Origin of the sequence: Streptomyces sp. NPDC007991, from assembly GCF_042958445.1 — a bacterium.
Lineage (GTDB): Bacteria > Actinomycetota > Actinomycetes > Streptomycetales > Streptomycetaceae > Streptomyces.
The window spans coordinates 1-57,337 of the sequence record NZ_JBIBJD010000017.1; the positions used below are offsets into that span (position 1 = coordinate 1).

At 72.3% G+C, this 57,337-nt stretch carries 45 protein-coding genes and 2 pseudogenes (1 of these 47 cut by a window edge); 23 read left to right on the forward strand and 24 right to left on the reverse strand.

The window, feature by feature from the left end; genetic code table 11:
- Positions 1-393 precede the first annotated feature (393 nt).
- Positions 394-843 (forward strand): PTS glucose transporter subunit IIA, encoded by a 450-nt coding sequence (locus ACFZDA_RS36170; RefSeq protein WP_391089852.1) that lies wholly within the window; start codon positions 394-396, stop codon positions 841-843.
- Between the two features lie 78 nt (positions 844-921).
- On the forward strand, positions 922-2,592 hold the full coding sequence (ptsP, locus tag ACFZDA_RS36175) for a phosphoenolpyruvate--protein phosphotransferase (RefSeq protein ID WP_391089854.1): 1,671 nt from the start codon (positions 922-924) through the stop codon (positions 2,590-2,592).
- 69 nt (positions 2,593-2,661) lie between these two features.
- On the opposite strand, the gene ACFZDA_RS36180 is transcribed toward ptsP, so the two are convergent.
- Both ACFZDA_RS36180 and ACFZDA_RS36185 read right to left on the reverse strand, forming a co-directional pair.
- Positions 2,662-3,552: a hypothetical protein gene (locus ACFZDA_RS36180; protein WP_391089856.1), complete on the reverse strand. Its 891-nt coding sequence runs from the start codon at positions 3,550-3,552 to the stop codon at positions 2,662-2,664.
- Between the two features lie 172 nt (positions 3,553-3,724).
- Positions 3,725-5,692 (reverse strand): acetoacetate--CoA ligase, encoded by a 1,968-nt coding sequence (locus ACFZDA_RS36185; RefSeq protein ID WP_391089858.1) that lies wholly within the window; start codon positions 5,690-5,692, stop codon positions 3,725-3,727.
- A gap of 212 nt (positions 5,693-5,904) precedes the next feature.
- Between ACFZDA_RS36185 and ACFZDA_RS36190 the strand changes: the two genes are divergently transcribed.
- Complete coding sequence (locus tag ACFZDA_RS36190) at positions 5,905-8,283, forward strand: TIM-barrel domain-containing protein (RefSeq protein WP_391089860.1); 2,379 nt, start codon at positions 5,905-5,907, stop codon at positions 8,281-8,283.
- Here the strand turns inward: ACFZDA_RS36190 and ACFZDA_RS36195 are convergent.
- Together ACFZDA_RS36195 and ACFZDA_RS36200 are read right to left on the reverse strand one after the other, a co-directional pair.
- On the reverse strand, positions 8,274-8,810 hold the full coding sequence (locus tag ACFZDA_RS36195) for an NUDIX domain-containing protein (protein ID WP_391089862.1): 537 nt from the start codon (positions 8,808-8,810) through the stop codon (positions 8,274-8,276). The two genes, ACFZDA_RS36190 and ACFZDA_RS36195, sit on opposite strands and share 10 nt — an antisense overlap.
- Positions 8,811-8,857: 47 nt before the next feature.
- Entirely contained in the window at positions 8,858-9,667 is an 810-nt protein-coding gene (locus tag ACFZDA_RS36200; protein ID WP_391089864.1) for a M15 family metallopeptidase, read from the reverse strand.
- Positions 9,668-9,797: 130 nt separating this feature from the next.
- Between ACFZDA_RS36200 and ACFZDA_RS36205 the strand changes: the two genes are divergently transcribed.
- The 6 genes and pseudogenes from ACFZDA_RS36205 (at position 9,798) to glpK (ending at position 15,334) form a co-directional block, all read left to right on the forward strand.
- Positions 9,798-10,223: a zinc ribbon domain-containing protein gene (locus ACFZDA_RS36205; RefSeq protein ID WP_391090056.1), complete on the forward strand. Its 426-nt coding sequence runs from the start codon at positions 9,798-9,800 to the stop codon at positions 10,221-10,223.
- Positions 10,220-11,410, forward strand: coding sequence for a lipid-transfer protein (locus ACFZDA_RS36210; protein ID WP_391089866.1), 1,191 nt, complete (start codon positions 10,220-10,222; stop codon positions 11,408-11,410). The genes ACFZDA_RS36205 and ACFZDA_RS36210 overlap by 4 nt, the downstream gene beginning before the upstream one ends.
- 199 nt (positions 11,411-11,609) lie before the next feature.
- Positions 11,610-12,901: pseudogene (locus ACFZDA_RS36215) on the forward strand (diguanylate cyclase domain-containing protein); the annotation flags it as partial.
- A 116-nt stretch (positions 12,902-13,017) separates the two neighbouring features.
- Positions 13,018-13,149, forward strand: a complete 132-nt coding sequence (locus ACFZDA_RS36220; protein WP_391089868.1) for a hypothetical protein — start codon at positions 13,018-13,020, stop codon at positions 13,147-13,149.
- A gap of 430 nt (positions 13,150-13,579) precedes the next feature.
- Positions 13,580-13,789, forward strand: a pseudogene (locus tag ACFZDA_RS36225) (aquaporin family protein); the annotation flags it as partial.
- Between the two features lie 24 nt (positions 13,790-13,813).
- Entirely contained in the window at positions 13,814-15,334 is a 1,521-nt protein-coding gene (glpK, locus tag ACFZDA_RS36230) for a glycerol kinase GlpK (RefSeq protein ID WP_391089870.1), read from the forward strand.
- Between the two features lie 87 nt (positions 15,335-15,421).
- Here glpK and ACFZDA_RS36235 read toward each other — a convergent pair whose 3' ends face one another.
- From ACFZDA_RS36235 to ACFZDA_RS36255, 5 genes are read right to left on the reverse strand one after another with little or no spacing between them, the layout of a single operon-like run.
- Positions 15,422-16,027, reverse strand: coding sequence for an ATP/GTP-binding protein (locus tag ACFZDA_RS36235; RefSeq protein ID WP_391089872.1), 606 nt, complete (start codon positions 16,025-16,027; stop codon positions 15,422-15,424).
- On the reverse strand, positions 16,008-19,658 hold the full coding sequence (locus ACFZDA_RS36240) for a hydantoinase B/oxoprolinase family protein (RefSeq protein WP_391089874.1): 3,651 nt from the start codon (positions 19,656-19,658) through the stop codon (positions 16,008-16,010). Before ACFZDA_RS36240 ends, ACFZDA_RS36235 begins: the two co-directional genes overlap by 20 nt.
- Positions 19,659-19,682: 24 nt before the next feature.
- Positions 19,683-20,078 (reverse strand): DUF742 domain-containing protein, encoded by a 396-nt coding sequence (locus ACFZDA_RS36245; RefSeq protein WP_010046285.1) that lies wholly within the window; start codon positions 20,076-20,078, stop codon positions 19,683-19,685.
- A 9-nt stretch (positions 20,079-20,087) separates the two neighbouring features.
- Positions 20,088-20,522, reverse strand: a complete 435-nt coding sequence (locus ACFZDA_RS36250) for a roadblock/LC7 domain-containing protein (protein ID WP_020275952.1) — start codon at positions 20,520-20,522, stop codon at positions 20,088-20,090.
- On the reverse strand, positions 20,519-23,623 hold the full coding sequence (locus ACFZDA_RS36255; protein WP_391089877.1) for a nitrate- and nitrite sensing domain-containing protein: 3,105 nt from the start codon (positions 23,621-23,623) through the stop codon (positions 20,519-20,521). Before ACFZDA_RS36255 ends, ACFZDA_RS36250 begins: the two co-directional genes overlap by 4 nt.
- Positions 23,624-24,044: 421 nt before the next feature.
- Here ACFZDA_RS36255 and ACFZDA_RS36260 point away from each other — a divergent pair, with 421 nt between their 5' ends.
- Complete coding sequence (locus ACFZDA_RS36260; RefSeq protein ID WP_391090057.1) at positions 24,045-24,608, forward strand: hypothetical protein; 564 nt, start codon at positions 24,045-24,047, stop codon at positions 24,606-24,608.
- A 113-nt stretch (positions 24,609-24,721) separates the two neighbouring features.
- On the opposite strand, the gene ACFZDA_RS36265 is transcribed toward ACFZDA_RS36260, so the two are convergent.
- Genes ACFZDA_RS36265 through ACFZDA_RS36280 form a run of 4 tightly spaced genes read right to left on the reverse strand, consistent with a single transcriptional unit; the run spans position 24,722 to position 32,607 of the window.
- Complete coding sequence (locus ACFZDA_RS36265) at positions 24,722-29,359, reverse strand: hypothetical protein (RefSeq protein WP_391089879.1); 4,638 nt, start codon at positions 29,357-29,359, stop codon at positions 24,722-24,724.
- 55 nt (positions 29,360-29,414) lie between these two features.
- The gene (locus ACFZDA_RS36270; protein ID WP_391089881.1) at positions 29,415-30,296 is read right to left on the reverse strand and encodes a hypothetical protein; all 882 of its coding nucleotides are present in this window, start codon (positions 30,294-30,296) and stop codon (positions 29,415-29,417) included.
- Between the two features lie 31 nt (positions 30,297-30,327).
- Positions 30,328-31,854: a hypothetical protein gene (locus ACFZDA_RS36275; RefSeq protein ID WP_391089883.1), complete on the reverse strand. Its 1,527-nt coding sequence runs from the start codon at positions 31,852-31,854 to the stop codon at positions 30,328-30,330.
- A 57-nt stretch (positions 31,855-31,911) separates the two neighbouring features.
- Positions 31,912-32,607, reverse strand: a complete 696-nt coding sequence (locus ACFZDA_RS36280) for an FCD domain-containing protein (protein ID WP_391089885.1) — start codon at positions 32,605-32,607, stop codon at positions 31,912-31,914.
- Positions 32,608-32,778: 171 nt separating this feature from the next.
- Between ACFZDA_RS36280 and ACFZDA_RS36285 the strand changes: the two genes are divergently transcribed.
- Genes ACFZDA_RS36285 through ACFZDA_RS36305 form a run of 5 tightly spaced genes read left to right on the forward strand, consistent with a single transcriptional unit; the run spans position 32,779 to position 37,175 of the window.
- Positions 32,779-34,080, forward strand: a complete 1,302-nt coding sequence (locus ACFZDA_RS36285; protein WP_391089887.1) for an MFS transporter — start codon at positions 32,779-32,781, stop codon at positions 34,078-34,080.
- Positions 34,077-34,910 carry a putative hydro-lyase gene (locus ACFZDA_RS36290; protein WP_391089889.1) on the forward strand — a complete coding sequence of 278 codons (834 nt, stop codon included), beginning with the start codon at positions 34,077-34,079 and terminating at the stop codon, positions 34,908-34,910. Before ACFZDA_RS36285 ends, ACFZDA_RS36290 begins: the two co-directional genes overlap by 4 nt.
- 17 nt (positions 34,911-34,927) lie before the next feature.
- The gene (locus ACFZDA_RS36295; protein WP_391089891.1) at positions 34,928-35,686 is read left to right on the forward strand and encodes a 5-oxoprolinase subunit PxpA; all 759 of its coding nucleotides are present in this window, start codon (positions 34,928-34,930) and stop codon (positions 35,684-35,686) included.
- Complete coding sequence (locus ACFZDA_RS36300; protein WP_391089893.1) at positions 35,683-36,309, forward strand: carboxyltransferase domain-containing protein; 627 nt, start codon at positions 35,683-35,685, stop codon at positions 36,307-36,309. Before ACFZDA_RS36295 ends, ACFZDA_RS36300 begins: the two co-directional genes overlap by 4 nt.
- A complete protein-coding gene (locus ACFZDA_RS36305) occupies positions 36,306-37,175 on the forward strand; it encodes a 5-oxoprolinase/urea amidolyase family protein (protein WP_391089895.1) in 870 nt (289 codons plus the stop codon). Before ACFZDA_RS36300 ends, ACFZDA_RS36305 begins: the two co-directional genes overlap by 4 nt.
- Before the next feature lie 69 nt (positions 37,176-37,244).
- Here ACFZDA_RS36305 and ACFZDA_RS36310 read toward each other — a convergent pair whose 3' ends face one another.
- The 5 genes from ACFZDA_RS36310 to ACFZDA_RS36330 form a co-directional block, all read right to left on the reverse strand.
- Positions 37,245-38,114: a GDSL-type esterase/lipase family protein gene (locus ACFZDA_RS36310; protein WP_391089897.1), complete on the reverse strand. Its 870-nt coding sequence runs from the start codon at positions 38,112-38,114 to the stop codon at positions 37,245-37,247.
- Complete coding sequence (locus tag ACFZDA_RS36315) at positions 38,111-39,313, reverse strand: glycosyltransferase (protein ID WP_391089899.1); 1,203 nt, start codon at positions 39,311-39,313, stop codon at positions 38,111-38,113. Before ACFZDA_RS36315 ends, ACFZDA_RS36310 begins: the two co-directional genes overlap by 4 nt.
- On the reverse strand, positions 39,310-40,437 hold the full coding sequence (locus tag ACFZDA_RS36320; protein ID WP_391089901.1) for a glycosyltransferase: 1,128 nt from the start codon (positions 40,435-40,437) through the stop codon (positions 39,310-39,312). Before ACFZDA_RS36320 ends, ACFZDA_RS36315 begins: the two co-directional genes overlap by 4 nt.
- A 210-nt stretch (positions 40,438-40,647) precedes the next feature.
- Positions 40,648-42,066 (reverse strand): HEAT repeat domain-containing protein, encoded by a 1,419-nt coding sequence (locus ACFZDA_RS36325; RefSeq protein WP_391089903.1) that lies wholly within the window; start codon positions 42,064-42,066, stop codon positions 40,648-40,650.
- Between the two features lie 300 nt (positions 42,067-42,366).
- A complete protein-coding gene (locus ACFZDA_RS36330) occupies positions 42,367-42,759 on the reverse strand; it encodes an ankyrin repeat domain-containing protein (RefSeq protein ID WP_391089905.1) in 393 nt (130 codons plus the stop codon).
- A gap of 294 nt (positions 42,760-43,053) precedes the next feature.
- Between ACFZDA_RS36330 and ACFZDA_RS36335 the strand changes: the two genes are divergently transcribed.
- Entirely contained in the window at positions 43,054-43,248 is a 195-nt protein-coding gene (locus tag ACFZDA_RS36335; protein ID WP_030843336.1) for a hypothetical protein, read from the forward strand.
- A gap of 52 nt (positions 43,249-43,300) precedes the next feature.
- Positions 43,301-44,992, forward strand: a complete 1,692-nt coding sequence (locus ACFZDA_RS36340) for a hypothetical protein (protein WP_391089907.1) — start codon at positions 43,301-43,303, stop codon at positions 44,990-44,992.
- A 12-nt stretch (positions 44,993-45,004) separates the two neighbouring features.
- Here the strand turns inward: ACFZDA_RS36340 and ACFZDA_RS36345 are convergent, their stop codons facing one another.
- A complete protein-coding gene (locus ACFZDA_RS36345) occupies positions 45,005-46,504 on the reverse strand; it encodes an aminotransferase class I/II-fold pyridoxal phosphate-dependent enzyme (protein ID WP_391089909.1) in 1,500 nt (499 codons plus the stop codon).
- A gap of 98 nt (positions 46,505-46,602) precedes the next feature.
- Here ACFZDA_RS36345 and ACFZDA_RS36350 point away from each other — a divergent pair, with 98 nt between their 5' ends.
- The 4 genes from ACFZDA_RS36350 (at position 46,603) to ACFZDA_RS36365 (ending at position 50,057) form a co-directional block, all read left to right on the forward strand.
- Positions 46,603-47,256, forward strand: coding sequence for a YitT family protein (locus ACFZDA_RS36350; RefSeq protein ID WP_391089911.1), 654 nt, complete (start codon positions 46,603-46,605; stop codon positions 47,254-47,256).
- Positions 47,253-48,020: a glycerophosphodiester phosphodiesterase family protein gene (locus ACFZDA_RS36355; RefSeq protein ID WP_391089913.1), complete on the forward strand. Its 768-nt coding sequence runs from the start codon at positions 47,253-47,255 to the stop codon at positions 48,018-48,020. Before ACFZDA_RS36350 ends, ACFZDA_RS36355 begins: the two co-directional genes overlap by 4 nt.
- 49 nt (positions 48,021-48,069) lie before the next feature.
- The gene (locus ACFZDA_RS36360; RefSeq protein WP_391089915.1) at positions 48,070-49,416 is read left to right on the forward strand and encodes an MFS transporter; all 1,347 of its coding nucleotides are present in this window, start codon (positions 48,070-48,072) and stop codon (positions 49,414-49,416) included.
- Positions 49,417-49,682: 266 nt separating this feature from the next.
- Positions 49,683-50,057, forward strand: a complete 375-nt coding sequence (locus tag ACFZDA_RS36365) for an RNA polymerase-binding protein RbpA (RefSeq protein WP_010046329.1) — start codon at positions 49,683-49,685, stop codon at positions 50,055-50,057.
- Positions 50,058-50,151: 94 nt separating this feature from the next.
- On the opposite strand, the gene fxsA is transcribed toward ACFZDA_RS36365, so the two are convergent.
- The 4 genes from fxsA to ACFZDA_RS36385 form a co-directional block, all read right to left on the reverse strand.
- Entirely contained in the window at positions 50,152-50,727 is a 576-nt protein-coding gene (gene fxsA, locus ACFZDA_RS36370; RefSeq protein WP_391089917.1) for an FxsA family membrane protein, read from the reverse strand.
- Between the two features lie 94 nt (positions 50,728-50,821).
- A complete protein-coding gene (locus tag ACFZDA_RS36375; protein WP_391089919.1) occupies positions 50,822-51,625 on the reverse strand; it encodes a glycosyltransferase in 804 nt (267 codons plus the stop codon).
- A gap of 548 nt (positions 51,626-52,173) precedes the next feature.
- The gene (locus tag ACFZDA_RS36380) at positions 52,174-53,775 is read right to left on the reverse strand and encodes an amidohydrolase family protein (protein WP_391089921.1); all 1,602 of its coding nucleotides are present in this window, start codon (positions 53,773-53,775) and stop codon (positions 52,174-52,176) included.
- 78 nt (positions 53,776-53,853) lie between these two features.
- A complete protein-coding gene (locus ACFZDA_RS36385; protein ID WP_010046337.1) occupies positions 53,854-54,294 on the reverse strand; it encodes an Lrp/AsnC family transcriptional regulator in 441 nt (146 codons plus the stop codon).
- A gap of 270 nt (positions 54,295-54,564) precedes the next feature.
- Between ACFZDA_RS36385 and ACFZDA_RS36390 the strand changes: the two genes are divergently transcribed.
- Entirely contained in the window at positions 54,565-54,999 is a 435-nt protein-coding gene (locus ACFZDA_RS36390; RefSeq protein WP_391089924.1) for a hypothetical protein, read from the forward strand.
- 379 nt (positions 55,000-55,378) lie between these two features.
- Here ACFZDA_RS36390 and ACFZDA_RS36395 read toward each other — a convergent pair whose 3' ends face one another.
- Positions 55,379-56,551 carry an acyl-CoA dehydrogenase family protein gene (locus ACFZDA_RS36395; RefSeq protein WP_391089926.1) on the reverse strand — a complete coding sequence of 391 codons (1,173 nt, stop codon included), beginning with the start codon at positions 56,549-56,551 and terminating at the stop codon, positions 55,379-55,381.
- A 329-nt stretch (positions 56,552-56,880) separates the two neighbouring features.
- On the opposite strand from ACFZDA_RS36395, the gene ACFZDA_RS36400 reads away from it, so the two are divergent.
- Positions 56,881-57,337, forward strand: the start of a protein-coding gene (locus ACFZDA_RS36400; protein WP_391089929.1) for a glycosyl hydrolase family 18 protein. It continues 809 nt past the right edge of the window; only the first 457 of its 1,266 coding nucleotides appear in the window; its start codon is at positions 56,881-56,883; the stop codon falls past the right edge of the window.

Here is a 57,337-nt window from a genome sequence, read left to right on the forward strand (position 1 = left end):
TTGAGTTCTCAAGGAACGGTCGCTTCCTTTGTACTCACCCTCTCGGGCTTTCCTCCGGGCGCTTCCCTTCGGTCTTGCGTTTCCGACTCTATCAGTGTTTTTCCGGCCCTCTGACCACCGTCCTGCAGGCATGCAGAAGGCGACCCAGAGATAGGATCTGATGAGTTGGATACTGCCGGGCCGGGACGCGATGATGCGCCGTTCAGCCCCAGGCAGGAGTACGACTGTACACGCGGCCGCGGAGCGGGTGCAAATCAATGTGCGGTATGGTCTAGACCACTCTGAAGCGCCCATGCGGAACCGGCACTTCAGGTGGCATACCCTGCTGAGCAGTGTGCCGCCTGGTACCGACAGGGGCGGCCCATATCGATCTCCACCCCTGGGAGGCTTCCCATGACCACCGTGACGTCCCCACTCGCAGGACGCGCCATCGGACTGGCAGCCGTGCCGGATCCGGTCTTCTCCGGGGCCATGGTCGGCCCGGGCACAGCGATCGACCCCGTACGTGAGCCTTCCGAGGCCGTCTCGCCCGTGGACGGCGTCATCGTCTCCCTGCACCCCCACGCGTTCGTCGTCGTCGACGAGAACGGTCACGGTGTTCTCACCCACCTCGGTATCGACACCGTGCAGCTCAACGGCGAGGGTTTTGAGCTACTCGTGAACAAGGGTGACACCGTCAGGCGCGGTCAGGGCATCGTGCGCTGGAACCCGGCCGCCGTCGAGGCCTCCGGCAAGTCCGCGGTCTGCCCGGTCGTGGCGCTGGAGGCCACGGCCGAAGCACTCTCCGATCTACGTGACGACGGCGATGTGAAGGCCGGCGACAGTCTCTTCCTCTGGAAGTGACATCAGTGCCGTCGTACGGCGGCCAGCAGGAGAACCAACGCGGCGGTTGGATACGCCGCACTATCGGAGACGGGTGAGATGGACACAACGCTGCGAGGCGTCGGCGTAAGCCACGGTGTGGCTATCGGCGAGGTTCGGCACATGGGAACGGCGGTGCTGGAGCCGCCCGCGAAGCAGATTCCGGCGGAGGAGGCGGAGCGTGAACAGGGGCGCGCCCGCAAGGCCGTGGAGGCTGTGGCGGCCGACCTGATGGCACGGGGCAATCTGGCCGGGGGTGAAGCCCAGGCAGTGCTCGAGGCGCAGGCCATGATGGCCCAGGACCCCGAGCTGATGGCAGACGTGGAGCGGCGCATCGCCGTCGGCAGCACGGCCGAGCGCGGCGTGTACGACGCGTTCGCCGCGTACCGCGAGCTGCTGGCGGGTGCCGGTGAGTACCTCGCCGGTCGCGTGGCCGACCTCGACGACGTGCGGAATCGTATCGTCGCCCGTCTGCTGGGGGTGCCGATGCCGGGTGTCCCCGACAGCGACGAGCCCTATGTCCTGGTCGCCCGTGACCTCGCGCCCGCCGACACCGCGCTGCTGGACCCGACTCTGGTGCTCGGCTTCGTCACCGAGGAGGGCGGTCCGACCAGCCACAGCGCGATTCTGGCGCGGGCGCTCGGGGTGCCGGCCGTGGTCGCCCTGCCGGGTGCGGGTGAGCTCGCCGAAGGCACGATGATCGCCGTCGACGGCAGCACCGGAGAGATCTTCGTGGACCCGAGCGACGAGAAGAAGGCTCAGCTGGAGGCCGCGGCCGCCGAGCGCAGGGCGGCGCTGGCGGCCTCGACCGGGCCCGGCGCCACGGCCGACGGTCACAAGGTGCCGCTGCTCGCGAACATCGGTGGCCCTGCGGATGTGGCGGCAGCGGTCGAGGCCGGGGCGGAGGGGGTCGGGCTCTTCCGTACCGAGTTCCTCTTCCTGGACGACAGCAAGCAGGCGCCGTCGGAGGAGAAGCAGGTCGCCGCGTACCGGCAGGTCCTGGAGGCGTTCCCCGAGGGGCGTGTCGTGGTGCGGGTGCTGGACGCGGGCGCGGACAAGCCGCTCGACTTCCTGACGCCGGCCGACGAGCCGAACCCGGCACTCGGCGTGCGGGGTCTGCGGACTCTGCTGGATCATCCGGACGTCCTGCGTACCCAGCTGACGGCGCTCGCGAAGGCCGCGGAGGGGTTGCCGGTCTACCTTGAGGTCATGGCCCCGATGGTCGCGGACCGCACCGATGCCCGGGCCTTCGCGGACGCGTGCCGGGAGGCTGGGCTGCGGGCGAAGGTCGGCGCGATGGTCGAGATCCCGTCGGCCGCGCTGCGGGCGCGCTCGATCCTTCAGGAGGTCGAGTTCCTGTCGCTGGGGACGAACGACCTGGCGCAGTACACGTTCGCCGCCGACCGACAGGTGGGCGCGGTCTCCCGTCTCCAGGATCCGTGGCAGCCGGCGCTGCTCGACCTGGTGGCGCTGTCCGCCGAGGCGGCGAAGGCCGAGGGCAAGAGCTGTGGCGTGTGCGGTGAGGCGGCGTCCGACCCGCTGCTCGCGTGTGTGCTGGCCGGTCTGGGCGTCACCTCTCTTTCGATGGGCGCGGCGTCGATTCCCTATGTCCGGGCCACGCTGGCGAAGTACACGCTGGCGCAGTGCGAGCGGGCCGCTGCGGCGGCGCGGGCCTCGGACAGCGCCGAGGACGCGCGCAGCGCGGCGCAGGCGGTGTTGTCGGGCGAGTGAGCCGGGCAGGTCCGGCCGATGACTGCCCGGGCGGGGCGCTCCACTGCGGTGGGGCGCCCCGCCCGCTTTTCAGTGGTGGTGTCCTTGTGCGGGTTTTACCTCTCCCAGGTCGGGTGGCTCGCAGTAGTCGACGTTGGATTCGGGGGAGATGAGGTCGCCGGAGTCGACGTCGGTGCAGTAGGCGTCGAAGACCTCTCCCGCGGTGAGGGGTTCGAGTCCGTATGCGCGCAGGCGCCAGCCGTAGACGCGGTCGGGGTCGCCCGGTGAGCTGGCGCGGATGACGAGTCCTCCGGGGCTTTCGGTGGCCAGGCCGAGGGCGAGGACCGTGGTGAACTCGAGGGCTTCGGTCTCGTCCAGTTTCACGGCGCCGCCGGTGTCGGCGACGTGGAGGGCTGCGAGGAGGGTTTCTGGCGGGCCGGTGACGCTGCACACGAGGTGCCGGTTGCCGGCTGGAGCCGTGTCGAGGATGCGGACGAGGAGGTCGGAGGCCCGGGCGAAGGCGGCGCGTCCGAGGTCTTCGCCGCAGGAGGCGCAGGCGCCCAGACGGGCGAGGAGTGTGGTCGCGTACTCCCAGGTGGCCTGTCGCACGGCCTCGTCGACGAGGGCCGGGAGGAGGTCTGACAGAGGCTGGCCCTCGTAGGGAAGGGTCGGGCCTGTGATCGCGAGTCGTGCCGTGAAGCGTGTGCGGCTCGACGGGTTGTCCGGATCAAGGCCTTTTTGCGTGCAGAATTCGGCGTACTCCTCGGGGTCGAAGAGGGCCACCGTGGTGTGACTGCCTTCCATGGCTCGTGTCCTGAGGAGGCCTTCCACATGCTTGAGGTAGGCGGCGTGGTCGTGGAAGGTGAAGCTGCGATAGCGCCGCATGACCCGGAAGTCGTGCTCGTCGGTGAGCAGGCCGATGGTGCCGGCGATTTCGCGGCGCAGGACACGCCGCAAGGTCCGGCTGTCGGTGTGCGTCATTGTTCCCCCTGTGCACGGTCGATCAATGCTCACTCACAGTAACTGGGGGCACTGACAACAGAGGGCGGGCAGGGCGCTCGCGGCTCCGAGTGTGGATAAAAAAAGCGCAGGTCAGCGGCTAGGAGTGCGTCGCCAGTCATGGTTACGACGAGTGGTCGCAGGGTGGTGTCGGTCAGGCGCGTTTGCGGGCCAGGTCCTCGTAGAAGCTCAGCAGGTCGAGGTTGTCGATGGAGCCCGGGTTGACCGCCTTCTCCAGTGGGGTGCCCTGGAGGAGGCGTTTGACCGGGACCTCGATGCGTTTGCCGGTGAGGGTGTGGGGGACGCCGGGTACTTCGATGATCTCGTCGGGGACGTGGCGCGGTGACAGTTGTTCGCGGATGGTCTGCTTGATGCGGTTCAGCAGGGCCTCGTCGAGGACGGCTCCGGGGGCCAGGTGCACGAAGAGGGGCATCCAGTAGCCGCCGTCGGGCTGTTCGATGCCGATGACGAGGGATTCCCTGATCTCGGGGAGGCGTTCCACGGCCTCGTAGATGTCGGCGGATCCCATGCGTACGCCCTGGCGGTTGAGCGTGGAGTCGGAGCGGCCGTGGATGACGACGGATCCGCGCGAGGTGACGGTGATCCAGTCGCCGTGTCGCCAGACGCCGGGGTACGTGTCGAAGTAGCTGTCGTGGTAGCGGCTGCCGTCGGGGTCGTTCCAGAAGTGGATGGGCATCGACGGCATGGGGTTGGTGACCACGAGTTCGCCGACCTCGTCGATCAGGGGGGTGCCGCTCGGGTCCCAGGACTGGAGGTCGGTGCCGAGGCAGGGGGCCTGGAGTTCGCCGACGTGGACCGGGAGGGTCGGTACGGCTCCGGCGAAGCAGGAGCACACGTCCGTGCCGCCGCTGACGGAGGCGATCCACAGGTCGTCGCGGACCTCGTCGTGAAGCCAGCGGAAGCCGTCGGGCGGCAGGGGCGAGCCGGTGGTGGCGACGCACTGGACAGCGGAGAGGTCGAAGTCGCGTGAGGGGTGCACGCCCGCCTTGCGGCAGGCCATGACGTAGGCGGCCGAGGTGCCGTAGAGGGTGGCCCTGGTGCGTTCGGCGATGCGCCACTGGGCGCCGGTGTCCGGGTAGCCGGGGCTGCCGTCGTAGAGGACGATCGTGGTGCCGGTGAGCAGGCCGGAGACGAGGAAGTTCCACATCATCCAGCCGGTCGACGTGTACCAGAAGAAGCGGTCCTCGGGGCCCAGGTCGCAGTGCAGGCCGATTTGCTTGAGGTGCTCGACCAGGATGCCGCCCTGGGACTGGACGATGGCCTTGGGCAGGCCGGTCGTGCCGGAGGAGTAGAGCACCCACAGGGGATGGTCGAAGGGCACCTGCTCGAAGACGGGGGTCGTGTCGGCGGAGGTGAGGGCCGACCAGTCCAGGGCGCCCTCGGGTGCATCGGTGCCGAGGAGGGGGATGTGGACGACGGCGCGCAGGGTGGGCAGTTCGCGGCGCAGTTCGGCGACGATCTCGCGGCGGTCGTGCTCCTTGCCGCCGTAGCGGTAGCCGTCGACGGTGAACAGCACGACGGGTTCGACCTGCTGGAAGCGGTCGAGGACGCTGCGGGCGCCGAAGTCGGGCGCGCAGGACGTCCAGACGGCGCCCACGGCGGCTGTGGCGAGGAGGGCGATCACGGCCTGCGGGACGTTGGGGAGATAGCCGCTGACGCGGTCTCCGGGGCGTACTCCGAGGGCGCGCAGTTCGGCGGCCAGGGAGCCGACCTGGCGGCGCAGCTCGGCCCAGGTGACGGGGCGTGGTTCGTGTGTCTCGTCGACGTGCAGGAGGGCCGGTTCGTCAGCGCGGGTGCCGGTCGCGCGCAGGGCGTGTTCGGCGTAGTTGAGGGTCGCCCCGGGGAACCACTGGGCGCCGGGCATCGCACGGTCGCCGAGCACGCGCGCGTAGGGCGTCGAGAAACGGACGTCGAACCACTCCGTGAGGGCTTTCCAGAAGGTGTCCAGCTCGTCGACGGACCAGCGCTGGAGGGCCGCGTAGCCGCCCTCGGCGGGGGCGCCGTGGTGCTGGGCTGCCCAGGCCTGGAACCTCGTGATCCGGGCTCGGGCGATGCGCTCGGGGTCTGGCTGCCACAGCGGCTGAGGACTATCGGTCGACATGGTCGGCTCCCGGACTGTGCGCGTCGTGTGCGTCCTCCGCGCACGGGCTGGGGTGTGCGCGTGACGCGGCTGGCACGGACAATGCCATGTGATCGACTTCGACACCAGGGTGCGCCCCACATAGTCCGTGTCGTGAAGATGTGGTCCCGGCACGGATGAACGGCAGTTGAACGACACGCGCGCGTGAGGCGGTCAGTGGCAGGGTGAGCAGCATGAACGGTCGTGACCTGGTGCGTTCGGTGAAAGCGGTGGGTTCTGTGGGCGCGGCGCAGGGTGTGCGTACCGTACGAGCAGCGTGGCGCAGGCGGCGGGCCGACGCCACCGGGCTGCCGGCGCGGGGGGCGGAGCGTGCGCGGGTGCCCGGGGCCGTGCAGGCGGTGGAGCCGGGGCCGGGGGGCGGTGTCGTCCGGTTCAGCCGGTCGGAGCTGCGGATTCTCGTCGCCGTGAGCGGAGCGGTCTTCTGGGGCTGGGACGGGGCGGAGCCCGAGCCGTCGTACGCGTTGGCCGGCCGGTGTCCGGAGGCGGATCCCCGGGCGGTGCTGGAGCCGGACAAGGACGGCGGCTGGCGGGTGGTGGCCGAGCGGGTGACGGTCGTCGTGTCGCGGCATGGCGCGGTGGAGGTGCGCACCCCCGGTGGCGTGACGCTGCGCCGTGATCTGCCGCCGCGGTGGTGGGAGCCGGTCGGTGGCGGCCCGGCGCGGTGGATGCAGCGGTCGGAGGTGGCTGCCGACGCACGGTTCTTCGGGCTCGGTGGTCGTTCTTCGGGTCCTCGGCTGCCGGACGGAACGTACCGGCTGTGGAACACAGACCCCGGTCACGCCTTCGCGCCCGGGGACGACCCGCTGTACCTCACGATGCCGGTGCAGATGGTGGTCTCCGACGGCGGTACGCATGTGGTGTTCCACGACAGTTCGTGGGACGGCACGGTGACGCTGCGGGAGGGCGAGGAGGGCGCTGGTTCCGGGCATGACCGAGTGGGGACGAGCGAGCTGCGGATGGACGGCGGTCCCCTGCGCTGCTGGGTGATGGCGGGCACTCCCGCGCGCGTGCTGCTCGCCTGGGCCTCACTGACCGGCGCGCCCGCGCTGCCGCCCGCGTGGGCGCTCGGGCACCACCACGCGCGGTGGGGGTTCGGCAGCGAGCAGGAGGTGCGGCGGATCGTCGCGGGTTACCTGGAGCACGGTCTGCCGCTCGACGCCGTGCATCTGGACATCGACCATTTCGACGCGCATCAGGTGTTCACCGTCGACGAGGACCGCTTTCCGAAGCTGCCTGTTCTGGCCGAGGAACTTCGGCGGGACGGCATCCGGCTGGTGTCGATCGTCGACCCGGCCGTGAAGGCCCTGCCCGGCAATGCGGTGTACGACGGCGGGACGGCCGAGGACGCGTTCGTGCGGGATGCCTCGGGGCGGGTCGTGCGCGGTGTCGTGTGGCCCGGGGAGGCGGTGTTTCCCGATTTCACGCACGCGCGCGTGCGTGAGTGGTGGGGCGGTCTCTACGAGGAGCGGCTCGCGCAGGGATTCTCGGGTTTCTGGCACGACATGAACGAGCCCACGTCGTTCGCCGCCTTCGGGGAGTCGACGCTGCCGCGTTCGGCGCGGCACTCCTTGGAGGGTCGGGGCGGCGACCATCGCGAGGCGCACAACGTGTACGCGCTGTGCATGGCCAGGGCGGCCTTCGAAGCGCTGCGGAAACTCGATCCCCGGGAGCGGCCGTTCCTGTTCTCCCGCTCCGGGTGGGCCGGCCTGCAGCGCTACGGCGGGACGTGGTCGGGTGACGTGGCCACCGGCTGGCCGGGACTGCGGGCGTCCTTGGCACTGGTGATGGGGCTCGGTCTGTGCGGCGTGCCGTACTCGGGGCCGGACATCGGGGGCTTCGACGGTGATCCCTCGCCCGAGCTGTTCCTGCGGTGGTTCCAGCTGGGCGCGTACCTGCCGCTGTTCCGTACGCACGCGAGTCTGCGTGCGGGCCGCAGGGAGCCGTGGGAGTTCGGTGCCGAGGTGCTGGAGCACGCGCGCGTGGCGCTCGTCGAACGGCGGCGGCTGTTGCCGTACTTCATGACGCTGGCGCATCTGGCGCGGCGTACTGGGGCGCCCTATGTGCGGCCTGTGTGGTGGGCGGCGCCGGAGGAGCGGGTGTTGCGTGACTGCGGGGACGCCTTCCTGCTGGGCGACAGCCTGCTGGTGGCGCCGGTGCTCGACCCCGGCGCGGACCGGCGTGCCGTGCAGCTGCCGCGGGGACGCTGGTACGACACGGTGACGGAGCAGGCGTACGAGGGGCCGGCGCAGGTGCTCGTCGACGCGCCGCTGTCCCGGATCCCGGTGTTCGCACGCGCGGGTGCGGTGCTTCCCGTACGCGGGGAGGACGGCGGGCTGGAGCTGGAGGTGTGGGCGCCCGCCCCGGGACGGACCGGGGGCGGGCTGGTCGTACCGGACGGGGGCGAGGGGTGGGACGAGCCGGAGATCGAGCGCTACACCGCTCGGTGGATGGGCTCGCGGGTGGTCGTCGAGCGGGAGGGCGAGGACGGCGGGAGTGTGCCGCCCCACCCGGTGCGCGTCCGCGGTGCCGGGGAGCGCCGAGCTCAGATGTAGCGGCCCTCGAACCAGGCCCGTACGGCCACGGTGTGCAGGGGGAAGGCAAGTTCCTCCGCCCTGCGCAGGAGGTGCCAGCCCTCCGTCTCGTCCGTGGCGGCGGAGGGCGGCAGGCCCTCGACTGGGCGTTCCGGGAGGAGGCCGAACAGCAGCAGGTGTCCGTCGGGCGAGCTCATCGCGTCGACGAGGCGTACGTCGCGGACGGCCGCGTCGATGCCGGTTTCCTCCTTGAGTTCGCGTACGACGGCGTGCCGCCAGTCCTCCCGGTCGTCGATGTAGCCACCGGGCAGGGCCGTGCCCCCGCGCGCGGGAGTGACGGTCCGGGTGATGACGACCAGGGCGGTGCCCTTGGTGTCGTACACGGGCTGGAGGGCCACCGCGACCGGGAGTGGATTGCGGTAGGCCACGCTGCCGCACACCGGGCAGGTGCGGGGCCAGCCGGAGACGCCCTCTCCGTAGGGCGCGCCGCAGCTCGAACAGTGGGAGTCCGGCGCGGAGTTGGAACTGGAGTGCTGAGTTTCGGACACGCGGCGGACTGTAGCCGATCAGGGAGAGGGCGTCTCGGGCGGGCGGCTCAGTGAGCGCTGGTGAGCGACTTCCTGGACACGGGGAAGTCGAAGTAGGTGTCCGGGTAGGGCTCGGGCTTGTAGGTGTAGTGCCACCACTCCTCTGCCAGGTTCACGAAGCCGAGGCCCTCCAAGGTGCTCATGAGCAGCAGCCGGTTGGCGCGCTGCTCGCCCTGGACGCGGGGGTCGAGGGTGTGCGAGAGGGTGTCGAAGCAGTCGAAGCCGGTCCCCATGTCGACGGAGTTGTCGGGGAACCGCTCGCCCTTGGGGGCGAAGCACGGCACGAGGGGCTCTCCGGGACGGTACGGCCGGGTCGGTTTCGCCGGCAGTTTTACGAGGGTGACGTCAAGGGTCGAGCCGCGGCTGTGGCCTGACTTCTCGGCGATGTAGCCGTCGGTGAACAGCCGGGTCTTGTCGACGTTCGGGTAGAACTCGTCCTTCATGGTCTGGTCGTCGAGGTCCTCGGCCCAGCGGACGAAGTGGTCCACGGCGCGCTGCGGCCGGTAGCAGTCGTACACCTTGAGTGAGTAGCCCTGGCGCAGCAACTTCGTCTGGGCCCTGTGGAGGGCTTGGGCGGCGGGCCGGGTGAGGACGCAGATCGGCTGGGCGTAGCCGTCGATGCGCTCGCCGACGAAGTTGTGCGGGGTGAAGTAGCGCATCTCCTGGATGATCGTCGGGTCCACGCTGCTCAGGGCCACGAAGTCCTTGGGCGCATGGGGCCCGGCCTCGGCCTGGGCGGTGGCGGTGGGAGCGGTGGCTGCCAGCACGGCGGCGAGGGCCGCGATCAGGCCGCGTGCCACGGTGGTGAGTCGTGTCATGGCTTCTGCGTCTACCAGGAGACGGTCCCACCGGGGAAGGGATGCCGAAATCCGGGAGGCCGTGGCAGACTTCTGACGTTCCGTCAGATTCGGTCTGCGGGGAGGCGCTGTGTCGCGTGTACGAACGCCGGTGGTCGTGGGGTTGTTCGCCGGGGAAGGCAAGGATTTCCGGCTGCTCGGCACGCGTTGCGCGGCGTGCGCCTCGGTCTTCTTCCCCCGCGAGGACCACCAATGCCGCAACCCGGCCTGCGCGGGCGGAGAGTTGACGGAGGTCCCGCTGTCGAGGCGTGGCCGCGTCTGGTCGTACACCGACAGTCGGTATCGGCCGCCGTCACCCTACGTGAGCGACCCGGAACTTTCGTGGGAACCGTGCGCGTTGATCGCTGTGGAGCTGGAGGCCGAGCGGCTCGTGGTGCTGGGACAGGCGGCTCCCGGCGTCACCGTCGCCGACCTGACGGTGGGCATGGAGGTGGAGGTCGTGCCCGGCGTCCTCCACGAGGACGCGGAAACGACCTGGGCGACATGGCACTGGCGACCGGCGGGGGTGAAGGCATGACAGGTGAGGTGGCGGTGCTGGGCGTTGGCATGCACCCGTGGGGCAAGTGGGGACGGAACTTCGTCGAGTACGGCGTCGCAGCCGCCCGCGCGGCGCTCACCGACGCCGGGCTGGACTGGCGGGACATCGGCTCGATCATCGGTGCGGACACCGTCCGTGGCGGCTATCCCGGCTATGTCGCCGGAGCGACGTTCGCGAAAGCACTGGGCTGGCAGGGGGCCCGGGTCACGAGCGTGTACGCCGCGTGCGCGTCCGGGGCGCAGGCCATGGACGCCGCGCGGGCCCAGATCCTCTCCGGGCTCGCGGAGGTGGTGCTGGTAGTGGGAGCCGATGCCGCTCCCAAGGGATTCTTCCGCCCTGCGGGCGGGGACCGGCCCGACGATCCCGACTGGCTGCGATTCCGGATTCTCGGGGCGACCAACCCTGTGTACTTCGGGTTGTACGCCCGCAGGCGCATGGCCGTGCACGGCGATACGCCGGGCGACTTCGCACAGGTGAAGGTGAAGAACGCGGCGATGGGCGCGCTGAACCCCCATGCGCGCTACCGCCGGCCTGTCACCGCCGAGGAGGTGGCCGCCTCCCCCGTCGTCGCCGATCCGCTGCGGCTGCTCGACATCTGCGCGACGTCCGACGGCGGCGCGGCGGTGGTGCTCTCCAGCATGGAGTTCGCGCGGCGGCACGGCCATGCCGACCCGGTGCGGATCCGGTCCGTGGCCACGGTGACGCCGCGGTATCCGAACACGGTGCTGGACCTGCCGGACATCGCCACGGACTCCGCGGCGGCGGTCGGTCCGCCCGCCGAGACGTTCCGGGTGTCCATCGCGCGGGCGGCCTACGAGGAGGCGGGGATCGGGCCGGAGGACCTGTCGCTGGCCGAGGTCTACGACCTGTCCACGGCGCTCGAGTTGCAGTGGTACGAGGACTTGGGGCTGTGCGGTGAGGGCGAGGGCGTGAAGCTGCTGCGCGACGGGGCGACGGCTCTGGGCGGGCGAATACCGGTGAATGCCAGCGGCGGACTGGCCTCCTTCGGCGAGGCGGTTCCGGCGCAGGCGATAGCCCAGGTGTGCGAGCTGGCCTGGCAGTTGCGGGGCGAGGCCGGGGACCGGCAGGTCGCGGGAGCGCGTGTGGGCATCAGCGCGAATCAGGGGTTGTTCGGGCATGGATCGGCGGTGATCGCGGTGCGGTGAGGGTGGTGTGGTGAGCGCAGTGTGGTGAGTGGCGAGGTCCGGATGCGGCTCGAAGCGGTGTCGGGCACGGCATGGGGGGGGGGGCGGTGCCGGGCGTACCCGTGTGGTGCCGGGACGTGGACGCACAGCTGTGGTGCCCGGACCTGGACGAGGCCGGGGACCGGCAGGTCGCGGGAGCGCGTGTGGGCATCAGCGCGAATCGCTGCACGGCGCCGTGCGCGAGGCGGGACGGCTTCCCTGGGAGGTGACGATCGACGTCTGTCCGCCGTATACGCGAGTGCCGCAGCGGGCACTGCTGGAGTCGGTGTCCAGGCTGCGCGGGCAGGGGTTCCGGAACTGCGCGGACGGTGTCGGGGACGGGGAGGTGCCCTTGCGGCTCCCTCCAGTGCGCGGCGGCGCCGGCGGCCGGGGCTCAGCTGGCACACGGCGAGCTGTTCGCCCCGCCGGCCCGGCTGCCCGCCGCCGACGTCTTCGTCCCGCCCCGCTCCCCCCGCTGAGGTGGCCGCACCACGGTCGGGACCGTCGGTGCGGGAGTTCGTGCGGTCCGCCGCACTGCTGCCCACCACGGCGTCCGCGGGGCAGGCGCGGGCGCTGCCGACCGGGTCACCCGATGTGTCCGGGGCGCTGCTCGTGGACACCGCCGGAGTGCCGGTCCGGTCCCTGCACCGGTCCCGCTTCCTGTTGTCGATGTCGGGACTCTATGGGCACGCCCTCTACTCCGACCTGCCTGCGGCCAAGCTCGGTGACCCACCGCGGACGGTGGGCATCGACGCCACCGCCCTCAGGCAGGTACTGGACGTCGTGGCGGTCGGCGAGCGGGATCGTACGTCGGACGATGTGGCCGTCGTGGACGAGTACGGGCGGTGCGTGGGAGTCGTACGGCTCGCGGACCTCGTGCGCGCATGGGCCGAGACACGGGTGGAGGAAGCGGTGGGGCTCAATCCGCTGACGCGTCTGCCGGCTCGGACGCGATCATCGGCGAGGTGGACCGGCGGGTCGCGTCCGGGCGGGCGTTCGCGCTGAGCTGGCTGGACATTTGACCACGTCAAGCAGGTCAACGACGGGGTCGGGTTCGCGGCGGGCGACGAGCTGATCCGGGCGGTGGGACGTGCGCTGCGGCAGGCCGCGACGGAGAGCACCCGCGTGGGACACATCGGCGGCGACGACTTCCTCGTGCTCGCCGAACCGGAGGGCCTCGATCCGCTGGCCGACTCCGTGCTGGACGCTCCCTGGGGCGCGGGCGGACGGCCGGTCATGCTGTCGCTCGCCACAGTGCCGTGCAGGCCAGGCAGTGTGACCGACCACCGGCATGCGGCGGCTTGCCTGGCGCCCCTGAAGAAGGCGGCGAAGGCGTTGCAGGGGGCCAGTTGGGTGCCGGGCCGCGCGGGCTCGCCCGGACGTGAGCACCGCCGCGGCGGTGAGACGACGTCGGCAGCGGCGCGGTGTGGGGCCCTTAGGGGCATCCGGTGGCAGGGCTCGGTCGATACGTGAGGTGGTGGCCCGTCCGGGGCGGGCGCCTGGGCACGGCCCCCACCAGGGCCCGGCAGGCGGCCAGGAGCGGGGCGCTGCTCGTCCGGTTGAGGGACCGCCTGGTCAGGTGGATGCTGGTGGCTAGCAAGCAAGGAGTCAGGTGCGGCTGGGCGATCGCCTACGGCGGGGTCCAGCGGAGGCCGGACGACACCACCAGCATGGCCTCGCGCGGCTCAGCGGAGTCCGCGCAGGCCCCCGACCAGATCTGAACAATGACCCGACCGGGCGCCGCCAGGGCCGTGCAACCGGCCACCCGACCCAGCAGGCCCGGCCGTCGCCACCAGGCCGTCGACCGTTGCGGTCGGCGACCTTGACGCCCCCTGGGCGCCGGTGAACACTTCCGGTGTCAGCCGACATCGCCGTACATACTCGGCGTATCCGGCATGCGGCGCGCGGGCGGGTCGACGCCAAGGGCCTTTGTCCCACGGGCGATTCGGCTGCGATCGGCACGCTCGTCACGGCGGCCGGGCGGGGCGCGGGATCACTGCCTTCGGCTGAGCAGCCATGGGAAACGCACTCCGCACATGAGGTTCGGGGCGGATCGTCCCGGGGCCTCGGCCTAGGAGCCGCCATGAGCAATGTGGACATCTTCGTCGGCGAGATCGTCGGCACGGCGGGCGCGTACACCGCCGCCCCGCTGTCGGGGCCGACCTCCCGGTCGGTGGTCCCCTCGGCTCCGCGAACAACCCCGCACCTGAGCGGGGCCGCGCATCGTGCGCCAGTTCCTCCCGATCCCGGACAAGGGAACGTCCGACTGGGGGTACGCCTGGATCCCGTGGCAGGGCCTCCCCGGCAGGGCCTGCGGCCGGCGGAATTCTCGGGGCCCTCATCTACAACACAGCCTTCTGACCAAGCGATCAAGAGGTAGTAGCCATGACGGACAACTCCGAGAAGTACGTAGCAGCGATCGACCAGGGCACCACCTCCAGCCGCTGCATCGTCTTCGACCAGAACGGTGCCATCGTCGCCGTGGACCAGCGGGAGCACCGCCAGATCTTCCCCAAGCCCGGGTGGGTGGAGCACGACGCGACCGAGATCTGGTCCAAGGTGCAGGCGGTGGTCGCCGGTGCGCTCGCCAAAGCCGGGCTGCGCGCCGACCAGCTGAGCGCGATGGGCATCACCAACCAGCGCGAGACAACCCTCCTGTGGGACCGCGTGACGGGGAAGCCGGTGCACAACGCCGTCGTGTGGCAGGACACGCGGACGGCGCAGCTGTGCAACCAGCTGGGCGGCTCGGAAGGACAGGACCGTTTCCGCGAGCAGACGGGTCTGCCGCTGGCCACCTACTTCTCCGGACCCAAGGCGGCCTGGCTGCTCGACAACGTGCCCGACCTCCGGGCCCGGGCCGAACGCGGCGAGATCGCCTTCGGCACCATGGACTCCTGGCTGATCTGGAACCTCACCGGCGGCACGGACGGCGGGCAGCACGTCACCGACGTGACCAACGCGGGGCGCACCATGCTGATGAACCTGGAGACCCTGCAATGGGACTCCTCGATCTGTTCGGCGATGAACATCCCCGAAGCCATGCTGCCGGAGATCCGGTCCTCCGCCGAGGTGTACGGCACCGCCGTCGGCCAGCTAGCCGGCGTGCCCGTGGCCTCCGCGCTGGGCGACCAGCAGGCCGCGGTGTTCGGCCAGGCCTGCTACGACGTCGGCACCGCGAAGAACACGTACGGCACGGGCAGCTTCCTGCTGCTCAACACCGGCAACCGCCCGGTGTCGTCGAAGAGCGGCCTGCTGACGACGATGGGATACAAGATCGGCAGCGAGGCGCCGATCTACTGTCTGGAGGGGTCGATAGCCATAACGGGCGCGCTGGTCCAGTGGTTCCGCGACCAGCTCGGCATCATCCGTACCGCCGACGAGATCGAGCCCCTCGCGGCGAGCGTGGAGGACAACGGCGGCGCGTACATCGTGCCGGCGTTCTCGGGTCTGTTCGCGCCGTACTGGCGCTCCGACGCGCGGGGCGTGGTCACCGGGCTGACCCGGTACGTCACGAAGGCGCATCTCGCACGCGCGGTGCTGGAGGCGACGAGCTGGCAGACGCGCGAGGTCGTGGACGCCATGTACCAGGACTCCGGGGTGCACATCACCACCCTGAAGGTCGACGGCGGCATGACGAAGAACAACCTCCTCATGCAGCACCAGGCGGACGTGCTCGACGTGCCGGTGGTGCGGCCCAAGGTCTCCGAGACGACCTGTCTGGGCGCCGCGTACGCGGCCGGTCTGGCCACGGGTGTGTGGAACGACCTGGACGAGCTCAAGGCGCACTGGCAGAAGGACGTCGAGTGGACACCGTCCATGGACGCGTCGGTGCGGGACCGCGAGCACCGCAACTGGCGCAAGGCCGTGGAGAGGAGCTTCGGCTGGGAGGAGGACGCCGACAGCTAGCCACGCGCGCGTGCGGGGTCGTTCCCGGACGGTGGACCGTACCCCTGTCGGCGGGGGTACGGTCCGCGCCGGCCGGTCGGCCGAGCGTCAGGTGGTCACCGTCTGGCGGCGGTCGGCCGCGTACGCCATGGCGTGCTGGACGACGCCGATGAGCGCTTCCTTGACCGACTCGCGGTCACGGGCGTCGCACATCATGAGCGGTACGCCGTCATCGAGGTCGAGTGCCTGGCGCACGTCCTCGACCGGGTAGCGCGGGGCGCCCTCGAAGCAGTTGACGCCGACGAGGAACGGTATCGAGCGCCGCTCGAAGTAGTCGACGGCGGCGAAGGAGTCCTCCAGGCGGCGCGTGTCGGCGAGCACGATGGCTCCGAGAGCGCCCTCGGAGAGCTCGTCCCACATGAACCAGAACCGCTCCTGGCCGGGCGTGCCGAAAAGGTACAGCACCAGGTCCTCACGGAGCGTGATGCGGCCGAAGTCCATGGCCACGGTCGTGGTGTGCTTGCCTTCCACGCCGCTGGTGTCGTCGATCGGCCGCCCGGCCTCGGTGAGCAGCTCCTCGGTGCGCAGCGGCCGGATCTCGCTGACCGCGCCGACCAGCGTGGTCTTGCCCACGCCGAAACCGCCGGCCACCAGGATCTTGAGCGTGACGGGCTCGACCGGAGGCTTGCCGCGCTCAGAACGCCCGAAGATCATCGATCTCTTCTCCTGCTTGATGGGGGTCGGGCGACGGCGGGCCGTAGCCTCCGCCGCCTGGGGTTTCGATCACGAGTACGGCGCCGGTGACGACGTCAGCGGAATCGCTGCCGCCGAGTTCGGTCACGGTGCCGTCGGGGTGTTCCACCCGGTTGGCACCGAGAGCGCCCGGCTCGCCGCCCGCCATACCGTACGGGGGAACGCGGCGGTGCTGGGACAGTGTGGAGACGGTCATGGGCTCCAGGAACCGGATGCGACGCACGGCGCCGTCGCCGCCGCGCCACCGGCCGGCTCCGCCGCTGCCGCGCCGGACCGCGAACTCCTCGAGGCGCACGGGCAGTCGCCACTCCAGGACTTCGGGGTCGGTGAGGCGGGAGTTGGTCATGTGTGTCTGGACGACGGGGGCGCCGGGGAAACCGTCGCCCGCGCCGGAGCCGGAGGCGACGGTCTCGTAGTACTGGTGGCGTTCGTTCCCGAAGGTGATGTTGTTCATGGTCCCGGAGCCCTCTGCCTGGACGGCGAGTGCCGCGTAGAGGGCACCGGTGATGGCCTGGGACGTCTCCACGTTGCCGGCGACGACGGCGGCCGACGGCTCGGGTGAGAGCAGGGAACCGGGAGGCACGACGATGTCCAGGGGTCGCAGGCAGCCGTCGTTGAGGGGGATGTCGTCGGCGACGAGCGTGCGGAAGACGTACAGGACGGCCGCGTTGACGACCGAGAAGGGGGCGTTGAAGTTGGTGGGCAGTTGCGCCGAGGTGCCGGTGAAGTCGATGGTCGCGGCTCGGTTCTCGCGGTCCACGCGCACGCTGACGCGGATGACGGCGCCCGAATCGGTCTCATAGGCGTAGTCGCCGTCGTCGAGGGCGTCGATGACCCGGCGTACGGCCTCTTCCGCGTTGTCCTGGACGTGCCTCATGTAGGCCTGGACGACGTCGAGACCGAAGTCCTCGATCATGCGGCCGACCTCGTCGACGCCCTTCTGGTTGGCGGCGATCTGGGCGCGCAGGTCGGCGAGGTTGGTCTTCGGGTTGCGCGAGGGGTACGGCGCCCCGGTGAGGAGGCGGAGGGTCTCCTCCTCGCGGAAGCGGCCGTTCTCGGCGAGCAGCCAGTTGTCGAAGAGGACGCCCTCCTCGTCGATGGTGCGGCTGTTCGCGGGCATGGAGCCGGGGGCGATGCCGCCGATCTCGGCGTGGTGGCCGCGGGAGGCGACGTAGAACAGGATCTCCGGGTCACCCTCCGTGTCGGTCGACGGTGCGGTGTCGAAGACCGGGGTGATCACGGTGACGTCGGGCAGATGGGTGCCGCCGTGGTACGGGTCGTTGATGGCGTAGGTGTCGCCCGGGCGCATGCCGGAGCCCCGCCGCCGGATGACCTCCTTGACGCTCGTGCCCATCGAGCCCAGGTGGACGGGGATGTGCGGGGCGTTGGCCACGAGGTTTCCGTCCGGGTCGAAGAGCGCGCAGGAGAAGTCCAGGCGCTCCTTGATGTTGACGGACTGGGCCGTGGATTCGAGACGGGCGCCCATCTGTTCCGCGATGGACATGAACAGGTTGTTGAAGACCTCAAGCAGAACCGGGTCGACTTTTGTATCGAGTTCGGAACTCTCCGTAATCGCGGCGCGTTCCATGACCAGATGCCCGTCGTCGGTCGCCGCGGCCCGCCAGCCGTCGTCGACGACGGTCGTCGCGCCGGCCTCGGTGATGATCGCGGGTCCGGTGACGGTGTCGCCGGGGGGAAGGTCCTCGCGGCGGTGGAGGGGTACGTCGCGCCAGGCTCCGCCCGTGTGGAGGCGGACGGACCGCGGCGCCGCGGGGCTGCCGTCGGCGGTGGCTTCGTAGGGAGCGAGAGCGGAGAGATCGGGGGGTTCGGTGATGCCAGTGGCCTCTACGGAGAGGGCTTCGACGACGATCGGGCGGTCGAGCGTGAAGGAGTACGTGGCGCGATGACGTTCTTCGAAGGCGTGCCGCATGGCGCGGGGCTCGGTCAGCTCGACGGTGAGGGTGGTGTCGGTGCCGTCGTAGCGGAGCTGCGCGCGGCGGGTGATCTCGATGTGCTCCTCGGGGACGTCCTCGGCGAGGAGTTCGGCGCGGGCCGCGGCTTCCAGGTCTTCGGCGGTCTTGAGGACGCCGGGCATGGAGGCGGCTTCCAGAGGTGCCTCGACGGACTGTTCGCGCATGGCGGTGGTGTCGGCGAGTCCGATGCCGAGTGCGGAGAGGACACCGGCCATGGGCGGCACGAGGACGGTGCGGATGCCGAGCGAGTCGGCGACCAGGCAGGCGTGCTGGCCGCCGGCGCCGCCGAAGGTGGTGAGGGCGTAGCGGGTGACGTCATGGCCCTTCTGGACCGAGATCCGCTTCACGGCGGACGCGATGTTGGCGACGGCGATCTGCAGGTAGCCCTCGGCGACCTGTTCGGGGGTGCGGTCGTCGCCGGTCTGCTCGCGGATCTCGCGCGCGAGGGCGGTGAAGCGGTCCCGGACGAGCGCGTCGTCGAGGGGCTCGTCGCCGTTCGCGCCGAACACCTTCGGGAAGTGGGCGGGCTGGATGCGGCCGAGCATGACGTTGGCGTCGGTGACGGCGAGCGGGCCGCCGCCGCGGTAGCAGGCCGGCCCCGGATCCGCTCCCGCCGAGTCAGGCCCTACGCGGTAGCGGGAGCCGTCGAAGTGCAGGACCGAGCCGCCGCCGGCGGCGACGGTGTGGATGTCGAGCATCGGAGCGCGCAGCCGGACACCGGCGATCCGGCTGGTGAAGACGCGTTCGTACTCGCCCGCGAAGTGGGAGACGTCGGTGGAGGTGCCGCCCATGTCGAAGCCGATGACGCGGTCGAAGCCGGCGAGCTGCGACATGCGGGCCATGCCGACGATGCCGCCGGCCGGCCCGGACAGGATGGCGTCCTTGCCGCGGAACTGCCCGGCCTCGGTGAGACCGCCGTTGGACTGCATGAACATCAGCCGTACGCCGTCCAGGGCGTCGGCGACGTGCCGGACGTAGCGGCGCAGGACGGGCGAGAGATAGGCGTCGACGACAGCGGTGTCCCCGCGGGGGACGAGTTTCATCAGGGGGCTGGCCTCGCTGGACAACGAGATCTGCGGGAAGCCGATGCCGGCGGCGAGTTCCCCTACGGCCTGTTCGTGGGCGGGGTGGAGGTGGCTGTGCATGCAGACCACGGCGACGGCCCGGATCCCGTCGTCGTACGCCTCCTGGAGGGGCCCGGCGAGGGTGTCCAGGTCGGGCGCGCGCAGGACGGTGCCGTCGGCGGCGATGCGCTCGTCGACCTCGACGACCCGTTCGTACAGCAGCTCGGGCAGTTCGATGCGGCGGGCGAAGATGCTCGGGCGGTTCTGGTAGGCGATGCGCAGGGCGTCGCGGAAGCCGCGGGTGACGACCAGCAGGGTGCGTTCGCCCTTGCGCTCCAGGAGGGCGTTGGTGGCGACCGTCGTGCCCATGCGCACGGCGTCCACGGGGTCGGCGGAGCCGGCCAGCAGGGAGCGGACGCCCTCGACGGCCGCGTCGGCGTAGCGGGCCGGCCTGTCCGACAGCAGCTTGTGCGTGAGCAGCCGGCCGTCCGGGCGACGCGCGACGATGTCGGTGAAAGTGCCGCCCCGGTCGACCCAGAACTGCCAGCCTGTCACGTCAGTACCCCGCTTCCGCGCTGCTCACAGCGCCCGGAGGCCGTTGATCACGTCCCGCAGAATACTCTCGTCCGGCAGTTCGGCAGGGGGTACGGGCCGGTTCACATGGACGAATTCCGCGTCCACGAGATCTCCGACGAGGACCCGTACCACCCCGATCGGCAGGTCGAGTTCCGCTGCGAGTTCGGCGACCGACTGCGGGACGTCACGGCACAGTTCGACGATGTCCACATGCTCCGGAGAGAGCATGTGGTCCGCTTCCGGGTCGTCCGCGTGCGGTTCCGTCACCACGACCGCGATCAGGTCCAGGCGGTGCTGGCCCTGGCTGCTGGTGCGGCCGCGTGTCATGGCGTACGGACGGACGACCGGCCCGGCCTCGTCGTCGAACCAGTGGCTTCTTCCCTGACCGTCAGCGCTCATGTCATCCCACTACCCGCCTGCGGGCAGATCGGTGCGCGGAGCGGCACCCAGATGCACGCCCACCCGCTTCACCAGGAGCGTCATCTCGTAGGCGACCTGGCCGACGTCCGAATCGGCGTCCGAGAGGACGGCGAGGCAGCTGCCGTCGCCGGCGGCCGTCACGAACAGGAAGGCGTCGTCGAGCTCGACGACCGTCTGTCGGACGTTTCCGGCCTCGAAGTGGCGTCCCACGCCCTTGGCGAGGCTGTGGAACCCGGAGGCGACGGCGGCCAGGTGCTCGCTGTCCTCCCTGGTCAGGTCCCTGGACACCCCGGTCGGCAAGCCGTCACCGGAGAGCACGAGGGCCTTGCGGATGCTCGCGACGCGGTCCACCAGGTCGTCGAGGAGCCAGTTCAGCTCCCCCTTGTTGGCTGCGGTGTGGCCGGTGGCCTTCGGTGCGGTCATCGACCGTCCCCCTCTGTCGTTCCTTGTCGTGCTGTGCCGCTGTGGGCGGCGTCGCCCGCTGAGTTCTCCTCGCGGCCGCGCTGCCAGCCCCGCTGGAGCGAGGCCATACGGCTGCGTACTTCGTCGGCGTCGCGCTCGACGGGCTCGGCTCTGTCCTCCCTGCGCGGCTCGGACCCCCGCTTCAGCTGCGGTGCCAGGTTGGCCTGGCGGACGCGCCGGGGCAGTGGCGCGGTGCCGGAGCGAGGCTCGTTCGGTGCGGCCCCGGGGCCCTGCCCCCGCCGTCCGGTGCCGGGAGTGGAGCCGGTCTCCTGGGGCGTGGCACCGGAGCCGGTCACCGTGCGCGCGGGCCCGCCGGCGGGCTCGGGCCCGGGGCCCGGCAGGGGATCGAAGCCGTCTTGGCCGCTCGACGCGATCTCCGCGCGGCGTGTCCGCGTGGGGAGCGTGGGCGGCTCCGGCCCGGTGCCGGACGAGGCCGGTGAGGTCGTGCGGTCGTCGTTCCGGCCGGCCGCGCCGATGCCACGGCGGCCGGACTCCGCTCCCCGGCGGCGGGCCGGCAGGGGCGGCGGTGCGTCCGGCTGGGTCTCGCCTCGCCCGCTGTCGGTCGAGGAGCCTTCGGTGCGGCGGCGCACCGGAAGCGCGGACGCGGGCTCCGGGCCGGACCGGCCGGTGACCCCACCGCTCACGGAGTCGTCGCCCCGGCGGCGCGAAGGGAGCGGGGAGGCGCCGCCCGGCTCCGCTCGGCCGGTGCCCGTGGTGGTCTCCTCCTCCGGCTTCCCCCGCCGGGGGCGCTGCTCGGTGACCGGGCGCCCGTGCGAGCTGACCAGCTTCGGGGTGTGGCGGCGCGGCAACTGGACGGGGGCGCTCGGGTCGTCGTCGGTGGCGGTCCGGTCGTGGGCGCTGGGGGTATCGGCTGCCTGGCGCGGATCGGGGCGGCGGCCTGCGGCCTCGTCCTGGGCGCGCGTGAGGGGCCGGGGGCGGAACAGGGTGCCGTGTTCGCTGTCCTCGTCATCGAGCGCGCCGGGGAAGTCGCCGATGGCATCCAGGTCGACGGGGGCCTCCAGCTCCACCGGTCCGTCCAGGAGGGAGGCCGGCAGGCCGGGCCGCTGCGCGGGCCCCTGGGACAGCGCGGCTCGGCGGCCGCCCTGCGGCTCGCCCTCCTTGGCCAGCTGGGGGCGGTCGAGCCGGAAGCCGATGCCGTTCGTGTCCGGGACGTCGTCCGTCAGCAGGGCGTCCGGGATGAAGACGACAGCGGTCGTGCCGCCGTACGGGGAAGGCTGCAAGGAGACGCGGACGTTCTGTCGCTGGGCGAGACGGCTGACCACGAACAGGCCGAGCCGGTCGGTGTCGGACAGCTCGAACTCCGGGGTCTCGGCGAGCCGGAGGTTGGCGTCCAGGAGCGCTTCGGCGGCCATGCCGAGGCCTCGGTCGTGGATCTCCAGGGTGAAGCCGTTGGCGACCCGCTCGCCCAGGACCTGGACGGCGGTGTGCGGCGGCGAGAAGACGGTGGCGTTCTCCAGGAGTTCCGCCACGAGATGGGTGATGTCGGCGACGGCCGGACCGGTGACGGCGATCCGCGGAAGGCGGCGGACCTCGATGCGCTCGTAGTCCTCGACCTCGGCGACGGCGGCGCGTACGACGTCCATGAGCTGGACGGGCTTGCGCCACTGCCGGGAGGGTGCGGCGCCGGAGAGGATCACGAGGCCCTCCGCGTGCCGGCGCATGCGGGTCGTCAGGTGGTCGAGACGGAACAGGTCGGCGAGTTCCTCGGTGTCCTCGGTCCGGCGCTCCATGGCGTCGAGCAGGGTGAGCTGCTTGTGGAGCAGGACCTGGCTGCGGCGCGCGAGGTTGACGAAGACCTCGGAGACGCCGGCGCGGAGCTCGGCCTGCTTGACCGCGGCTTCGACGGCGGCGCGCTGGAGGGTGTTGAGGGCCTGGCCGACCTCGCCCATCTCGTTCTTGTCGTACTCCAGGCGCGGGACCTCGGTCTCGACGTCGACCTGCTCGCCCGCCGAGAGGCGGCGCATCACGCTGGGCAGCCGCACTCCGGACGCCTCGTGCGCCTCCAGACGCAGCTGCCGCAGGTCGCGGATGAGGGTGCGGCCGACGCGCACCGAGAGGAAGAGGGAGACCAGGAGAGCGAGCAGACCGAGCACGCCGGCGATGACCGCCTTGGCGATGACGCCCATCGCCACCGGTTCGACGCGGTCCTGATAGCGGTCGTTGGCCTGGTCGTTGAGCGTGCCGAGTTCGTCGAGCACGTTGCCGGCGGCGCTGTCCCAGCTCTTGGCGGTGACGCCGCGCGGTGTTCCGTCGGCGGAGGAGACGGCCGCTTCCTCGGCCACGCGCAGGGGAGCGGTGGAGGCGTTCTTCCAGAAGCTCTCGTAGCGGTCGCGTTCCGAGACGGGCAGCAGCGCGAGGCTGGTGTCGTACATCAGGGTGCGCTGCGCCACGAGGTCGGAGATGTCCCGCTCTTCGGAGCGGGAGATCTCGCCGACGATCAGGGCGGAGCCGAGGAGGGCGTCCTCGCGGGAGAGCAGTTCGCGGGCGCGGGCGAGATTGACCAGCGCGCGGTACTGCTTGTCCAGTTCCACGTTGTCGACGACGTGGAGGTCGGCGAGCAGGACGTAACAGGGGTCGACCAGCCGGTTGTAGAGGTCGAGGGCCTGGGAGCGGTTGACGGTGCCGTCCTCGACGCTGCGGCGCAGCGACTCGATGCCGTCGAAGGCGTCCAGGACCGCGGTCAGCCGCTCGTCGGTGTCGGCTCCCATCGCGTCGCGCACGTCCGGATTCCGGGCGTTCTCCCGGATGCCGCCGACGGCTTCGTCGGTGGCGTTCCGGCTGCGCCGGAGCGCGGCGAGCCCGTCGGAGGCACGGGGGTCGGCGAGGTAGACCAGGGTCTGGCGGCGTTCCTCCTGGAGGACACGGACGGTGTCCTCGATGGGATAGCCGATCTTCTCCACCACGGACGACACGTTGAACAGGTCGCCCGCCTCACGTCCCGTGAGCACCGTGGCGAAGGCCCAGATCGCGGTCAGGGACACCAGCGGCACGAGAAGCAGCGCCACGATCTTCCGGCGGATGGACTTCCCGCGAAAGCGCATGGCCTCCCCCAGCTCGGGCCCCCGGTCCACCGGGGGTACACATGTGCGTCAACAAACGGCGCGAGCCTACTACCGACGCCCAGGGAACTCGAAGGCCGGTCCGGAAGGTGAACTTCCGCGCCAGCTACGAGGCATGTGGAGTTGTCCGGGCATTGCGGGAGTTGTCTCCCCGAAACCGAGGGCGGCCGCGCGGGCCAAGGCCGGTGGACGGTCTGGGCGGTTGGCTGAAATTTTTCGGTTTCTGGGAATCTTCTTGGGGGCGTTGTTCGTCCTTCTCTACGGGAAATGGGGGCGGAATCGGCAACAGGAGCCGCATCCGGCATCCGGGCGGCGTAAAACAGCGCAAGCCGGGCAGCCACTGGGAAGCACGGGTCTTCGGATGCGAGCGAGCAGTCTGCTGGCGGTGGGGAGTGACACAGTGATGGGCACGGCGGAGCGGCGCGGTGCGCCCAGGGCGGGTGGGGTGCATGTGACAGCGCATCAGGATGCCGAGGCGACCGACCGCGGCAATCGGGCTGGCGACGCGGACAGTACGGCTCGGGAGGCGAGGGCTCCGGCTCAGGGGGTGGGCCGTGCGGTGCGCGAGCAGCAGCGCTACCGGCCCCTGTGGGTCGAGGAGCCGGCGCGGCGGCGCCGGCTGCCGGATCCGGTGCGAACGGCCGCCGTGCGGTCGGTGCTCCTCATCGCTCTGACGCTGATTCAGGCCATGGTGGCCTTCCTGTGCACGCTGGCCGGGTCCTGGCTGGCGTTCCCGATGGTGATCAGCAGCGTGGTCAGCACGATCGCGGCGACCTGGGGAGCGCTCGACGTGTGGGTGACGCGTCAGGTCTGGAACCAGCGCAACGGCGTGGTGTCCGTACCGAGCAGCACGGCCCGGGCCCTGCGCCGCGAGCGCCGCCGGGCCCGACGGCAGGCGCGCGCGGCGGAGCGGGCGCAGGAGCGGATACGCCGGCGGGGCGGGGCCGGGCAGTTGTCCCACTCGTAGGTGGACGGGTAGTTGGCCCGCTGGTGAGTGACGGCGGAAAAAGCGGTTTCACGTGTGTCTGACCACGGGCAGCAGCCCGACCGTTGTGGCCGGTCGCGCCGTTTCCCGTGCCCCTAAGGCGTCGTGGACGCGGGGCGTTTGTACATCCTGGTCGCCGTGATCTCGCTGTGTACCGCCTCCCCGGCCTGGGGCTGCTGCGGCAGTCCCGGTCGGAGGTGTTCCTCGACGCTGATGTACTTGAGGCCGGCCCTCAGGTCGGCGTCGTTGCGCATGCGAATGACCAGGGGGAATTCGGCGAGCGCCGTGGTGTCGAACAGGCCGGTGGTGTAGAGGAGCTGGACGCCCAGGGCGTCCGACACCGCCCGCTGGAGCTCCAGCAGATACGTGGCGTTGGCGCGGCCGATGGGGTTGTCCAGGAACAGCGTGCCGGCGTGCCGGTGTTTGTCGCGGCCCCGGTCGTTCGAGCGCAGCGCGGCCATCGTGCAGTACAGGGCGATCGCGGCGGTGAGGAGCTGGCCGCCGGAGAAGACGTCGCCCATCTGCCCGACGGGGACGCGCTCGGCGCGCAGCACCGCGTCGGGCTTGAGGATCTCGACGGCGACGCCCTTGGGCTGGAGGGCCGCGGCGACGCCCCGCAGCAGCAGGGACATGCCGTCACGCCGCAGGTCGGAGTTCTTCTTGACGGCAGCGCGGGTCGCCTCGTCGATGACCTCGCCCAACCGCTCGGTGAGCGTGGCCTGGTCTGGCTCCTCGAAGCGGATGCGCAGGAACTCCTGTCCCGACCACTCGCCGAGGCCCTCCGGAAGGCGGGAGAGGCGCTGGGCGGAGCGCAGGGTGGCCAGGGCCGACTCGACGAGGCCGCGCAGGCGGTCCACGATCGAGTCGCGGTTGCGCTCCAGCTGCTCCAGCTCGTCGGTCAGGACCCGGAGCCGGGGCGCGAAGGCGTCGGCCCACTTCTGGGCGTGTTCGGGCAGTGCGGAGGCGGGCAGTTCGCGGATCTGCTGCCGTGCCGGGGTGCGGACCTGCTCGTAGCGCGTGGAGTTGGCGTGCCGGACGAGGATGTCGCTGGCCTCGCGGACGGCGGCCTCCGCGGCGGACAGGTCGGCGGCGCAGCCGCGCAGGGAGCGGCGGGCTTCGGCGGCGGACTGCCGTGCCTCCTCCGGGCTGCCGGGGTACGGCTCGGTCTCTTCCTGTTCCTCGTCCGTGGGGTGCTCCCGCAGCAGGTCGCGGAGCATGGCGGCGATCTCGTCGAAGCCACTCGCCGCGTCCTCGGCGGCGCGGTGGGCGTCGAGGAGTTCGGCGTGCGCCTCGCGTGCCTGGTGCAGCGCCTCGGTGTGGGAGGCGAGTTCGGCCGTGGCGGTGCGCAGCAGGGCCTGCGCGTGCTCGGCGTCGCGCGGCTGGAGGTCCTCGGGGAGGTCGGTGTGGGCCTCGCCGTCCTCGGGCGCGTGCCGTTCGGCCTCGCCGCGCAGCCGCCCGAGTTGCTCGCTCGCGCTCGACATACGGGTCTCCAGGAGCTGCACCAGCTCCTCGGCACGGGCGGCGGCGGCCTGGCGGCTGGGTCCGTCGGAGCCGTCGGGGGATTCGAGGAGTTGCTCCGCGCGCGTGCGGACCTTGTTGCTCAGCCGGTCCAGCTCCGCGCGGGCCGCGCTCTCGTCGCTCTCCGCGCGGGCCTGCTCGGCCCGCAGGTCGGCGCCGACGCCGACCTGCTCGTACAGCTGCGACGCCGCCCTGTAGGCCTCGCGCAGGGCGGGCAGGGAGGCCTTCGGGGTCCGGGCGTCGTCCTCGGGTACGTCGTCGGGGGCGCCGGCGATCTCGGAGCGCTCGGCGCGCAGCGCCCGGGCGGTGCGGCGGGCGTCGTCGGCGGCGCGTTGGGCGGCCCTCCGGTCCTCGTCGGCGGCCCGGGCCCGCTCCAGGCAGGCCTGGGCGGCTGCCTCGGACTCGGCCGCCTCGTCGGCCAGTTCGCGCAGCTTGACCTGCCAGCCGGCCCGCTCGCGCAGCCGGAAGGCGAGACCGGCGAGGGCGTCGGCGGAGCGGCGGGCCCTCTGGGCGGCCTCCTGCCGCTCGTCCCGGACGCGCGCGGCCTCGGCGGCGGCCTCGTCGGCCTCGGCCCGCACCGTGCGTGCCTCGGCCAGTTCGGCTTCCGACTCCTCGGCGAACGCGCGGGTGTCGTGTGCCGTCTGCGCCAGTTCGGCGAGCCGGCCGGCCGGGCAGCCGGTGCGCCAGGAGGCGAGCCGGGCGGCCAGTTCGCGGTCCTTGCCGAGCCGGGCGGCGAGTGTGCGGATCTCCTCGTCGCGCTCGGTGGCCCGGGCGCGCAGCGCCTGCCGCTCCTCGTCGGCGGCGTGCTCATCGTGCATGGCCGGGTTCGGCGGGACGAGGAACACGTCACCGCTGTCGGTGTCCGGGGCGGGCGTCGGGGCGAGCAGGGCGGCGGCCGTGCCGACCGCCACGGCGGAACGGGGCAGCAGTGCCGCGTCGCCGAGCGCCTCACGCGCGCGTGCGTGGGAGTCCGGGTCGGTGATGATCACGCCGTCGACCAGTTCGGGCCGGGCGGCCAGCACGCGCGCGTGGTCGGCCGGGTCGACGGCTTGCGCGAGGTAGCGCCAGCCGGGCAGGGCGGGGATGCCGTGCTCGCCGAGGAACTCGACCGTGGCCAGCACGTCCGGGCCGGGCGGCAGCAGCCCGCCGTCACCCAGCGCGCCGAGGATCCGGGAGTCGTCGGCGGCGGCCGTACGCAGGTCGAACAGCTGGCGTTCGGCGGAGCTGACGGCGTCGTCGAGCAGTTCGCGCAGGTCGTCGGCGAAGCGGTCGAGCTCCTCGGGGCTGAGCCCCTGCTCGCCGGACGCCGGCCGGGTGGCCGGCTCGCTGTCCGTGCCGTGGCGGGGCTGCGGGATGCCCGGGCGGTTCTCGGGGGTCAGGCTGAGCAGTTCCGCCAGCCGCTCCTCCCCCGCCAGGGCCTCGGCGGTGCGGCGCTCTGCCTCGTACGACCGCTCGGCGGCCGTCGCCGCGTCCGCCGCGCGGGCCGCGGTCAGTTCCGCGCGGGACTCGGCGGCGGCGGCCTCGCGCGCGTGCTCGGTGGCCCGGTGGGAGGCCTCGCGTGCCGTGTCCCAGGCCGCGACAGCGGTCTTCTCGGCGTCGCTGGCGGCGAGGGCCGCGCGGGCCGGGTCGGCGTCGGGCGCGCTGTCGTCGAGCCAGCCGGCCCGTACCGCCTCGGCGGTCTCCTGCTCGACCTCGGCGAGGCGCTGCTTGAGGTGGCCGACCTCGCTGCGGGCCCGCTGCGCCTGCGTGGCGGCGGCGGTGGAGTCCCGGTAGGCGGCGTCGCTGACCTCCTGGAGGGCGGCGGAGCGCTCCTCCTCCTCGTTGGCGTGGTTCTCGGCGTTCTCCGCGGCCGCGTGCAGGGCCCGTACGAGGTCCACGGCCGCCTTGGAGCGGGCGGCCAGGGCCGGAGCGGCGTCGCGCTCCGCCTCCTGGATCGCGGCGGACACACGGGCGACGCGGTCGGCGGCTGCGCGGTGCCGCAGTACGGCCTCGGCGGCCTGCCACGCCGAGTACAGCGTGCGGGCGTCGGCGAGTTCGCGCTTCTGCGCGGCGGCGGACTTCTCGGCCGCGGCGAGGGCCAGCGAGGCGTGCCGGTAGGCCAGTTCGGCGGAGATCAGGGCGCTGCGCTCGCGGGCCGCCTCGGCGTGCGTGACGGCGTACGCGGCGGCGGTGACCCGCTGGGCCAGGTCGGCGGCCCGGGCGCGCTCCCGCACACCGCGCGCGGACAGTCTGCGCGCCAGGGTCCGGGTACGGCGCTCGGCTCCGGCGTGGACGTCACGAGCGCGGGAGCGGGCCTCGGCGGCCTCGACGATCCGCCCGAGCAGGTCGACGGACCCGGCGGTGAAGTCGCGTTCGGCGATCAGCTCGGCGCGCCGGCCCAGCTTGTTGCCGAAGCCGCTGACCAAGTCGGCCAGCCCGTCGGTGTCGCGGGTGTCGGTGACGGCGCGCAGCAGCAGGTCGGTGAAGTCGGCGTCCTTCTTGACCGCGAAGAGGCCGGCGGCCTCTCCCTCGTCGGCGTTCATCTCGCGCTGGTAGCGGAAGAGTTCGGGGTCGAGTCCGAGATCGCCGAGGTGCTCGATCCAGCGGTCGTGGATCTCCTCCCAGTGCACCTCCAGGTGCGGGTACGTCTTGCCCGCCTCCATGAGGGCGTCGCGGAAGCCCTTCATGGTGCGACGCCGGCCGCGCGCGCCCGACTGGCCCTCGACGGGCGCCCGTACGGCGGTGGACTCGGCCACGGGGAGGTTGTCGAGGCTCAGTCCGGGCCCGGGCCGGAAGGAGTACCAGGCCTCGGCGAACTTGCGCGGGTCGTTGGAGACCTGGCGCCCGCGCCACTCGCTGACCTTGCCGACGACGACGCACTCGCCGGTCAGCACGTGCTGCCACTCCAGCGCGACATGGCCGCAGTCGTCGGCGAGCAGGAACTTGCGCAGTACACCGGAGCTGGCGCCGCCGAGTGTGTTGCGGTGCCCCGGCAGCATCACGGAGAAGATCAGCTTGAGCAGCACCGACTTGCCGCCGCCGTTCTCCAGGAAGAGCACGCCCGCGGGCGCGGGCCGGCGCGGCGGGCCGACGGGCTCCTCCTCGAAGAACTCCGCCTGGGTGGGCGCGGGGTCGGGCACGGGCTCGCCCACGCCGCGCAGGTCAAGCACGGTGTCGGCGTAGCGCGCACCGGCGGGCCCGATGGAGTAGAGGCGGACCCGGGACAGCTCGTACATGGCGGACTCTCGTAAGGCTTCGTGAGGTGGGGGTTCGGCAGGAGTGGCGGGGAGTTCAGGAGGAGTGGAACGGCAGCCCGGCGTCGGCGACCAGGTCCAGGTCGTCGCCCTCCTCGGGGGGCAGCAGGGTCGGTGTGCCGTCGGTGACCGGGACGACGCCCAGCTCCAGCAGCTCGGCGAGGGCGGCGCTGCCGGCCATGTCGCGGACCTGGAGCTGGTAGCGGGCGGTCGTGCGGTACGTGCCGCCGTTGTCGTCGCCGGTGCGCTGGAGGAAACCGGATTCGGTGAGGAACGCGACGGCCTTGGCGACGATGCCGGTGGTGGAACCGGCGAGCCGGCGCGCGTCCTTGGTGGCCCCGGTCGAGCTGCGCCGCACCCAGATCCGCCAGGCGGCCTCCAGGCCGGGCGCGTCGGTGGCCGGGTCGGTGTTCTCGCCCTGTTCGGCGGCGCGCTCCTCCAGGCGGCGGCAGGCCTGGCGGACGAAGGCGTCGACGCCGTTGACCGTGACGCGGCCGATGTAGCCGTCGTCGGCGAGGTCCTCGGGGCGCGGGAACGCCATGGCGGCGACGGCGAGATGGGCGAGCCCGTGCAGGAACCGGTCGCCGCCGTCGGCGGACGTACGACGCGCGTAGTCGCCCATGCGGACGGCGAACACCGAGTCCTCGGCGGCGGTCACGGCCATGCCCGCGCGCGGGGACACCTCCAGCACGATCAGCCCCAGCCCGGTCGCCACGGCGTCGGCGAGCCGCGCGAAGGGCGGGTCCTCCCGGTAGCGCCGCAGCAGGTCCGCGTACTCCTGGTCGCGCGCGGGCTGGAGCTTGGGCTGCAGCCCGAAGGACACGAGCCGAGCCGCGTCGGCGGCGTCGGCGGGAGTGACGGCTGCCGGGGCCGTCGGGGCCGGGGCTTCCGGCTCACTCCACTCGACATGCTCGCTCACGGTCGGGACTCCTTGTGCCACTCGTACTGACTCATGCTGCTTCCGTCCGGTCCGCCGCCATCCCCGCCGCGTCCAGCAGCGCGGTACCGACGATCAGATCCGCCCCGCCGAACTCCGGGTCGTCGAGCTCGGTCCCGTCGTCCACGGCGAACAGCAGCTTCTGCTCGCCCTGGCGATAGGCCGTACCGACCGGCGGACTCGCGGCGTGCACCGCCAACAGGGCCACCAGATAGGGCAGCTCGGGGTCCTGCCGCCGGGCCTCGGCCAGCAGCCCGGACAAGCGGCGCGGCGCGTCCGCCGGCAGGTCGAGCAGCTCCTGCGCGGCCGCCATCTGCTCCTCGCTGAACCGGCTGTCGTCGGGTGTGGCGATGAGGTCCGGCTCGGGCATCTCCGCACCCAGGTGCTCCCGCTCCACCGGCGGCGTCAGCAGGATGTCGACCAGGTCCCCGACCCGGACGGACACGGGCGTGCGCAGCCCTGTGCCGTGCCCGAAGAACGCGTCCGTGACCCGCACGGCCCGCTCCAGCGGCAGCGGCAGGACGGGCGAGACGAGGTGCCCGTAGAGGTCGATCCCCGAGGTGGCGGCCGGTGCGGCGAAGGCCTGCCGGTCCTGCTCGGCGCGGAACAGCGGTCCGGCTTCCAGCAGCCGGGACTGCAACTGCGTGTGCCGCCGGATGCAGTCCTTGACGATGTCGACGAGCTCGGCGGCGCGGCGCTTGTGCTCGGGCTCCTCGGATTCGTCGCGCGCCTTGCGGATGTTCGTGAGGATCGCGTTCTCGTGGCGGTAGCGGTCGGCCACGTGCTCCAGGGCTTCGGCGATCATGTCGGGCACGGTGGTGAGCCAGTCCACCGCGCGCACATTGCGCCGGGTGGCCTCCAGGGCGCGGCGCAGGGTCTCCGAGTACTGCACGGTGCGGTAGCGGGCCTGTTCGGCCGCGAGCTGGGCGTCGGCGAGCCGGCCGCGGCTGATCAGCACCTCCAGCTTGACCTCGGCGGCGATCTGCGCGCTGGTGACGTCCGTGTCGAGGGCGCCGACGAGGACGTTGACCGCCTCGTCCGTGGTGCGCAGGTAGACCGTGCCGCCCGGGCCCGGGACCTCCTCGATCAGCTTGAAGTCGTAGTCACGGCGCACATAGGTGCCGTCCGCCCCGAATGTGCCGTACACCGCGCGGAAGCCGCGGTCGACGCTGCCGACGTTGATCAGGTTCTCCAGGACCCAGCGGGCCACCCGCTCGTGCTCGGCGGCGGGCCGCCCCGGTGCCTGGGCGGCGATGCGCGGGACGAGGCGGGCGACGATCTGGTCGTGGTCCGCGCCCGTGTCGAAGTCCATGGTGAGGGTGACGAGGTCGATGGCCGCGAGGGCGACCTCCGCCATGCCGTACACCGAGTACTCACCGGCGAGGTTGGCCTTGCGCGCGTCGAGGTCGTGCAGCGGCGCGGTGCAGGCGAGCGCGCGCAGGCGCCGCGCCAGGCCCTCGTCGGCGGCCGGCCCCAAGGCGGGGCGCGGCCCCGCGCTGAGCTGGGGCGGAACGCTGTCCGTCGATGCAGGCGAAGTCACGGTGCACAGACTAGGTCCTGGGTCTGACAACGACCCAAACGACGCGGGTGGGCCTGGTCAGCCGTCCTCGCCGACCCGTCGCCGGTACACCTCGACGACCCGTTTCAGCGAGTCGTCGAGGTAACCGGCGAGCAGGCGCTCGGCCTTGTCCCGGTCCCCCGCCTGAAGGGCCTCAAGAATCATGACATTTCGTGCGATGTACGGCTCGTGCAACCGCCGCGGTTCGTCCACCACGTGGAAGGCGAGGCGCAGTTCGGCGAACACGCTCCGCATCAGCTCGTCGGTGCGCTCGCTCGCCGCGAGGGCGACCAGCTCCCGGTGGAAGTGGATGTTGGCCGTACCCACTCCTTTCCAGTCACCTTCCCGAGCCGCCTGCTGCCCCTCCTCCACCGCACCGGCGAGCCCGTCGAGACGGTAGGGCGGCTCGCCGAGACCTCGCACGACGGCGCACTCGACGAGCCTGCGGGTGCGGTAGATGTCCTCGACGTCCTCGACGGTCAGGACCCGGACGAACACGCCGCGGTTCAACTCGTGGACGAGCAGGCGTTCGTGCGTGAGCAGCCGGAACGCCTCGCGCAGCGTGTTGCGGGAGACGCCGAGCGCGCCGCCGATGCTGTCCTCCGACAGCCGGGTCCCGGGCGGGAAGTAGCCCTCGGCGATCCGGCTCCTGAGGATGTCCGAGACGCGCTCGGCGGTGCTGGTGCGCCCCAGAAGAGCCCGGTCGTCGGAAAGGTCCCTCAGCTGCTCTGCCATGCCGGAATTCAATCGCAGATCAGCAGAACGAACCAACATGGGTATTGAGGAATCGTTGAACGATCCTCTACGGTGCTGGGCACGGCTCGCTCCCGAAGCGGCCGGGCTCACTCCCAGAGCACCCCCACTGCTCAGTCCGAAGCACCCTCCGTCCCCCTCTTCGAGGTGCCCATGAGCACGACTCCTCCACAACAGGCCCTGACCGACGACACGCCCCCCGCGGCGACCGAACACACCGTCGGCGACGGGGCGTTCGGCTGGCTGCGCGCTCTGGGCCCGCGCGGCCGGCGCGCCTTCGCCGGTGCCTTCGGCGGCTATGCCCTGGACTCGTACGACTACTTCACCCTGCCGCTGAGCATGGTCGCGCTCTCCGCCTACTTCGGGCTGAGCAGCGGCCAGACCGGCCTCTTCACGACGGTCACCCTGGTGGTCTCCGCTGTCGGCGGCGCCCTCGCGGGCGTCCTCGCGGACCGCATCGGCCGCGTGAAGGCGCTGATGCTCACGGTGATCACCTACGCGGTCTTCACCGTCGCCTGCGGCTTCGCGCCCAACTACGAGACCCTGCTGGTCTTCCGCGCCCTCCAGGGCCTCGGTTTCGGAGGCGAATGGGCGGTCGGCGCGATCCTCGTCGCCGAGTACGCGAGCGCCAGGCACCGGGGGCGCACCCTCGGCGCCATCCAGAGCTCCTGGGCCGTGGGCTGGGGCCTCGCGGCGATCGTCTACACCGTGGTCTTCTCGGTGGCCGGTGACGACCTGGCCTGGCGCATCATGTTCTGGACCGGGGCGCTGCCCGCGCTGCTCGTCATCTGGGTGCGGCGCAGTGTGCACGACGCGCCCGAGGCCGCCGCCGCTCGTGAAAAGAGCACGGAGAAGGGCTCGTTCACAGCGATCTTCAAGCCCGGCCTGCTGCGGACGACGATCTTCGCCGGGCTGCTCTCGACCGGCGTCCAGGGCGGCTACTACACACTGGCCACCTGGGTGCCGACCTACCTCAAGTCCGAGCGCGACCTGTCGGTCGTCGGCACCGGCGGCTATCTGACGTTCCTGATATCGGGCGCCTTCATCGGCTATCTGACGGGCGGTTACCTCACCGACAAGCTGGGCCGGCGGCGCAACATCTGGCTCTTCGCCCTGCTCTCGGCGATCTGCATCCTGGCGTACGCGAACATCCCGAGCGGCGCCAACACCCTGCTCCTGGTGCTCGGTTTCCCGCTCGGGTTCTGCATGTCGGCGATCTTCAGCGGCTTCGGCTCCTACCTGAGCGAGCTGTACCCGACGGCGGTGCGCGGCACGGGGCAGGGCTTCACGTACAACACCGGGCGCGCGGTGGGTGCCGTCTTCCCGACGACGGTCGGGTTCCTCGCCGACAGCTGGGGCGTGGGCGGCGCGCTGGTCTTCGGGGCGATCGGCTACGGCATCGCGGCTCTGGCCCTGCTCGGGCTGCCGGAGACGCGTGGGAAGGAGCTCACATGAACCGCACGGGCACCGACACCGGGGACCGCCCTGTCGTCCTCGTCGACGAGCACGCGCGCGCGTGGAGCCCGAAAACGGCCCGCGCCCGCTTCCGGGAGGGTCTCACGGGCCCCACGGCCGGGGTCGCCGCGGGCCACACCCAGGTCAATCTGATCTCGGTGCCCGCCGACTGGGCCTACGACATGCTGCTGTTCTGCCAGCGCAATCCCAAGCCGTGCCCCGTCCTCGACGTCACCGACGCGGGAGCCTGGACCACGGTGCTCGCGCAGGGCGCGGACCTGCGCACCGACCTGCCGCGCTACCGGGTGTGGCGGGACGGCGAGCTGGTGGACGAACCGACGGACGTGCGCGCGTACTGGCGGGACGACCTGGTGTCGTTCCTGATCGGGTGCAGCTTCACCTTCGAGTGGGCGCTGAGCGAGGCGGGCGTGCCGATCCGCCACGTCGAGCAGGGCCGCAACGTCCCGATGTACGTCACCAGCCGGCAGTGCCGTCCGGCGGGGCGGCTGCACGGGCCGCTGGTGGTGTCCATGCGGCCGGTGCCGCCCCCGCATCTGGCGGCGGCGATCCGGGAGAGCAGTCTGCTGCCGGCGGTGCACGGCAGCCCCGTACACTGCGGCGATCCCTCGGGGCTCGGGATCGACGACCTCGGCCGCCCCGACTTCGGCGACCCGGTGGCCGCCGAGCCGGACGACATTCCGGTGTTCTGGGCCTGCGGTGTGACCCCGCAGGCGGCCGTGATGGCCTCCCGCCCGCCGTTCGCCCTCACCCACGCCCCCGGGCAGATGTTCCTCACCGACGCCCGCGACGAGCAGTACCGCGTGGCCTGACAGGAGACCGACTCGCCATGACCTCCATCGACCTCAACGCCGACCTCGGCGAGGGCTTCGGCCGCTGGCGGCTCACCGACGACGAACGGCTGCTGTCGGTCGTCACCAGCGCCAACGTGGCGTGCGGCTTCCACGCCGGGGACGCGGCCACCATGCGCCGGGTGTGCGAGCTGGCGGCCGAGCGCGGCGTCCGGATCGGCGCCCAGGTGTCCTACCGGGACCTGGCCGGGTTCGGGCGGCGCGCGATGGACGTGCCGCCCGCCGAGCTGGCGGCGGAGGTGGCCTACCAGATCGGCGCTCTGGAGGTCTTCGCCCGCGCGGCGGGTGCTCGTGTGGCCTACGTGAAACCGCACGGCGCGCTCTACAACCGGGTCGTGCACGACGAGGAGCAGGCCGGCGCGGTCGTCGACGGTGTGCTCCTCGCGGACGCCTCGTTGCCGGTGCTGGGCCTGCCCGGCTCACGCCTGCTGGAGCTGGCCGGGAAGGCCGGACTGCCCATCGTCACCGAGGCGTTCGCGGACCGGGCGTACACCGACGCGGGCACGCTCGTGCCGCGCACCCTGGAGGGCGCCGTGGTCACCGACCCCGACACCGTCGTGGAACGCTCGCTCGGCCTGGCCCGCTCCGGCGAGGTCGTCTCCCACTCGGGTACCCGGATCGAGGTACGCGCGCGGTCCCTGTGCCTGCACGGTGACACGCCCGGCGCGGTGGAGCTGGCCCGCCGGGTGCGGGAGCTGCTGGAGTCGTCGGGCGTGCGCGTGGAGGCCTTCGCATGAAGGTCCTGCCGGTCGGCGAGGACGCCCTGCTCGTCGAGGTCTCCTCGGGTGAGGAAGCCCAGGCCCTGCACGCCGAGCTGCTGCGCCGCCGCGCGGAGGGCGCGCTGTCGGCCCGCGAGATCGTGCCCGCGGCCCGCACGGTCCTCCTCGACGGCCTCGACGCCCCCGCCCGGGTGGCCGCCGAACTGACCGCCGCCAAACTGCCGCCCACTCCCCCACGCGCGCGTGCCGTGGTCGAGATCCCTGTGCGCTACGACGGCCCGGACCTGGCCGACGTCGCCGCGCACTGGGGCGTGCCGGAGCGGGAGGTCGCCCGCCTCCACTCGGGGACGGAGTTCCGGGTCGCCTTCTGCGGCTTCGCCCCCGGCTTCGGCTACCTCACCGGCCTGCCGCCGCGCTACGACGTCCCGCGCCGGGCCACCCCGCGCACGGCCGTGCCGGCCGGTTCGGTGGCGCTGGCGGGCCCGTACACGGGCGTGTACCCGCGCTCGTCGCCGGGCGGCTGGCAGCTGATCGGCACGACGGACGTCGTCCTGTGGGACCACGCGCGCGTGCCGGCCGCGCTGTTGTCGCCGGGCACGCGCGTGCGGTTCGTCCCCGTCGAACCGGTGGGGCACCCGTGACCGACCGCGCGCTCGCCGTCGTCCGGGCCGGCGCCCTGACCACCGTGCAGGACCTGGGGCGCCCCGGGCACGCCCACCTCGGGGTGCCACGCTCCGGGGCGCTGGACCGGCCCGCGGCGGACCTCGTCAACCGGCTGACGGGCAACCCGCCCACGGCGGCCGTGCTGGAGACGACCGTCAACGGCTGCACCGTACGCCCCCGTTCCACCGTCACCGTGGCCGTGGCGGGCGCGCCCTGCCGGGTCACGATGGACGGACGGCCCGTCGCCTGGGGTGCGCCGGTGCGCGTGCCCGCCGGGGCGCTGCTCGACGTCGGGCCCGCTGTGTCGGGCCTGCGCAGCTACGTGGGCGTCTGCGGGGGCATCGCCGTCGAGCCGGTGCTCGGCAGCCGCTCGACCGACCTGCTGTCGGGGCTCGGGCCGCCCCCTCTGACGGACGGCACGGTGCTGCCCCTGGGCCGGCCGACGGGCATGCACGCGCACGTGGACGTCGCCCCGCAGCCTGCGCCACCGGCCGAGCTGGTCCTGCGGGTGACACTCGGACCGCGCGACGGCTGGTTCACGCCGGAGGCCGTACGGACCTTCGTCTCACGTCCCTACCGGGTGTCCCCCGCGAGCAACCGCATCGGGCTGCGCACGGAGGGGGCCGCCCTGGAGCGGGCCCGACTCGGGGAACTTCCCAGCGAGGGCATGGTGCTGGGCGCGGTCCAGGTCCCGCCCGACGGCAGGCCGGTGGTGTTCCTCGCCGACCACCCGACCACCGGGGGCTACCCGGTGATCGCGGTGGTCCGCGCCGCCGACCTGCCGGCCGCCGCCCAGGCCGTTCCGGGCACGCCGGTCCGCTTCACGGCCGTACGGCGCCGCTGAAACGGCGGACCCACGCCGTATCGCCTCCGCGCCGTCAGGCCGGGTCCGGCTGGTCCGCCACCGAACCTGTCAGGCCGCCTCCGGCTGGTCCGCCACCGACAGGGCGGCCAGCGCGGCGGACACGGCCGCGGAGGCCCGCAGATCGAGCCGGGCGCTCGTGCCGCTGGCGCGGTGCCGGAGTTCGTCGGCGGCGAGGGTCAGGAGCTGGGGCAGCAGGTCGGTGCACCGGCGGGCCACCCAGCCGGTGCCCGCCGTGGCCAGCCACCGCAGGCTCGCCGCCCTGGTCGGGGCGGGGAACTCGGGCTCGGGCGAGGGCGCGGGTCCCGTCGCGAGGCCGTGTTCCGCGAGCAGCGCGTGGAAGCGCAGGGCGAGTTGCCGGTGCCCGCGTTCTCCGGGGTGCAGCCGGTCCGCGCTCCACAGGGCACGGTCGGTGATCCAGTCGCCCTCGCAGGCGTGCAGGTGCAGCGCGTCGTACCGCTCGGACAGGGCGTGCACCACCGTGTTCACGGCTCGCTGCCGCCGGGCCAGCGGGTTGGCGAGGGCACCCGGCAGACCGAGCATCGCGCCCGGATCGGGCAGACAGGCCGTGAGCAGGACCGCGCCCTGCTCGGTGCAGGCCGCGTACACCTCGTCGAGCCGGGCGGCCACGGCCTGGATGTCGAAGGTGCAGCGCAGGGTGTCGTTGACGCCGATGACGACGGACACGAGGTGGGGCTTCAGCTCCAGCGCGGCGGACATCTGCCGCTCCAGGACGTCCCGGGTCTGCGATCCGCTCACCGCGAGGTTGGTGAACCCGACCGGCTCCTCGGCGAGCCCGTCCGCGAGCAGCGCGGCCCAGCCGCGCCACGCCCCGTCGCCGACGGGATCCCCCACGCCCTCGGTGAGCGAGTCCCCCAGGGCCACGAACCTCACAGGCCCCTCGAACCGCGGGGGTCTCATGCCACGCCCCCGGGCACGAAGGGCGGAACCGGACGCACAGGGACAGCCGCGTCATGCGCGGCGAGGAACGCGTCGACCGCCGCGTCCCACCCGAAGCACTCCGCACGCGCGCGTGCCCGCTCGCGCCGGTCCGTCTCCCGGCGTTCCAGCAGCAGGTCCACGGCGTCCGCGAAGGCCTCACCGTGGTCCCCCGCGACGGCCCCGGCGGAGCCGATCACCTCCGACAGCGCGGACGACGCGCTCGCCACCACGGGCGTGCCGCACGCCATGGCCTCCAGCGCGGCGAGCCCGAACGTCTCGGCGGGTCCCGGCGCCAGGGCCACGTCGGCCGACGCCTGGAGCGCGCCGAGCAGCCCGCGGTCAAAGACGTGCCCGAGGAAGGTGACCGGCAGGCCGCTCTCACGCGCCCGCTGTTCGAGCCGGCCGCGCAGCGGCCCGTCCCCGGCCACCACCAGCACCGCCCGGCGCCCGCGCCGCCGCAGCGACTCCAGGGCGTCCAGCGCCGTGCCGGGCCGCTTCTCCACGGACAGCCGCGAGCACATCACCAGCAGCGTCTCGTCCACGCGCGCGTGCCGTGCCCGCAGCTCCGGGTCACGCAGCGCGGGGTGCCGCTGCGCCAGGTCGACGCCCAGCGGAGCGCGGACGACGTTGCGTGCCCCGATCCGCACGAACTCCCGCTCGGCGAACTCGGTGGTGCACACCACGCGCGCGTACGTGTGGGCCGTACGGACGTTGAGGGCGTCGGCGGCACGCCGGGCGGCCCCCTCGGACAGACCCCAGGTGCGCAGCACCCCGTCGGCGGTCTCGTGGGAGACCATCACGGCCGGGATCCGGGCGCGCCGCGCCCACTTGCCGGTCCACCTGAGGGTCGTACGGTCGGACACCTCCAGCCGGTCCGGCGCGAGTTGCTCCAGGAGCCGGGCCACCCTCCGCTTGTCGGTGAGCACGCGGTAGCCGCCAGTGCCGGGCAGCAGCGGCCCGGGGAGCGTGATCACCCGGCCCTGCTCGGTCTCCCGGTCGCTCATCCGCTCGCCGGGGACCACGAGGACGGGTTCGTGCCCCGCCGCCTTGAAGCCCTTGCCGAGTTCGCGCAGGGCGGTGCGCAGACCGCCGGACGCGGGCGCGACGAAGTTGGCGAGCCGCACGATCCGAAGCGACTGACGGCTGCGGCTGCCGTCACCCGGACGCGAGGCGCTCATGCCGCCACCGCCGTCCTGCGCCCGGCGAGCACGTGCGCGTAGTGCCCGATCAGCTGGTCCCCGACGGCCGCCCAGGTGCGGCCCTCCACGGTGGCGCGCCCTGCGGCGCCGAATGCGGCCCGCAGTCCGGCGTCGGCGGCCAGGGCCCGTACCGCGTCCCGTACGGCACTCACGTCGCGCGGCGGCACCAGCAGGCCCGTGCGCCCGTGGGCGACCAGGTCCAGCGGCCCGCCCGCGGCGGGTGCCACGACCGGCAGGCCGCTGGCCATGGCCTCCTGCACCGTCTGGCAGAACGTCTCGAAGGGGCCCGTGTGCACGAAGGCGTCCAGCGAGGCGAAGACCCGGGCCAGCTCGTCACCGGTACGGCGGCCGAGGAAGACCGCGCCGGGCAGCGCCTGTTCCAGGCCGGGCCGGCTCGGGCCGTCGCCGACGACCACGACCCGGACGCCCTCCAGGCCGCAGGCCCCGGCGAGGAGTTCGACCTGCTTCTCGGGGGCGAGCCGGCCGACGTAGCCGACGATCAGCTCACCGTTCGGGGCGAGTTCGCGACGCAGGGCCTCGTCGCGGCGGTCGGGCCGGAAACGTTCGGTGTCGACGCCGCGCGGCCACAGCCCGACTCGGGGCACTCCGTGCGCCGTGAGGTCGCGCAGGGCCGCGCTGGACGGGGCGAGGGTGAGGTCGGCGGCGCCGTGCACGGAGCGGATGCGCCGCCAGGCGGCGGCTTCCCCGGCACCCATGTACGTACGGGCGTAGCCCGCCAGGTCGGTCTGGTAGACGGCGACGGCGGGGACGCCGAGGCGGGCGGCGCCGGCCATGCCGCGCACGCCGAGGACGAAGGGGCTGGCGAGGTGGACGACATCGGCGCGGTGCTCGACGAGGGTGGCGGCCAGGCGGCGGCTGGGGAGGGCGACGCGGACCTGGGGGTAGCCGGGGAGCGGGAGGGAGGGGATGTGGACGACGGGGCACGGCGCGTCGGCGTCGGGCTTGCTTCCGGGCGCGGGGGCCGGGGCGACGACGACGGGGGCGTGACCGCGATCGACGAGGTGCCGGGCGGTCTGGAGCGCGCAGTGGGCCACGCCGTTCACATCGGGGGGAAAGGATTCGGTCACGATGACGACACGCATACCGGTGTTGTCGCCGTGCCGGACGTGGCCGCGTCAACGTGGATCTTTCCAGGCGGGGAACGTCCCATGAGCGTTCTGAGGCGCACCCGCGCAGGTCAGGCCGCGTCCATGCGCCCCTGACCCGCGGGTCATCCGGCGTTCACCCGGGCGGCCTGATTCCGCCCTGGCGTTCTTGCACAAAAGGGGTGTCACGCGCTCACCGGGAGGCGGTCACACAGCGGTCTCCTCGGGACCGATCCGGCTGCGGACGGCCGTCTGGACCTCGGCTTCCTCGGCCGGGTCGGCGGCGAGCCGGCGCAGTCGCTCGACGACGCGGGCGTCTCCGGTCTCGGCGTGCCGGGCGGCGATCTCCCGGGTGGTCTCCTCGCAGTCCCACAAGCACTCGACGGCGAAGCCGGTGGCGAAGGAGGGGTCGGTGGCGGCGAGGGCACGGGCGGCCCGGCCGCGCAGATGGGAGGAGGCGGTCTCGCGGTAGATGTGGCGGAGCACGGGTGCGGCGCAGGCGATGCCGAGCCGTCCGGTGCCGTCGACCAGGGTCCACAGGGTCGGTGCGTCGGGGCCGTCGCCCCGTACGGCTTCGCGCAGCGCCGTGAGGACCAGGTCGCGGTCCTGCGCCCCGCCCCGGCAGGCGAGGACGCGTCCGGCGGCGGCGCCCAGCGCGTCCGGCCGACGGGCCCAGCCGCGCGCCTGGTGCACGGCGGCGAGCGAGCGCATGCGTTCGAAGGCGTCGACGGCGGCGTCGGCGACGACCGTCGAGCCGGTGGCCACGGCGCTCTCGATCAGGCCGAAGGCGTCGGGATCGTTGCCGTCGGCGAGATAGCGCAGGGCGGTGCACCGGGCTCCGTCGCCGCCGTCCTTCGCCGCCTGGATGATCTCGGCCCGGTCTTCGGGCCCGGCCACGGCGGTGAGACAGCGGGCGGCCGGGACATGCAGTGCGGCGCCCCGTTCGAGGCCTTGCTGGGCCCATTCGAAGACGGCCTGCACACTCCACCCGGGGCGGGGGCCGGCCGGCCGCATCTGCCGCTGCCAGCGATCGAAACAGCCCGTCTCGTGGGCGGCACGCACGCGTGTGGCGATGGATTCGCGCGGATCCTCGGCCCACAGGCGCCACGGCCGGGGTTCGAAGGCGTCCCGGACGGTCACGGCCAGTTCGGCGTCGCCCTCCGGATCGGCCGGGAACCGCGCGAGGACGGGTGCGGCGAGGGCCCGCAGGCCCGCGTCGTCGTCCCTGAGGGCCAGTTCGTCGAGGGCCCAGGCCCAGTTGGAGCCGTGGGCGGCGTATCTGCGCAGCAGTTCGAGCGCGTCCCGCCTGCCGTAGGAGGCGAGGTGCCCGAGGACGGCGAGGGCGAGCCCGGTGCGTGACTCGTCGGCGTCGAGGACGTCCTCGGCACCGAAGAGGTGGGCCTCGATCTCGTCCAGTTCGCCGTTCAGGTCGAGGAAGAGCCGGGCGTAGTAGAGGGAGCGGTTCTCCACCTGCCAGTCGTGGCGAGGATCGCGCAGCACGCAGTGGTTCAGCGCCTCGAGCGCCTCGGGGCGCGGGGCGGTGAGCGCGTGCAGTGTGCCGTCGCCGCGGCCCCGCTGGAGCAGGCCGAGCAGCGTACCGCTGGGCGCTATGACCGGTTCGAACATGGGAAACAGCCTCACATCAAGCGTCGACGCAACCGGGGACGTGTACTACCTGGCCGCGCGACAACACGTCGGAGTGCCCGCCGTTTCCTGCTTGCTGTAGACCATCTTCCTCTGCCTCTCGTCGGTGGCCCTTGCGGACCGGGTCACGGTCCGCGCGGTGCGGCAACATCTGCCCAGCCATCACGTCCGTGAACCACGTCGTCATGATGACTCGGCAGTTCCATCTGCCGCGACCGAAATTTCGGCGGCCCTGTACCGCCTCCCCCGTTTTCGTCGTCGTTCCAGGTCAGACTGGTCGGCTCAGCGCTCGCCGAACAGTTCGAGCAATTCCGTCCGGCCGAACATCCGGGCGGTGTCGACCGCCGAGGGGGTACCTGCGGACGGGTCGGCGCCGCCCTCCAGGAGGGCCCTGACGACGTCCGTCTCGCCCTTGAAGGCCGCCCCCGCGAGCGGGGTCTGGCCTCGGTCGTTCACCCGGTCGGCCTCGGCGCCGCGGGCGAGCAGCGCGCGTACCGCCTCGCAGTGGCCGTGGTAGGCGGCGAGCATCACGAGCGAGTCACCGCGGTCGTTGGTGAGGTTGGCCGGGACACCCGCGTCGACGTACGCCACGAGCGCCTCCGTCTGTCCCCGCCGGGCCAGATCGAAGATCTTGGTCGCCAGCTCCACGACCTCGGGGTCGGGGACTTCGATCATCGGCCGGACCGCCTCTCGCACGTCTCGTCGGGTGCGTACGCCTGCGAGCGGTGCAGCCGTACGAGTGAATCGCCAGAGTACTGGCTCGCGCGGCACATGACCCGATGTGCCCGAGGTAAAGATCACCACAGACCTCACCGAGCGCGACAGCCCAGCGTGACCGGGCCGGGGACCACTCCGTCAACCGGGGGAAATAGTCCGAATTTCACCCAGTTGCACCTTTTATCGTATGGATACATCCTGTGAGCCTGGAAGTACTCAGGGTGACTGTCCCCGCGAATCAGGAGAACTCAAATGATCCTCTCCATCTCAGGCGTGGTCCTGCTCGGCATCGTCGTCTTCATCTTCTTCCGCAAGGACGGCCTGAAGGCGTCGCACGCGGTGGTGGCGATGTTGTTCGGCTTCTACCTGGCGAGCACGGCCATCGCCCCGAGCATCAAGGCGGGCGGCGAGAGCCTGGCGAGCCTCCTCGGCGGAATCAAGTTCTGACGGCCCCGCTCCCGGTACGCATCCCGCCCGTACGCACTCCCTGGAGGCAGCAGTGGCCCGGCGCCCCCTCCCCCGCATTCTGAGCAACGGCAGCGCACAGCTCGCCCGGAGCCGGGAGCTGGCCCGGACGGCCGCCGACAGCGCCACCGACGTCCTCCACCCGCTGATCACGATCATGCGCGGTCTGCGCCGACTGGCAGCGGCCGGGCGGCGCAGATGGACGGAGACCCCCAAGGAGAGACGGGGGGCGCTGCTGTTCCTGGTCGCCTCCGTGCTCCTGGTCGTGGCGCTGCTGCCGTACGGACCGCTGTGCGCCGCCGTCACCCTGATGGCGACGGCGGCCTGGAAAGGCCGGGACCGCGCCCCGGCGGCATCCGACGGGCCTGACGAGTCGCAGACAGAACGCCTCAAGGCGCTCTACGAGGCCCTGGTGCCGTACTTCTCCGCCGCCGAGGACCCCGAGCCGCTGTACGCCCACGGCGGTGCGTGGGACAAGGCCTTCCCCACCTACGCGTTCGACGGCGCCGGCCGGATCTCGCACCTGGTGGTCCGCTACCCGGCGTACTTCACCGACGGCGAGGCCGAGGCCCGCACCCGGATCGAGCACCTGCTCGCCGCCAAGTCGGGCCGGGGCCGCGAATACCACTTCACGTGGGACGAGGAGGGCAATCAGTTGACGGTCAGCGTGCTCGTGCCGCTGCCCGTCGACATCGCCGCCCAGCGTTTCGTCACCACCCCCGGCGAGACGGTCCTCGGCTTCACCGACCCGACCGAGGTCCGGCGCACGCTCCCCCTCACCTACGGCACGCAGCAGCGGGACGTGCCCCCGGTCGTCTGGCGCACTGGCCTGCGTTCGACCGAGCCCCATCTGCTCGCCCTCGGCCAGCCCGGCAGCGGCACCTCGACCCTGCTGCGGTCCATCGCCCTCCAGGCCCTCCAGCACGGCGACGTGGTGATCGTCGACGGCGGCGGCACCGGCGAATACGCCTGCCTGACCGGCCGGGACGGCGTCCTGGCCGTCGAGTGCGGGCTCACCGGGGCGCTGGCCAGCCTGGAGTGGGCCGCGACCGAGACCGAGCGCCGCCTCATCGCCGCCAACCGCGCCCACCAGGCGGGGCACCCGCCGCCCGACGACACCAAGCGCCCCCTGTGGATCCTCCTGGACCGCCCGACGGCCTTCACCCACCTGGCCGCCGCCGACGACCGCGAGGATCCCCAGTCCCTCCTCCAGATCCCCCTGCGGCACGGCCGCCCGGCGAACGTGACGGTGGTGGTGGCCGACCAGCTTGACTGCGCCGACACCCTCACCGACGCCGTACGGCAGCACACCCGCGCGCGCGTGGTCCTCGGCCGGGCGACGGCCGCCCAGATCGAGTCCGTCCTGGGCGCGCCCCCGCACACCACGCCCGTCGACCAGGTCCCGCCGGGCCGCGGCTACGCCCGCCTGGGCACGGGCCCGGTCCACCGCCTCCAGGTACCGGCCACACCCAACCCCTACGACGACGCGACGTCCGACGCCCTCTGCCAGGCGGTGCTGGACCTCCTGCCGCCCCGCACGACACCGGCGGACGGGGAGACGGTGCCCGACCCGGATCCGTCGCAGGGGGAACCGGAGCTGATCGAACCGGAGCCGGCGGAAGCGGAGCCGGCGGAATCCGAGCCCGTACCGGCACTGACGGAACCGGGGGAACCGGCGGAACGAAAGCCGGTCCCCGTACTGACCAAATCCACGAAGACGCCCTAGCGGGGATCGGCCCTACGCCACGAACGTCCGCGGCGACTCGCCGGCCCCCACACCCCCGTCCTCCACGATCCGCGCCGCCGCAGCCAGCCGCACGGCCGCCTCCTCGGCCACCGCACCCCCCACGGTGAACGGCAACCGCACATACCCCTCGAACGCCCCGTCCACCCCGAACCGCGGCCCGGACGGCACCCGCACGCCCACGCGCTCCCCCGCCTCCGCGAGCCGCGATCCGGACAGACCGCCGGTCCGCACCCACAGCGTCAGGCCGCCCCGAGGCACCTCGAACTCCCAGGCGGGCAACTCCCGCCGCACCGCCGCTACGATCTCGTCCCGGTTCTCCCGTGCCTGCTCCCGCCGCACCTCCACGGCCTGCTCCCAGCCCCCCGTGCCGAACAGCCAGTTCACGGCCAGCTGCTCCAGCACCGGCGTACCGAGATCCGCGTACGCCCGCGCCGCGACCAGGCTGCGGATCACGTCCGGCGCGGCCCGCACCCACCCGATGCGCATCCCGGCCCAGAAGGCCTTGCTCGCCGACCCCACCGTGATCACCGTCGACCCGGCGGGATCGAAGGCGCACACCGCCCGCGGCATCCGCACGTCCGGGTCGAGCCACAGTTCGCTCATCGTCTCGTCGGCGATCAGCACGGTTCCCGCGGACCTGGCCGCGTCGACCAGCCGCCGCCGCTGGTCCTCGTCGGCGAGCGCACCGGTCGGGTTGTGGAAGTCGGCGACGACGTAGGCGATCCGGGGCGCGGCGTCCCGCAGGACCTGGCGCCAGCGGTCCATGTCCCAGCCCGCGAGCCCCTCGGCCATCGCGACGGGTACGAGCCGGGCCCCGGCCTCCCGCATCAGCTGAAGGATGTTGGCGTACGAGGGCGACTCGACGGCGATGCGCTCGCCCCGCCCGGCGAAGAGGTGGCAGATCGCGTCGATCGCGCCCATCGCCCCGGTCGTCACCATGATCTGCTCGGGCATGGTCGGGATCCCGCGCGCGGTGTAGCGCTCGGCGATCATGGACCGCAGCGCGGGCAGCCCGGCGGGATAGTCGCCGTGCGTGTGCGCGTAGGGCGGGAGTTCCTCCAGCGCGCCCTGCACGGCCCGGGTGAGCCACGGCTCCGGGGCCGGAAGCGCGGCACAGCCCAGGTCGATCATCGAGCCGAGGGCCTCCGGCGGCAGGGGTTCCAGCCCGCGCGCCGGCAGCGGGTTCCCGGCCGGCACGGCGGTCCAACTGCCCGCCCCGCGCCGGGACTCCAGGAACCCCTCGCTGCGCAGCGCCTCGTACGCGGCGGCGACCGTCGTACGGCTGACGGACAGGGAGAGCGCGAGTTCCCGCTCGGCGGGCAGCCGGGCGGCCACCGGGACCCGCCCTTCGAGCACCAGCAGGCGGATGCCGTCGGCGAGCGCGCGGTAGGCGGGCGGCCGGCGTGTGCCGGGCCCTGCCGGGCGGTCCTGCTGGGAGTTGAGCAGCCGCGCGAGCTGAGCCGCACCCACGGCCGAGGTCCACTGCGCCATGAGAATCAGTCCACCTTCCCCGGATTGGCCATGGATGGGCTCTCCATCCAAGCCACAGGGTGTCATGCATCAGTCCACTACCACCAGGGGGGCACTTCATGTCCACGCAGCGGCGGCTCGCCCGGCGTCTGACGCAGCTCTACGTCGGTCTCGCTCTGTACGGCGCGAGTTCGGCGCTGCTCGTCAGGTCGGGCCTCGGACTGGAGCCGTGGAACGTCCTGCACCAAGGCCTCGCCGAGCGGACCGGTCTGTCCATCGGCGTCGTGCTGACCCTCGTGGGCGCCGCGGTGCTGCTCGCGTGGATCCCGCTGCGGCAGCGGCCGGGCCTCGGCACGATCTCCAACGTGCTGGTCATCGGCATGGCGATGGACGCCACGCTGGCCCTGGTGCCCGACGCGCACGGCTGGGTGCTCCGGGTCGGCCTGCTGGCGGCGGGGATCGTCCTGAACGGCGCGGCGACCGGCCTGTACATCGCGGCGCGTTTCGGCCCGGGCCCGCGCGACGGCCTGATGACGGGGCTCCACCAGCTCACGGGCGTCTCGATCCGCCTGGTGCGCACGGGCATCGAGCTCACGGTCGTGGCGACCGGCTTCGCGCTGGGCGGCACCGTGGGGGTCGGCACCCTCCTGTACGCGGTGGCGATCGGCCCGCTCGCCCAGCTCTTCCTGCGCGTGTTCGCCGTTCCCGCGGCATCCGGCGGCAGCACGGTCGTTGCCACCGGTCAACCCCGAGGAGCGATACTGCGTCCGTGACCCCGCGGATACGCCATCCCTACCTCGACCATCCCGGCCCGATCGCCTTCGCCCACCGGGGCGGGGCCGCGGACGGCCTGGAGAACACCGTGCGGCAGTTCCGGCGGGCCGTCGAGACGGGCTACCGGTACATCGAGACCGATGTCCACGCCACCCGGGACGGCGCGGTCGTCGCCTTCCACGACGCGACCCTGGACCGGGTGACGGACGGCGCGGGGCGGATCGCCGACCTGCCCTGGCAGGAGGTGCGCCACGCGCGCGTGGCGGGCGGGGAACCGGTGCCGCTCTTCGAGGAACTGCTGGAGACGTTCCCGGACGTCCGCTGGAACGTCGACGTCAAGGCCGAGGCAGCCCTGCTGCCCTTCCTCGACCTGGTCGGCCGGACGAACTCCTGGGACCGGATCTGCCTCGGCTCGTTCTCCGAGGCCCGCGTGGTGCGCGCCCAGCGGCTGGCCGGCCCGCGCCTGGCCACCTCGTACGGCACCCGGGGTGTGCTCAATCTGCGGCTGCGGTCCTGGGGGCTGCCGGCCGCGGTGCGCCGCTCGGCGGTCGCCGCCCAGGTACCCGAGATCCAGTCCGGCATCCAGGTCGTGGACCACCGTTTCCTGCGCGCCGCCCACGCGCGCGGGCTCCAGGTGCACGTGTGGACCGTCAACGACCCGGAGAGCATGCACCGGCTTCTGGACCTCGGCGTGGATGGCATCATGACCGATCACATCGACACGTTGCGCAAGGTCATGGAGGACCGCGGCGTCTGGGTCTGAGACCCCGGGCCGGTCACCTCCGCGCGTTCACGGGGAGGCGAGGGCAGGGGTGGGCACCGACACCGCGCGTCCGGATGCGGCCGACGGCGCCGCGGGACTGAGACGCGAGCAGCGCGGCTGGTACTTCTACGACTGGGCGTGCTCCGTCTATTCGACGAGCGTGCTGACCGTGTTCCTGGGCCCCTATCTGACGTCGGTCGCCGAGTCGGCGGCCGATGCCGACGGGTACGTCCACCCGCTCGGGATCCCGGTGCGCGCCGGGTCCTTCTTCGCGTACTCGGTGTCGCTGTCGGTGATCGTGGCCGTGCTGGTGATGCCCCTGGTGGGGGCTGCCGCCGACCGCACCGGCCGCAAGAAGCCCCTCCTCGCCACCGCCGCCTACCTGGGTGCCACGGCCACGACGGCGATGTTCTTCCTGGACGGCGAGCGCTATCTGCTCGGCGGTGTGCTCCTGATCGTCGCGAACGCCGCGCAGTCCGTGGCGATGATGCTCTACAACTCCTATCTGCCGCAGATCGCCCCGCCCGCGCAGCGGGACGCGGTCTCCTCCCGCGGCTGGGCCTTCGGCTACGCGGCGGGCTCGCTGGTCCTCGTCGTCAACCTGGTCCTCTACACCGGGCACGACAGCTTCGGTGTCTCCGAGAGCACGGCGGTCCGCATCTGCCTGGCCTCGGCCGGCCTGTGGTGGGGCGCGTTCTCCCTCATCCCGCTGACCCGGCTGCGCGATCGCAGGACCGCCGCACGGGAAGCGGCCCTTCCCGGCTTCCGGCAGCTCGCGGCGACCGTCCGCGACATGCGCCGGCACCCGCTGACCCTCGCTTTCCTGCTCGCGTACCTCGTCTACAACGACGGCATCCAGACGGTGATCTCCCAGGCCTCGGTCTACGGCTCCGAGGAACTCGGCCTCGGGCAGTCCACCCTGATCGGCGCGGTGCTGCTGGTGCAGGTGCTGGCGGTGGCGGGCGCGCTGACGATGGGCCGGCTGGCCCGGACGTACGGGGCCAAGCGCACGATCCTCGGCTCGCTGGTGGCCTGGACGGTGACGCTGGGGGCCGGGTTCTTCCTGCCGGCCGGGGCACCGGCGTGGTTCTTCGCCCTGGCCGCCGGCATCGGCCTGGTCCTCGGCGGCAGTCAGGCCCTGTCCCGGTCCCTGTTCTCCCATCTCGTCCCGCCCGGCAAGGAGGCCGAATACTTCTCCGCGTACGAGATGAGCGACCGCGGAATGAGCTGGCTCGGGCCGCTGCTGTTCGGGCTCACCTACCAGCTGACCGGGAGTTACCGGGACGCGATCATCTCGCTGGTGGGCTTCTTCGTCATCGGGTTCGCCCTGCTCGCGCGGGTTCCGGTGCGGCGTGCGATCGAAGAAGCGGGGAATCCGGTTCCTGACAGGATTTAGCACTCGACGCGAAAGGGCTGTAGTGTACGCGTTTGGCCTGCCAGGCGTACCGTTACTGCGCGTCAAAGATGCCGAAACGCTGGGTTACATCTGCTAGCAGATGTGACAAACCGGGCGCTGGTGGGTACAACAAGGGCGGCTACGACGGCGACGCATGACCCGGAACGGGACTCGGAACGGGAATCTTTACCGCCGACCGGACGTTGACCGGATGACGACGACAGCGACACCTGTCCTGTGGGCGACAAGCCCGGGAGGCACGATTCATGAGTGAGCGAGCTCTTCGCGGCACGCGCCTCGTGGTGACCAGCTACGAGACGGACCGCGGCATCGACCTGGCCCCGCGCCAGGCCGTGGAGTACGCATGCGAGAAGGGGCACCGGTTTGAGATGCCCTTCTCGGTCGAGGCGGAGATCCCGCCGGAGTGGGAGTGCAAGGTCTGCGGGGCCCAGGCACTCCTCGTGGACGGCGATGGCCCTGAAGAGAAGAAGGCCAAGCCCGCGCGTACGCATTGGGACATGCTGATGGAGCGGCGCACCCGTGAGGAACTCGAAGAGGTCCTCGAGGAGCGCCTGGCGGTTCTGCGCTCCGGGGCGATGAACATCGCGATTCATCCCCGAGACAGCCGCAAGTCGGCGTAAGTCCCTCCGGGGCCTGGCCGAAAGTTACAGCGCGTCAAGTACCGCGGGCGCCGTACGTGAAGTACGGCGCCCGCGGTTTTTGTCATGGGGTCTTTCAGTGCGTCAGCGGCGGGCGCGGCTCCCGCGGTGCGTCGCTCCGGTCGTCCCTGATGACCTCGCCCTGGACGACCTTGCCGTCGGGGCGGTGCATACGGGCCTGCTGGAAGGCGCCGCCCAGAGTGCCCGGGTCGGCCTCGCGGAGCTTGCGCTCGAAGGTGCGCTCCGCCGTGCGGCTCACGGCCTTCTGTATCGGGGGCAGCAACAGGAGCAGCCCCACCGCGTCCGACACCAGGCCGGGGATCATCAGCAGCAGCCCGCCCAGCATCATCAGGCCGTTGCCCTCGCTGTTCGGCCGGGCCGCCGCGGGCATCACGCCGCTCTGCTGCTGTTGCAGCGCCTCGGAGAGCTTGCGGAAGGCCCGCCGGCCCGCCCGCTTGATGACGATCGAGCCGAGGACGAACCCCGCCACCAGGACGAGGAACACCACGAGCCCGCTCGACGCCCCCGCGACCACGATGAGCAGCCAGATCTCCAGGACGAGCCACGCGGCGAGCCCCAGCGGCAGGTACGTACGCAGCCGGGAGCGCCGGGGCCGGGCGGGGTTACCGGGGGTCTGAGCGCCAGTCGTCATGCCTCCAGTGTGCCTGGGCCCGGCTCAGCACGGGATAAGGCCCCGATCAGGTGTTTCTGTGAGCGGCAGGCGAGAAGAGGGCGCGGGGCATCCGCTACGGCTTCGACGGCTTGCCGCCGCGCCCCATGACCTTGCCGACCCGCTCCCCCACACCCCACGCCGTGACCCGCCACAGCGCCTCGACGAGGATGTCGCGGCTCATCTTGGAGTCGCCGAGTTCGCGCTCGACGAAGGTGATGGGCACCTCCACGACGTGGTAGCCGGCCTTGACCGCGCGGCGGGCGAGGTCGACCTGGAAGCAGTAGCCCTGGGAGGCGACCTCGTCGAGGCCGAGCCCCTCCAGCGTCTCCCGGCGGAAGGCGCGGTAGCCGCCGGTGATGTCGCGCAGCGGCAGGTCGAGCGCCAGCCGGGAGTAGAGGCTGCCGCCCCGGGAGATCACCTCGCGGGACTTCGGCCAGTTCACCACCCGGCCGCCGGGTACCCAGCGGGAGCCGAGCACCAGGTCGGCGCCCTTCAGGGCGGTGAGCAGACGGGGCAGTTCCTCGGGCTGGTGGGAGCCGTCGGCGTCCATCTCGACCAGCACGCCGTAGTCGTGCTCCAGGCCCCAGCGGAAACCCGCGAGGTAGGCGGCGCCCAGGCCCTCCTTGCCCTTGCGGTGCAGCACGTGGACGTGGTCGTCGTCGACGGTCAACTCGTCGGCCAGCTTGCCGGTGCCGTCCGGGCTGTTGTCGTCGGCCACGAGGACGTGCGCCCCGGGGACGGCCTCGCGCACCCGGCCGACGATGCTCTTGATGTTCTCCGCCTCGTTGTAGGTCGGGATGATCACCAAGGCCGTGCCGAGCGGGCCGAACTTCCTCCCCTGGGCTCCTGCCGCGAGGGTTCCGTCGCCGTCGTTCACTGATGCCCCTTCATGTCCGTACGCAGGGGTCCACCATAGTGGGCCCGGCCTGCACTGACGTGACAGGACGTTCGAATGGTGGTGTCGAATCCGCAAGACGTGGGTAAGAGTGTGCCTCCGGGTGTGAGCCTACGGCGGATGCGTACGGCGGATGGGGGCCCGGCGCCCTTCGGGCCGGCCTGGGATCCGCCGGCTGCGGATCGACCGAAAGCCGTTGTCTACTGAGCGCCCGGGCCCCACCCGGGGTCACACCTCCCCGACCCGCCGGAACGTTCCCTCGGCGCCGCGCCGGCCTGAGCCTGGCTCCCAGTGGCGGTGCCCCGGTGCGGCACACCGTCCCTGACCCGGCGGCACTACGGCGAGTGGGCTGACGTTCCCCGGTCGGGCGTCCGGTGGTGGACCCGGCCGAACCTACCGGCCTCCTGCGGCGACCTGTCAACAGTGGTTTGACCTGCGCATCGTCCGGTAAAGGCCTGGTCAACGCGGAGGATGCGCAGGTCGCGCCCCGGGGGCGCGGCGCACGATCGCGTGCGCGCCACCCCCGTAGATCACTCGCCCGGCCGTACGAACACCGTGTGTCCGCCCACCACGGTGCGCAGGCAGACGGGCAGGTCGCGGCCCGGGGTCAGGTCGGGCAGTCCCGGGGTGCCGGAGCGGGGATCGGTCGACCAGCGGGCGAGACGGTCGTCCGGGGCCTGGACCACGAGTTCGCCGGTGCGCCACACCGCGTAGTCGGCGGGTGCGCCCGGCGCCAGGACTCCCGCGTCGTCCCGTCCGACGGCCCGCCAGCCCCCGCGCGTGTGCGCCGTGAACGCGGCGCGCACGGAGACACGGTGCTCCGGCGTGCGGTGGAAGGCGGCGGCACGCACCGTGCCCCAGGGATCGAGGGGCGTGACGGGGCTGTCGGAGCCGAAGGCGAGCGGCACACCGGCGCGCAGGAGCGCCGCGAAGGGGTTCAGCGTACGGGCCCGCTCAGTCCCCAGCCGCTGCGCGTACATGCCGTCCTCGCCGCCCCACAGGGCGTCGAAGGCGGGCTGGACGGAGGCGGTGAGACCGAGCTCGGCGATGGCCGCTACGGTCTCGGGCGTGAGCATCTCGGCGTGCTCGATCCGGTGGCGGGCGGCCCGGACGCGGGCGAGGCCGAGCTTCTCGGCGGCGGCGCGCACCCCCTCGGCCACGGAGTCCACCGCGGCGTCGCCGATGGCGTGGAAGCCCGCCTGGAGGCCCGCCTCGGTACAGGCCACGACGTGGGCGGCGACGGCGGCGGCGTCCAGATAGGCCCGGCCGGTGTGGCCGGCGTCGGCGTACGGCTGGTGCACGCAGGCCGTGTGCGAGCCGATGGAGCCGTCGGCGAACAGGTCGCCCGCGGCGCCGGCGGCGCCCAGGTGCCGGGCCTTGGCGACGTCCGCCTCGGCCCAGTAGCCGACGACGCGCGGACCGGGCTCGTCGGCGGCGAGCCGCAGCAGACCGGTGAAGTCGTCCTCGGAGGAGATCTCCGGGCCGCCGCACTCGTGGAGCGTGCCGATGCCGAGCGATGCGGCGTGCGCGAGGGCGGCGCGCTGGGCGTCGGTGCGCTGCCGGGGCGTCACGGCCGCGAACGCGGCGGCGCGGACGGCGTGGTGGGCGTCGGCCGTGAGCGGTCCGTCCGCGCGCGGGACGCCCGGGACCATGTCGAGCAGGGCGGTGGTGGCGACCGCCGAATGGACGTCGATCCGGCTGAGGTAGAGGGGCCGGTGGCCGGTGGCCTCGTCGAGTTCGGCACGCGTCGGGGGACGTCCGCCGGGCCAGCGGGCGGTGTCCCAGCCGTGCCCGAGCAGCACACGGTCGTGCGGGCGGGCGGCGGCGAAGTCCCGTACGAGGGCCAGTGCGGCCTCCAGGGAGGGGGCGGCGGACAGGTCGAGGCCGGTGAGCGCGAGGCCGGTGGCGGTGGTGTGCACATGGGCGTCCGTGAACGCCGGGGTGACCAGGGCCCCGTCCAGGTCGATCACCTCGTCGACCCCGTCGGCGAAGGCGTCGGCGGCACCCTCCGAACCGACCCAGGCGACCTGTCCCCGCTCCACGACCATCGCGGTCGCGAACGGATCGGCGGGGCTGTGAACCTCTCCGCGACGGAGCAGGACGGTCTTCGGCGGGGCACTGGACTCACTCATGAGGACCAGTCTCGCGCCTCGCTCCGGCCGCTTCCGAACAGGGGTGACCCACAGCGGCCGGACAGGGAGCCCCGGCGATCAGATCCGTGGCGGGCGGGCCTCGTACGGCGTGGACAGCACCACCGTCGTCCGTGTGGACACGCCCGCCAACGAGCGCACCCGCGCGAGCAGTTCCTCCAGTTCGTGCGGCGTGGCGACCCGCACCTTGAGGATGTAGTTCTCATCGCCCGCGACGCTGTGGCACGCCTCGATCTCGGGCACGTCCGCGAGGCGGTCGGCGATGTCGTCGGGCGCGCTGGGGTCGAAGGGCTTGACGGAGATGAACGCGGTCATGGGCAGACCGACGGCCTCCGGGTCGACGACCGCGGCATAGCCGCGGATGACGCCACGCTGTTCCAGCCGGCGCACCCGCTGGTGCACGGCCGACGTGGACAGGCCCGTGGCCTTGCCCAGGTCGGTGTAGCTCATCCGCCCGTCCTTGACGAGCAGCTGCACGATCTGTCGGTCCAGCTCCTCCATGGCGCAAGAACCTACAGTGCGGTTGATCTCCTCCGATACCTGAGCGGCTCGGGCCATGCCCGGTTCGTGATCTCTCCGGCGGGGGACGGTCAGCCGTACGGGGGGACAAACCCGCCGCAGCGGGCACCTGCGTGCGGCATGTGACGAACGCCACAGGGCTCGAACAGTCTCCGTAATGTTCTCGTGATTACCGCCGAGGGCGGACGGGAAGTGCTTGCTGTGGTCGAGGCCGCAGTGCCTGTTACGGCCCAGCCCGAGGGGGAGTACCCAATGCAGAGTCTTAAGCGCCCAGGTCGCACCGCACCCAAGCGGCAGCAGCTCGTCGTCGAGCCCGAGCCGGAGGGCGTCGAACCCGACACCTTCGACGACGAACTCGACGCCTACGACACGTTCGAGATGTACCGGGTCGTCTGCCCGGACTGCGCACAACCAATCGCCCTCCTGGCGGACGAGGAGGTCCTGCCGGAGCACGCGCTGTGCGCCTCGCCGTGGAACCCGTTCGGACTCACGGTCTGTGCCGGAACCGGCCGCAGGGCCGCTGACGCCCGCTCCGCGGACGAGTCCGTCGACCCTCAGGAGCAGGACACCGCCCTGCTGTTGACGCTCCCTCAGGGGCTCGACTGGCGGACCCAGCCCTTCTCGCATGTCGGCGGCCCGGGCTCACGCCCCATCAGGGTCCCCGTCATGCGCCGCCAAGCGGCCTGAGCGCGGCCCTCTTCGCGCGCTCGCTCCACCCCAGTGACTGCCCCGCACCACGGCTCGCAGTCCGCCGTGGTGCGGGATCAGTGCGTCAAGAATTTGTTGAACTCGCCTGAACGCACGCCCGATTCCGCCCCGGGGTGACCTGTCCGGGCCCTTGCGCGTTGCCCTCGTATGACCCCCATCTCCTCAGCGACCGGGCGTCAACGCCTCCTGCACGTCCCGCCACCCGCAGAATCGGTTCGGCCCGTCGCGCCGCGCTATCAGGACCCGCCGATCTACCGTGACCTGATGCGGGCCTGGGCCGAGCGCGGCCGCACCCTCCCGGGCCGGCACGACCCGGAGTGGATGCGGCTCGCGGCGCCCTGGCGGGGCCTGGACCAGTTCAGCGTCCCCCTGGACCCACGAGATGGCGGGCGATGACCATCCGCTGGATCTGGTTGGTGCCCTCGACGATCTGGAGCACCTTCGCCTCGCGCATGTAGCGCTCCGCCGGGAAGTCCGCGGTGTAGCCGTAGCCGCCGAGGATCTGCACGGCGTCGGTGGTGACCCGCATCGCCGTGTCCGTGCAGTGCAGCTTGGCCATGGCCGCCTGCGCGGCGAACGGCCGGCCCGCGTCCCGCAGGCGCGCCGCCGCCAGGTAGAGCGCCCGGCCCGCCTCGATCTGCGTCGCCATGTCGGCGAGCATGAAGCGCAGCCCCTGGAAGTCGGCGATCGGTTTGCCGAACTGGCGCCTCTCGGTCGCGTACGCCAGCGCCTCGTCGAGCGCCGCCTGTGCCACGCCGATCGCGCACGCCGCGATGCCGAGCCGCCCCGAGTCGAGCGCGGACAGGGCGATCGCAAGACCCTGCCCCTCCTCGCCGATGCGCCGGTCGTCGGTGACCCGTACTCCGTCGAAGTGGACCTGGGCGGTGGGCGAGCCCTTCAGGCCCATCTTCTTCTCGGGCGGCGCGGCGCTCAGCCCCGGCGCGTCGCCGGGGACCAGGAACGCGGTGATCCCGCGCGGGCCCTCCTCGCCGGTGCGCGCCATGACCGTGTAGAAGTCGGCGATCCCGCCGTGCGTGATCCAGGCCTTGGTGCCGGTGATCACCCAGGCGTCACCGTCGCGCACCGCCCTGGTGCGCAGGGCGGCCGCGTCCGAGCCGGAGTGCGGTTCGGAGAGGCAGTAGGCGCCGAGCATGCCGCCGCCGAGCATCGCCGGCAGGTGCTCGACCTGCTGCTCCTTGGTGCCGGAGGCGGCGAGCGCGTAGGAGGCCAGGGAGTGCACGCTGACGCCGAGGCCGACCGTGAGCCGGACCGCGGCGAGCTCTTCCAGGACCTGGAGGTAGACCTCGTAGGGCTGGTCGCCGCCCCCGTACTCGGAGTCGTACGGCAGGCCGAGCAGGCCGGAGCGCGAAAGCAGGGTGAACAGCTCGCGCGGGAAGCGGCCGGCGTCCTCCTCCTCGGCCGCCTTCGGGACGATCTCCTGCTGCGCGATGTCGCGGACGAGCGAGATCAGGTCCCGGGCCTCCTCCGTGGGCAGTTGCCGGTCCACCGGCTGCGGGGCGCGGTCGGGCATGGCGACGCTCTCCTCCCTGTCGGGCACTGGCGGACGGGCCCGTGGGTGAGGGCGGTGCCGCCGGGTCGTTCTGGTGCCTGGCCGATGCTTGCAGTCCCGGGTCTCGGAAGCTGCTGACCAGCGGCTCTGCGCTGTGAGTATGCCCGATCGGAGGCATCACGTCACCAGTTAACGACCGCTTACTTCAAGAAATACCCGAGCGCGCCCCGAGGGGTGAAATTGGTCCGAACCATTGACCGGACTGGTCTAGTCCTCTTACTGTTTCGCTCCACAGATTCACCGCGTTCATGCCAATCGGCACGCGTCCCCTCCCCCCGAGGAGTCATCGGATGCACACACCCCACCGCTCCCGTTTCCGGGCCATCGTGTCCGCGGCCTGCTGCGCCCTCCTCGGCGCCGGTCTGCTGGCCGGCGCGGGTTCCTCCGCCACCGCGGCGACCTCGGCTCAGGAGGCCGCCGCCGGCACCAAGGCCGCCGCCGGCACCAAGGCGGCCGGCTCCAGGGTCATCGGGTACTTCACCGAATGGGGCACCTACGACCGCAAGTACTACGTCAAGAACATCGAGACGTCCGGCTCGGCGGCCCGGCTCACGCACATCAACTACGCCTTCGGCAACGTCACCGGCGGCAGGTGCGCGATGGGCGACGCCTACGCCGCCACCGACCGGGCCTACACCGCCGCCGAGTCCGTCGACGGCAAGGCCGACACCTGGGACCAGCCCCTGCGCGGCACCTTCAACCAGCTGCGCGAGCTGAAGCGGAAGCACCCCGGCCTCAAGGTGCTGT

Bases quoted from the DNA above. Each gene is read 5' to 3' on its own strand.
- ACFZDA_RS36350 (WP_391089911.1), top strand. From the start codon at position 46,603: ATGTCCACGCAGCGGCGGCTCGCCCGGCGTCTGACGCAGCTCTACGTC.
- fxsA (WP_391089917.1), bottom strand. From the start codon at position 50,727: ATGACGACTGGCGCTCAGACCCCCGGTAACCCCGCCCGGCCCCGGCGC.
- ACFZDA_RS36280 (WP_391089885.1), bottom strand. From the start codon at position 32,607: ATGGCAGAGCAGCTGAGGGACCTTTCCGACGACCGGGCTCTTCTGGGG.
- ACFZDA_RS36320 (WP_391089901.1), bottom strand. From the start codon at position 40,437: ATGCGTGTCGTCATCGTGACCGAATCCTTTCCCCCCGATGTGAACGGC.
- ACFZDA_RS36390 (WP_391089924.1), top strand. From the start codon at position 54,565: ATGCAGAGTCTTAAGCGCCCAGGTCGCACCGCACCCAAGCGGCAGCAG.
- ACFZDA_RS36260 (WP_391090057.1), top strand. From the start codon at position 24,045: ATGGGCACGGCGGAGCGGCGCGGTGCGCCCAGGGCGGGTGGGGTGCAT.
- ACFZDA_RS36245 (WP_010046285.1), bottom strand. From the start codon at position 20,078: ATGAGCGCTGACGGTCAGGGAAGAAGCCACTGGTTCGACGACGAGGCC.
- ACFZDA_RS36265 (WP_391089879.1), bottom strand. From the start codon at position 29,359: ATGTACGAGCTGTCCCGGGTCCGCCTCTACTCCATCGGGCCCGCCGGT.
- ACFZDA_RS36330 (WP_391089905.1), bottom strand. From the start codon at position 42,759: ATGATCGAAGTCCCCGACCCCGAGGTCGTGGAGCTGGCGACCAAGATC.
- ACFZDA_RS36295 (WP_391089891.1), top strand. From the start codon at position 34,928: ATGACCTCCATCGACCTCAACGCCGACCTCGGCGAGGGCTTCGGCCGC.
- ACFZDA_RS36250 (WP_020275952.1), bottom strand. From the start codon at position 20,522: ATGACCGCACCGAAGGCCACCGGCCACACCGCAGCCAACAAGGGGGAG.
- ACFZDA_RS36235 (WP_391089872.1), bottom strand. From the start codon at position 16,027: ATGATCTTCGGGCGTTCTGAGCGCGGCAAGCCTCCGGTCGAGCCCGTC.
- glpK (WP_391089870.1), top strand. From the start codon at position 13,814: ATGACGGACAACTCCGAGAAGTACGTAGCAGCGATCGACCAGGGCACC.
- ACFZDA_RS36285 (WP_391089887.1), top strand. From the start codon at position 32,779: ATGAGCACGACTCCTCCACAACAGGCCCTGACCGACGACACGCCCCCC.
- ACFZDA_RS36180 (WP_391089856.1), bottom strand. From the start codon at position 3,552: ATGACGCACACCGACAGCCGGACCTTGCGGCGTGTCCTGCGCCGCGAA.
- ACFZDA_RS36290 (WP_391089889.1), top strand. From the start codon at position 34,077: ATGAACCGCACGGGCACCGACACCGGGGACCGCCCTGTCGTCCTCGTC.
- ACFZDA_RS36190 (WP_391089860.1), top strand. From the start codon at position 5,905: ATGAACGGTCGTGACCTGGTGCGTTCGGTGAAAGCGGTGGGTTCTGTG.
- ACFZDA_RS36255 (WP_391089877.1), bottom strand. From the start codon at position 23,623: ATGCGCTTTCGCGGGAAGTCCATCCGCCGGAAGATCGTGGCGCTGCTT.
- ACFZDA_RS36315 (WP_391089899.1), bottom strand. From the start codon at position 39,313: ATGAGCGCCTCGCGTCCGGGTGACGGCAGCCGCAGCCGTCAGTCGCTT.
- ACFZDA_RS36185 (WP_391089858.1), bottom strand. From the start codon at position 5,692: ATGTCGACCGATAGTCCTCAGCCGCTGTGGCAGCCAGACCCCGAGCGC.
- ACFZDA_RS36395 (WP_391089926.1), bottom strand. From the start codon at position 56,551: ATGCCCGACCGCGCCCCGCAGCCGGTGGACCGGCAACTGCCCACGGAG.
- ACFZDA_RS36325 (WP_391089903.1), bottom strand. From the start codon at position 42,066: ATGTTCGAACCGGTCATAGCGCCCAGCGGTACGCTGCTCGGCCTGCTC.
- ACFZDA_RS36365 (WP_010046329.1), top strand. From the start codon at position 49,683: ATGAGTGAGCGAGCTCTTCGCGGCACGCGCCTCGTGGTGACCAGCTAC.
- ACFZDA_RS36335 (WP_030843336.1), top strand. From the start codon at position 43,054: ATGATCCTCTCCATCTCAGGCGTGGTCCTGCTCGGCATCGTCGTCTTC.
- ACFZDA_RS36385 (WP_010046337.1), bottom strand. From the start codon at position 54,294: ATGGAGGAGCTGGACCGACAGATCGTGCAGCTGCTCGTCAAGGACGGG.
- ACFZDA_RS36170 (WP_391089852.1), top strand. From the start codon at position 394: ATGACCACCGTGACGTCCCCACTCGCAGGACGCGCCATCGGACTGGCA.
- ACFZDA_RS36200 (WP_391089864.1), bottom strand. From the start codon at position 9,667: ATGACACGACTCACCACCGTGGCACGCGGCCTGATCGCGGCCCTCGCC.
- ACFZDA_RS36310 (WP_391089897.1), bottom strand. From the start codon at position 38,114: ATGAGACCCCCGCGGTTCGAGGGGCCTGTGAGGTTCGTGGCCCTGGGG.
- ACFZDA_RS36300 (WP_391089893.1), top strand. From the start codon at position 35,683: ATGAAGGTCCTGCCGGTCGGCGAGGACGCCCTGCTCGTCGAGGTCTCC.
- ptsP (WP_391089854.1), top strand. From the start codon at position 922: ATGGACACAACGCTGCGAGGCGTCGGCGTAAGCCACGGTGTGGCTATC.
- ACFZDA_RS36210 (WP_391089866.1), top strand. From the start codon at position 10,220: ATGACAGGTGAGGTGGCGGTGCTGGGCGTTGGCATGCACCCGTGGGGC.
- ACFZDA_RS36380 (WP_391089921.1), bottom strand. From the start codon at position 53,775: ATGAGTGAGTCCAGTGCCCCGCCGAAGACCGTCCTGCTCCGTCGCGGA.
- ACFZDA_RS36345 (WP_391089909.1), bottom strand. From the start codon at position 46,504: ATGGCGCAGTGGACCTCGGCCGTGGGTGCGGCTCAGCTCGCGCGGCTG.